The following is a 54,207-nucleotide window of genomic DNA, read 5'->3' as shown; positions in this document are numbered from 1 at the left end:
AATCTCTCTAAATCAGTTGGATATCCAGTATAATGTTATGAATAACTCAAAACAAATTATGAAATTCTAAGAAAAGCGAAGAAAACTAGAGAAAACGTTAGTATATAGAGGGAGTATAAAATTTTAGAAAGCTAAAGTTAAAACGAATAGACGACCCGAGTAAAAATGTTATGTCAAACGTATAAATGCAACGAAGCAGGATCAATGGCAGAGCCATCACGAATGGTTACGATTCTTACGGGTGTTCAAAGTCTGTATTATTTAAAAAGAAAAGAGCAATAGTACCCGGACCGGAATGTGCGCCAATAGCAGAACCAACCATTTCGATAATAATCTCCTTAACATTATATTTTTCTTTTATCATTGCTGCAAGCTGCTCTGCACGCTCTAAATCATCTCCATGGGAAATAGCAATCGTTTGTGATGATATATTTTCGCCACGTTTTTCCATAATTTCCAGCATTCGGTGGAATAATTTTTTAGAACCACGTATTTTTTCCAAAGGAATTAACTTCCCATCCTCTACATGTAGAATTGGTTTAATTTTTAGCAGGGTACCAACAAATGCAGCTGTTCGGCTGACACGTCCACCACGATAAAGATACTCTAAATTATCAACTGTGAAAATATGCTCCATATTTTTAGCGCAGGTTTTAGTAGATTCAATAATCGCATTAACCGATTTTCCTTGTTTGGCAAGCTTTGCTGCGTGCAGGACGACTAGTCCGTAACCTAAAGAAGCACATTTGGTGTCAATTACATGAATAGGTGCTTCCGGATATGTCTCCTTTACTTCCTGCTCCATCATTTTTGCTGTTTGGTATGTCCCAGATAATTGGGAGGAAAAGGAAAAGTAAAGTAAAGGCTGATTTGCTTTTGCATATGATGTAAAAATCGATTGAAAGGTCTTCGGCGTAACTTGTGAAGTTTTCGGTGTTTTCCCTTCACGCATAGCATCATAAACGGTTTTAGGATGGATCGTTTTTCCATCTTCATAATCCTTATCATCAAGATGAACGGTTAATGGTACCATTTCTATGTCAAATTCGTTATAATAATTTGTTGTTAAGTCACAAGCTGAATCTGCAAGAATTTTAATTCCCATGTTTTCACCTACATTCCTTTTAATAGTCTCTCTTATTAGTTTAAAGCGATTGATAAAGTTAGTCAAAAAAAAGCAAAGTATAATTTTGAAAATATAAAAAAAACAGTTACCGATTTTTCAATAAATCTAGAGCGCTTATCCATTCGCTTCATAGAAAAATTAGTCGTGAATGGGGTTAGGAGGTAATTATGTTCATATTTGAAACAAAACGAATTGCGGTTGTCATTTTTGGTGCTATCCTTAATGCAATATCCCTAAACTTTTTCCTAATAGGTGCAAATGTTTATGCCAGCGGTTTTACCGGTGCTGCACAGTTAGTATCAAGTGTATTTAATGATTTTATTGGTATAGGTGTAAGTACCGGAATTTTGTTAGCAATATTCAATATTCCTGTAGTAATTCTAGGCTGGTTTAAAGTAGGAAAAGGTTTTACAATATATAGTATTATTTCTGTTTTATTTACAACGATATTTTTAGAAATAATTCCAATTACTGAAATATCTCAAGATATTATCTTAAATGCTGTATTTGGCGGTGTTATCGGTGGGGTAGGCATTGGATTAACCTTAAAGGTAGGAGCTTCTACTGGAGGAATGGATATTATTGCCATGGTACTTTCTAAGATTAATGATAAGCCGATTGGAACATATTTCTTAATGCTAAATGCTGTTATTATTACGTTAGCAGGATTGCTTTACGAGCCGGAAAATGCACTATATACATTAGTAACGTTATATGTAACAACTCGTGTAATTGATACGCTTCATACACGTCATGAAAAAGTTACGGCTATGATTATTACCCATAAAGCAGATGAATTGCAAGCTGCTATTCATAAGAAAATGGTTCGTGGAATTACGATTTTACCTGCCCAAGGAGCTTATACGAAAACAGATAAACATATGATGTACTTGGTAATAACCCGGTATGAACTATATGATTTAGAAAAGATTATTAAAGAAGTTGATCCGAATGCATTTACGAATATTGTACAAACAGCTGGCGTTTTCGGATTTTTCCGTAGAGACTAACATTTCAAGCGGGGAAAGAGAAATGAGATACTTAAGTATTATTTTAGTTACGGTGTTGTTCATAAGTTGTAGTACTCAGGACGAAAATGAGCAAAAAGCAACTGAAAAACAATCAGTAGTCAAACGTAGTTCAGCGGTTAGTTTTCGCAACGTAGACATGGAAGTTAAAAATGGCAAAGTTGTTCTAATTGGTGAAGCAAAGGTTACAGATACAAGATGTGTTTTACAGGCCCTGAGCATGAAGGTGAGCCAATAACAGAAAAAATGCAAATAATTTTAGATGATCAAGTAGCAGAGGGAAGGGATTTACAATTAAAATACAATTACCAAAAGAAGTAATTACAGCCGAAGAGCCTTCTATCATTACTATGTATGGAAAAAATGATGGTAATGTACGAATTAATCAAAATCATTTTCCCGTCGATGTAAAAAATCGGTAATAATATTGAAGAAGATTGAAGTTTACTACAGCTTGAACGTTTAGATGATGCTATTGCAAAAAAGTTCATCATCATGTAGAAATGGATATAATTTTTTACAAAGCAAAAAGGGGCTGGGACATAAACAAATACTAAATAGCAAAAAACGAACAATTCATTTATAATTGTTTGGTTTGTTTGTGTTAAAAAAATTCCTATCATCGCTACGTCAAAATATTTCGCTTTCCGCGGGCACGGCCTCAGCTTCCTCGGAAAGCAAAGATCGCTTTCCTGCGGGATCTTCAGCTCGAGCTATTCCCGCAGGAGTCTACATATTTTGACTACGCTAAAAACTTGTGTATACACAAGGACGATTTATTGTTCGTTTTTTAATCAGCTGTTTTAGTTTTGTCCCAGCCTCTTTCCTTTTTACTAACAGTAATTTTAATATCCATGCTTTTCAAACACTTCTATTATTTTTGGCGTTAATGTATCCCATTCAACATCAAATCTTTTGTTAACCGTAATAAAGTTTTGATAACCAAAAACGTTATCTACACCTTCCACTTGCATCAATTCATTTAAAATATCGTATTCGCTCGTATCACCGGGCATTACGGAAATACTGTTTGTTCCCTCAAAAATTAATTGGTCTGTAGTAAATTTCATTGCATTTGGGTTTGGGGTGGCTTCGGCTCTGATACCCACTCGGACATCCCTCCTAAATCATAGTTATGTCCATCTTAGCAGAAATAAGTTGGATTAAAAAGTATTTTGCTATTATTATAAATGTAAATTAAGTCATTGGAAAATGGCTCACATTCATAATGTGAGCCATTTAGATCGTCATCAGTAAAACCAGTTACATCCATTAAGAATGATTAGGAATTTACCATACAATCAAAATGCAGAGGTTACTGTAATTGATTTTGCTGTTTTAACTGATTCTCCAGCTGCTGTAACTGTTGTTTCTCTTCAGGAGTTGCTTCATTATAAGCAGCTTGAATAGCATTTTGTGCAGCCTGTTTATCCTGTGCACTTGATGAATTATTTTGTTGATTCATCAAGTTCATAACAGCGTTTTTAGCTTGTTGAAATAAATTTTGATTGTTGTTTTCCAACCTAAAAACCTCCTACAGTGTGGTTATCTGCTTCTGTTTTTTTTCGTATCGAATCAGAAAATGTGCTTCGGTACGGAAAACGGTCATCATGTTTTTTAACAGAATCCGCGCTCTGTTGGCTAAAACGCTTTAATTTACTCGCTTTACTCATGATATTTCCTCCTTGTACATAAGAAGATGTACTTACTGTAATCATCATGATGCATCGTAACAAGCTGTAATGCCAACATATTGGAATGGTGATGATCATCACTTTTTAGCATGCTCTGGAAGTAAAAAGGGAGCGCTCTGATGCGCTCGCCCTTAGTCTGGCTTATATTACTGTTTTTATAGTAGGAAATTGCTGGTGATTATCTCACTTCGACTTCTAATTTTAAATATTCCTTTAAAAAAAACGCAATTCCATCTTCTTCATTGGAGCTGGTAACATAGTTACTAATGGATTTTAACTCATCAATTGCATTGCCCATCGCTACGCCAACGCCAGCATAATCGATCATTTCCAAGTCGTTGTCTTCATCTCCAAAAGCTATGATTCGTTCTTGTGGTATATGGAAATAATGCGCTATTTTTTGTAAGCCAACTGCTTTATTCATTCCTTTACGAACAATTTCAATAATATTCCACGGTGCTCCCCATTTACGATGTTCAATAAGGTCTGCATGGTAATCATCTAGATGTCTCCTCAGTGTTGATATATGTTCTTCATCAGGATGTATAAGAATGGATGTAGGATCTTCCTTGAGCTTATTACGAAGGCTTCCAATCGTAAACGGAGGATCACTTTCAGTCATATGAAAGATATCGATAATAGCTTGATCATATTGATCTAGATATACTTCATCCATAACTTCAGCTAATATATTACGCACATGAAGATCATAGCAAGCGCCAATTATTTTATGTGCAGTTCGAATTGGCATTGGGCTATGTAGTGCATCCCATTTTCTATCTTTTGGATGATGAATTAATGCACCGTTAAAATTAACCATAGGTGTAGTCAAGCCAAGGTTTTCATAATAACCAATGCTAGCACGATGGGGTCTACCAGTTGCAATGACAACTATATGACCTTCTTCGATTGCCTTTAATACGATTTGTTTAGTTTGTGGACTAATTTCTTTTTTATCTGTTAACAGCGTTCCATCCAAGTCTAAAGCAATTAAATGTCTGTTTGTTTGCATAATTAACTCACCTCATCTTCCATAGTGTATAATTGAAACATCTAGATGTAAAGTAAAAATTTGTTTGTAAAAGTTGATTGCCACTTTTTCCGATAGTAAAATGAAAGTTATGATGAATATGCACATAAGGGGATATTTAGATGATCGGAATATACGAAAAAGATATTAACACCATTCCTAGTTTAATCGTTGTAGATGAAGAGAATAAAGGAAAACCATTACCAGTTATCACCTACTTCCATGGTTTTACTAGTGCGAAAGAGCATAATCTTCCACTTGCTTTTTTACTTGCCAAGCGTGGTTATCGAGTTATTTTACCAGATAGTTTATACCATGGCGCTAGAGAAGGCAAAATTTCTCCAGTAAAAAGACAAACTTTTTTTTGGGAAATTGTGCTGCAAAATGTGAAGGAATTAGAAGATGTCAAAGATTATATCGATGAATCGAATCTGCTCTTAGATGAACGGTTTGGTGTTGCCGGGACGAGCATGGGTGGAATTACTACCTCAGCAGCACTTACCCAATACGACTGGATCAAGACAGCGGCAGTATTAATGGGTACTCCAAAGCTTACTGACTATGCCAAAGCATTGGTTGATCATTTCCAACAAAAAAATGGAAAGCTACCGAGAACAGAAAAAGAAATAAATCGTTTATATGAGCATTTAAAACATTACGACCTTTCTAAACAACCAGAAAAATTAAAAGAACGCCCACTTTTATTCTGGCACGGCAAAGCCGATGAAGTTGTTCCATTTGAGCATACGTATACGTTTTATAAACAGAATGAATCACTTTATTCGAATCCGTTAAATTTTAAGTTTATACCGGAAGCTAATCGCGGGCATAAAGTTGGACGCTATGCTACACTAGAGACTGTAAAATGGTTTGCTGCACAATTATAATTGTTTAAGCAGAGTTTTGGATATGAATGATAGAAGAATATTCAATGATATAAAAAGCTTTAATTTTTTACGTATAAGCGTAGTTATCAACTCCGAGGCGTATCCATTTTCTTTATCCCGCATGTAAGGTGCCGTAAGACTCCCACTTTAAGAGCCTGAGTTGATACAAAAGGGTCTAAGTGGGAGAAAACGGCACCTAAATGCCCGATTCGTTCAACTAACATTCAGTAAGAGATGGAAGAAAACTCCTACTGAATGAAGTTTCACTTTATAGGTTAAAAAGGATAAAATTTTTTAGCGGGTAGCAGTTAATTTGACGGAGAGATTTTCGTACATTTTTATGTATAAGTGCAATTACGTAATCGTTGGTGCTGGAGATTATCGAACAGCCAAATTTTCTTTGATTTTTGTTGAAAATATGTTTAAATAATAGTAATAAAACAGAGCAGAGGAGGTATAAAGGTGGATGAAGCTCTTAAAGAAAACATTTGGGGTGCTTTAGAAAATGTTATTGATCCTGAATTAGGCATAGATATTGTCAATTTAGGTTTAATATATGACGTGGAACTAAACGACGAGGGCTTATGTAAGGTTACAATGACACTTACTGCAATGGGCTGTCCTCTTGCTGGTCATATTGAGCAGGATATCAAACATGCCTTAGCTGATATACCAGAAGTGAAAGAGACAGAAGTAAATATCGTATGGGATCCTCCTTGGGGCAAAGATAAAATGTCACGTTATGCTAAAATTGCATTAGGTATTCCAGACTAAAAAAGAAGCATTCACTTTTATGGTGGATGCTTCTTTTTTGCATGTGGAATCGTTATATAAAAGCGTAATATGACATCCCGTCAAGCCTTTAGTAAAATTTTTCATCCCGGTCTTAAGTGCCATAAGATTGATAGAGAATACGAAGAAGTTTAAGTGAAAGAGATACAACAACTACATTTGGTGATAGGACTAGAGAGACTGCTTGAATAGACATCGCACGCAGAAAAAGTGATTTTCTTTTTCAACGACAAGAAATGCTTCGGTAGCAATACATAACGGCTTTTCAGGGATGTTATGATTTTAATCTTTGTTCTACTTCAAAGAAGAAAAGTGCTCCTTGAATAAAGTTTCATTTATTATATATTAGTAAAATTATCATGAAAACATTCATGTTATAAAAGAATAATCGCAAGGATACCAACAATAAAACAATAAATGCTAAAATATTTTAAATTTCCTCTAGCCATGATATTCGCAAACCATTTTAAGGCAAAATAAGAGGCAATAATTGCTGCAAGAAATGCAATCGCATATGGAATCATTAACGTATTAAATCGATCATCACTAATAATATCACTAAAACCTAATATTGAAACTCCAAGACTAACTGGAATGTATAATAAAAACGAAAAGCGAAAAGCAGTTTCCCGTTTCATTCCGACAAGCATAGCAGCAACAATAGTTGCGCCCGAGCGGCTGATTCCCGGTATTAGAGAGACAGCCTGAGCAGCACCGACAATCAATGCATCTTTTATCGTTAAGTCTCCATCATTCTTTCTTCCATGAATATTTCGAATAACCCATAATGCTGCCCCAGTAATTAATAATGTGTAACCTACAATAACTGGTTGACTCAGTTTTTCACTAATATAATCTTCAAGTAAAAAACCCAATACTCCAGTAGGAATCGTTGCGATAATTAAAAATATAATAAATTGAAAATCAGCTGTTGCTTCAGCATCTCTATCCTTTTGTAATATGTAACGTAAACCGTTTTTTGTTAAACGAACGAGATCCTTACGAAAAACAACTAATACTGCTATTAAAGAGCCTGTGTTGACAAGAATTTCAAATGATAGTCCTGCTAACTGATCTTGAAGATTAAAAATATGTTTTAGCATGACTAAGTGGCCACTTGAAGAAATAGGAATTGGTTCTGTAAACCCTTGAAATAAACCTAATATCAAATATTTCAATAAAATGCCAAGTTCTGATAAGTTTTCCATAAAAATCCTCCTGCTATTTACATCAAAAAATGTAATGGTTGTCTTTAAAATTTGTATCCTAGACTAGGTTAGAAATGATTTTAACACCTGATAAGCTCGAGACTAAAGGAAAGAAAGGGCAAGAAAACCGAGCATGAAAAAACAGTTTTTCTTACACTATAGGAAAGTATAAAATTTTTATGTTTTATAGTATAAGAAAAACTATGGCTTTCGCTAAAGACTTGGCGACAAGCCAAGTTTTTCTAACAATTGGTTTTATTGCTTACGTATTACTAACATTGATACTACTTATAAAATAATGTTTTTCCGTTTTTTATACGTTAGCAAAGTATAATTTTCAACTAAAATAGTTAATACGATATATTTTAATTGTTTATGTCCATATAGAACGATGTTACTACCCAATGCGACAAATAATTAGCATTGGTGCAGTTTTCTTATGGAGTAATCTTACTACCATGTCACCAACCTATAGGCGGATGAATACGCTAAATGGTGAGGAGGTAGATAAAATGAGTCATCAACATCATCGTCAACATATATATGATGTTTGTAGAGATCATATACATGCGTACGTGTTAGTTGAATTAGAAGATGGATCAAGTATTGACGGTATTATTACTGGTTTAGATCATGAATCTCTTTATCTTGCGGCACCAATCGATTTACATGAACAACCGTCTCATCACCAAGCAGGATCACATCATAGACAGTACGGCTACGGTTATCCCGGATATGGTGATCCTGGGTACAGGGGTGGTCCTGGCTATGGACCAGGTTATGGGTATGGTTATCCGCCACAGCGATTTAATAGGTTTGTCCTGCCCTTAGCAGGCTTAACTTCAATTAGTGTTTTACCATGGTATTAAAATTACTTTCAAAGGGAAACCCTTGCCTGCTCTAAAAGAAGAAAGGCAAGGGTTCTGCTACATGTATAGTAAAGACTTGAAATTTTGTATAAAAATAAGCTAGTTAAACTATACATAACTAATAATACTGTTCGTCATCCAAACAGAAATGCAAATAGGATAAAAGCTATGCATTTCAGGGGAAGCAGTTGTTACATTTGGTTAACTATGTGAGTTATCATTTTTTAAAATACCGTCACCTAAAACAGCGATTGCGATAAAAAACACAGCAGCTAAAGCAACAGTACCTTCAAGACTAAACGGTTCACTACCCATACTCGATAGTACATAGGATACGACACCGCCAATTAAACATGCCCATAAGATTGTAACAATGTATCGCATGAAAACACCTCATTTTTTTTACAATATCTATAACCATTATACACCAAATATCTCTTAATAGTTTACCAAAACTTATTATAAAAAAAAAGCATTACTTATATTTCATTAAAAAATAGTACTTCAGATGTAGCGGTTTATCCCGTATGTAAGGTGCCGTAAGACTCCCACTTCAAGAGCCTGAGTTGGTACAAAAGGGTCTAAGTGGGAGAAAACGGCACCTAAATGCCCGATTCGTGAGAAGAGCCTTTAGGTCATACCCTTGTGGTACTAACATTCAGTAGGAGATGGAAGAAAACTCCTACTGAATGAAGTTTCACTTTATTTTCCTGTCTAAATTGTAAAAGGGAAGAATACAGAAAAGGAGGAATTGTATGACTATTTTAGTTGTTAATTGTAATCACTGGATTGGATTTCATGTCGTTAATCATTTGCTTGAAAATGGAATGGAAGTAGAAGGTCTTTTGAATGATAAGGAAGATGAATCACTTTCTTTATTCTTTGGGCGAAATAGTAATTTTACATTTTATTCACATAAAAGGGATAATAGGTATAATTTAATTATTCAAATCGGGCAGATGGAAGTTCCATCAGCTGTTTCCTCTGGTTATTTCATTGCACTTGATTACAAACAACCTGAAAAAAAACAAGCCACTGATTTATTTATCGAGTTACCGCTTTTGTTTGGCGAATGGATGCCGATGACAGAAAAAGGTATGTATATTAATCAACATTTTATCCCGTTTTCATCTACTCATTTTCTTGAACATGCTATTTATATTAAAGATTTTGTAAAAAATTTAATGGATTGGCTAGAGACAGATGATGATCATAAGAAATTAACAGTTATTAAGAAAAATCAACTTGAAAAGATACTACAAATTCGGGACAATAGACCTAATAAAGATAAGCTTGAACAAGTAATCCGACATTATTGTTCATTCAAGGATTGATTTCTAATTAATTGAAAGATAATAACGATCTGTAACAACTAATCTTCATCCTACGTAATGTTGTTATCACCAACAAAAATGTTGATGCGTTTAAAATTTGGTTATATAGACAGGAGTGACTAACAAGCTAAACCGATGTTTACTTTAATAAGTTGGATTATGCTTGTTAACTTTTTGATCAGTTATGGCATTCATACCAATCAAGAAAAAGAGATAAAATCGGCTTGTAAATGGATAGTAAGGCAGATCAGCTGTGGAAAAAAAGGTATCAGGCACTTCAATACACTTAACAGTCCAAAAGTTTTTAAACATATTGGTGATATATTTAGCGTGGAAATGATTAATCAAGCAGGTAGGAGCAGGTTTTTGCTATTGGCTATATGGACGATCAGTCAACATTGCCAGAAGAGTTGAACCGTTCTACATGTGGACAAGCTTTATGAATATAGATGATTAAACAATTTAGGACGGGGAATTAAACTGGCAGTAAGATGACTTTTGACTTTCAAGACGGAGCAGTTTCTTTAATTCCATGTAATATAAAAGTTCCAGTGGTTTCAAGCAGAAGTACGAGCTACAATTGATTGATGTAAAGAGATTGGCTTTTTCCCTCAACAGCATTGTCTAGTCTTCTTCAGCTTGCAAAAATAATAGCTATACTTTAAAATTAGTACCAAGTAATAATATTAGATAATAATTTGAGTTTTTAAGGAGATGGAAAAATGGACGTTGGTGTTTTAGGCATAGGTCACTATGTTCCTGAGAAGGTTGTAACTAATCAAGATCTTGAGAAAATAGTAGATACAAATGATGAATGGATTCGCTCGCGAACTGGAATAGAAGAAAGAAGAATTGCAGAAGATGACATAGACACATCAGATATGGCTTTATTAGCTGCAAAAAATGCAATTGAGGATGCGGAGCTGGAACCAGAGGATATTGATTTAATTTTGGTTGCAACTGTAACATCAGATACTCCGTTTCCTTCTGTTGCATGTATGATACAGGATCGGTTAGGTGCTACTAATGCAGCTGCGATGGATATCAGTGCTGCTTGTACAGGTTTTATGTATGGAATGGTAACAGCTAAACAATTTATTGAAACAAAAACGTATAAAAAAGTGCTCGTTGTGGGTGTAGATAAACTATCAAAAATAACCAATTGGTCTGATCGCAGTACATGTGTGTTATTTGGTGATGGGGCAGGAGCTGCAGTATTGGGACAAGTTTCAGAAGGAAAAGGAATCCTTTCCTTTGAACTAGGTTCTAATGGAGCTGGTGGAAACGATTTGTATTTAGATAAAGAAACAGGTCATATTTTTATGAATGGTCGTGAAGTGTTTAAATTTGCTGTAAGACAAATGCCGGAATCTTCAGTGAATGTTATTAAGGCTGCAGGGTATAAAGAAGAAGATGTAGATTATTTAATACCTCATCAAGCAAATATAAGAATTATGGAAGCAGCTAGACAAAGACTTGGTATTTCCAATGATAAAATGGCAAAAACCATTAAAAAATACGGGAATAATTCAGCGGCATCTATTCCTATTGCTTTGTCGGAATCTGTCAGAGATGGTAAAATAAAAGACAATGATTTGATTGTGTTAGTAGGCTTTGGTGGTGGTTTAACATGGGGAGCCTTAGCGATACGATGGGGAAGATAATTGTATGGAACTAGGAGGAAAACCATATGAAACAAAGAAGAGTGGTAATAACAGGACTTGGCGCCGTTACACCAGTTGGAAATAATGTAAATGATATGTGGGAAAACCTTATTGCAGGAAAAACAGGGATTGATTTTGTTACGAAAGTAGATAAAGAGATGTTTACTGCTAAGGCAGCTGCAGAAGTAAAAGATTTTGATCCCTCTTCGTATATTGAAAGAAAAGATGTACGTAAAATGGATTTATTTACTCAATATGCAGTTGTAGCAGCAAAGATGGCTGTAGAAGATGCAGGTTTATCGATTAATGATAACAACCGTAATCGTGTAGGTGTGTGGATTGGCTGCGGAATTGGCGGTATGCAAACATGGGAGGACCAGCATAAAAAACTCTTGGAAAAAGGACCAAAACGAGTTAGCCCATTTTTTGTACCAATGATGATTCCAGACATGGCTGCAGGTCAAGTTTCGATTCAATTAGGAGCTAAAGGGATTAATTCTTGTACTGTAACAGCTTGTGCTTCTGGGGCGAGTTCCATTGGTGATGCATTCCGAGCAGTTCAACGTGGAGATGCAGATGCAATCATTACTGGAGGAACTGAAGCACCGATATCGAATATGGCTTTTGCAGGTTTTTCATCAGCAAAGGCACTTTCAGTAAATGAAGATCCTAAAAAAGCAAGTCGACCATTTGATAAAAATCGAGATGGTTTTGTTATGGGAGAAGGCTGTGGCATACTAGTCTTAGAAGAACTCGAATCTGCTTTGGCGCGTAATGCGAAGATTTATGCAGAAATTGTCGGCTATGGCGTTACAGGCGATGCATATCACATCACCGCCCCAGCCGAAAGTGGCGAGGGTGCTGCCCGTGCTATGCGCGAAGCTTTGAATGATGCATCTGTTGCACCAACTGAAGTAGATTATATTAATGCACATGGAACAAGTACCAATTTAAATGATAAATATGAAACCATCGCCATTAAATCCGTATTAGGAGAGCATGCTAAGCATGTGGCGATTTCATCAACAAAATCAATGACTGGTCACTTGTTAGGTGCAGCTGGAGGAGTGGAATCAGTTATTTCTGTGAAAACGATTGTCGAAGGAATGATTCCTCCAACTATTAATTATGAGACACCGGATCCGGACTGTGATTTAGATTATGTACCTAATAAAGCAAGAGAACAGGATGTAGACGTAGTACTAAGTAATTCACTTGGATTTGGCGGGCATAATGTTTCCTTAGTGTTTAAAAAATATCAATAGTTCGTTATATTAAAAAGTCGTACTAAGTGGTGAACCCCAGAAGTTAGATTTTTTACTCTAACTTTTCTTACTTCCAGTCAAGTGTTTTACTCAACTTATTTGGATGATTTATTTTGATTTAACCAGGAGGGGTACCCCTCCTGGTTAAATTTTGGGGTGCAGTACCAACATGGACGGCTTTTTTGTCATCTCAATTAAATTCGTTTCTACATGGTGGATTCCTTTTTTGTACTATAGGAAAGCATAAAACTTTATGGTTTATAGTATAAGAAAAACTACAGCTTTCGCTAAAGACATGGCGACAAGCCAAGTTTTTCTAAAAAAGTAGTTATGTCTAGGTTTAGTGGTCGTGTTGCTAGCAAATTTCGATTTTCTTCCTACGATCAGTCAACATCGGCTCATATGTCGCCTTCTTTCTCTCATTTGAAAAATCTGTTGATTATTTTGCGAACTTTATGAGAGAAAAAGGTTTCTACATCCCGATTCGTTCAGGTTAACAGGACAAGGAAAGCTACGACAGCGACACACCGCAATTTTTCAAGGACAAGGAAAGCTACGACAGCGACACACCGCAATTTTTCAAGGACAAGGAAAGCTACGACAGCGACACACCGCAATTTTTCAAGGACAAGGAAAGCTACGACAGCGACACACCGCGATTTTTCAAGGACAGGGAAAGCTACGACAGCGACACACCGCGATTTTTCAAGGACAGGGAAAGCTACGGCCAGCGACACATTGCATGCAAAAAAAGCGTTCTTTCATGTCGCCTTTATTTACTTCAAGGAAAAAACAACACTAAAAGAAGTTTCACTTAATAGTTCAGTTGAGATTGAAAAAGTTTTAATGCAGAAACCTAGTTAAATATATTATGATGGTCGTAAACCTTGAAAGACTTTTTTATAATTATATTTTCATTTATTTATCTGGACAAGCATAGTCTATTAAAAAGTGGACAAGGTAGGGAGAATAAAATGGGCTATGTCTTTTTGTTTCTAATTGGTTTTGGCTTCTCTGTGATGGGGGGAGTAACCATTATTGGCTATATGAATTTTCTTCCGGCAGGTCTTTCATGGGGAGAGTATTTCAGTTTTATTGTAAGTCGGGTGGAATGCTACTTTCTTATTGTTGGTTTTATCCTCATGAGTATTTCATTAAGCCAATTACCCACTAATAAAGAGAAGTAAATACCTCGTGAATTTACTAAATCATGTTAAAAACAACTTTATTTCGGCTATAAAACATGTGGCCATTCCTATTAAGTAATTGCTAAGAGGTGTTAATTCTTTACAACAAATTGGTAAATTATCGAAGGATACATAGAATATTTTTTTTAAGGATGGTCATAATGTATGTTAAGTTCAGTTTGAAAAGTGAGGGTTGTTTTATGTTGTATATGCATGATGTTTGGGTGAATTGGTTTGAAGGTGAAGAAAATGGTTATAATGTTTGTTATTTTCAAGAATGGCGTAAAGAGGACGGTATTGAATTACTCGACCAAGTGCCATTGCTATACATAACAAAGGAATTGTTTTTCTACATTGAAAATGATATGCAAGAATTACCAAAGTCCCTACTTGATACAATTTATAAACGAGCGTATATGCGAAAAGGTCAGGAAAGAACCGCATTGGATTTTGCCAGTATAGTTACAGATGGAAATGACATACTGGCATTCGATACTATTGGTTATAAGATTCCTGTTCGTAAAAGTCGCTTAATACCAAGACAGGAACAGCTCGTCTATGATATGATCAAAAATACCAAGGTACAATCGTTTAAATATGATGCTAAACATTATAAAAAGGAATATCATATGCTTTCGATGCCACCTGAGTTAATTTTTGGTCTGACAAGAAGAGAAAGGCAATTAAAACAATTGCTGATGATGGCATTAGATCAACTGAAAACTACTAACAACTTGGAAGAACTGCGATATTGGTTAACAGAATGGGATCCTAAGCGTTACCCCTATATCCGATTTATGGGGGGAGAGCAGGTTTGGGAAGCTTTGTATGAGGGTGTGAAACAAGGTTGGAGTCCAAGCCATGAAGATTTATGCCGTAAATTAATAAAAGGGCAGCCTTTTTTAGAAAAAATGTGGGAAGTAGAAAATGGTCAGGAGCAAAATGCATCAAAATAAGTGAAAAAAGCAGTAGGCGGATGGGGGATGCGTTGGTATCCTATCCGCCTTTTTATCCAAAAAAATCCATTTGTTTTTTGAAGTATGATTGTTTAGCTTAAGCAATCCTTGAATCAGAAGCTCTGCCGTTTCTACGTCGGTAACCGAGCGCTTTCGCTTTTGTTCCACTATAGGAAAGTATAAAATTTTATAGTATAAGAAAAACTATAGCTTTCGCCATAAAGACTTGGCGATAAGCAAGTTTTTCTAATTGTCATTTTTTCTTTTTAATTCTTCCTAGACCCATTGCTTTTTTAGCTTTGACTAATGTGCGATTAGCAACGGGAGCAGCTTTTGCCGCCCCCCTATCTAAAATGTCATCAAGCTCATCTGAATTAATTAATGCATCATATTTATCTTGAATTGGTTTTAAAATATCGATAACTGCTTCTGCTACTCCTTGTTTAAATTCTCCGTAGCCTTTACCTGCATATCTAGCTTCCAGTTCTTTGATGGGTTCTCCAGAGCAAATGGAATGAATTACAAGCAGGTTTGATACCCCAAGTTTATTCTCTTTATCATATTTTACAACACCGTCTGAGTCGGTGACAGCACTTTTGATTTTCTTTTCAATTTTCTTCGGATCATCTAGCATGGAAATAAAGGCTTTTTCATTTTGGTCTGACTTACTCATTTTTTTCAATGGGTTCTGTAAGGACATGATTCGAGCGCCTACTTTTGGAATGCTAGCTTCTGGAATTGTAAAGATATTATTATATTTGTTATTAAAACGTTCAGCTAAGTTCCTTGTTAATTCTAAATGCTGTTTTTGATCTTCTCCAACAGGTACAATATCGGCTTGATATAATAAGATATCTGCAGCCATTAGAACTGGGTACGTTAGCAGGCTTGAGGAGATGGCTGTTTCTTTTTCAGCTGATTTATCTTTAAACTGTGTCATTCTTTCTAGCTCACCCATATAGCTAACGGATTGTAACATCCAGCCCAATTGGGTATGTGCCGGGACCTCGGATTGGATAAATAAAGTTGATTTTTCCGGATCAATCCCCGATGCTAGGTAAAGTGCTGCCAATGAGCGAATATTGTTTCTAAGCTTTAACCGATCCTGTGGAACAGTGATTGCATGCTCATCAACAATGCAAAAAAAACAGTTATGATCATCCTGAAGTTCCGTAAAGTGCTTTAGTGCACCTAGATAATTTCCAAGCGTTAATGTACCACTAGGTTGAATTCCTGAAAAGATTGTTTTCATCTTACTCACTCCAAATTTATTATTTCATACAAAAAGGCCCAACCATCCAATAAATAGGGACGATTGAACCGCGGTGCCACCCTGATTACCTTACAAACAGCCAGTAAGGTCACTTTCAAATGTAAAATTAGCTCGAAAGTCCACTTCCAATTAACCTTGGTACTTGTTTTCACCAGCCACAAGTTCTCTATAAACCAGCGGGCAATTGTACTATATCTTTGTCATCGCCAAACATATTAATTTTGTTTTATTATATAAATCTAAACTGTAAATTGCAAGCATCAAGAAGCAAAGATGCCTTTATTTAGATATTCTGTCTCATTCGACAGCAATAATGTCTTCACTTAAAAATAAATTAAAGTCCATATGGTGGCTTATTTACTTTTTATTATACTCCATTTACTGTCAATTTGTGCTTTCAATAAGTGATAAGCCTCTTCTATATTATTAGCATTAATCGTTATCTTTCTATCTTCTGGTATTTGTTCCGTTGTATAATCATAAAGCGGGTCGTAATAGTATTCGAGTAACAGCCGGACAGCGGAATCATATCTACCTAATTGCAAATCCCTCTCAATCTGATTTGCAATAGGCGTATGAATTCGTTTTTTAATTCGTTTAAATGCTTCCAAGCAGGCTGCTTCATGTTTCCATGGCTGATAATCCTCGATGATTTGTTTTGTACGTTCTTCAATTGGTACATCGATAATAAATTGTGTTCCTCTTTCCTTTTTGTCTAACAGAAAATCCGGTAAAAGGATTCGGCCAATTCGTTTGCTTTCACCTTCAATTAGGACAAATGGGGTATGCTTTAATTTGTCAATTTGTTCGATTAATAATGCATCAAATGTTTTTTGATTATGGGGTTTTAAGCCAATTTGGCCAAATATAGAACCTCGGTGGTTTGCCATTGTTTCAAGATCGATGACTGGATAATGTAAACTAGCTAGCTTCTTTAGTATGGTAGTTTTTCCTGATCCAGTATGTCCATTTAATACACAAGCTTTTGCTTCCCAATTTAATGTCTGTATTGTTTTTACGACCCAATTCCGATAACTACGGTAACCTCCATTTAAGCGATAAACTTTTATCCCCATTAAGTCAAGAACGGTGGCAGACGTTTTACTACGCATGCCACCACGCCAACAGAATATGACTTTCTCGCCATCTATCTTGGCAAACTCTTTTATAAAATTGGGGAGTTTTTTAGAAATAATTTCTAATCCCTTTTCTTTTGCTACCTGTGGGCTAACCTGTTTATATAAAGTTCCCACTTCTGCTCTTTCTGTATCATTAAAAAACGGAATATTAATACTACCAGGGATGGTGGCATTCTGATACTCTGATGGTGATCGTACATCAATAAGGTTCCATTTTTCTGCTTGTTTTACCGACCGTAATTCTTCGATAGAAATATCTTGAATCAATGTCCTGCCACCTTTCTGAATACTTATTTGTAGTAAAGCTAACGTGAATTCCCGTTAATTCGTTAAGTATACCAAGAAATTTAAGTTGAAGGGTGACACACCTTCATGCTCCGTTCAATTACAATCCATGGAAATGAATAGCCCTCATACGGAATGAAATCTTTTCACAAAGACGGATTTATTTAAAACAGACATAATTACTTCAGGAATGTTTTTATAATAGGAAACTATTTCATTTTTAGACCTTAGACATTATCTATACTGGTAATTAGTATGAACAAAGAAAGTAAATTTTAATAATTATTAAGTCATTCATGCACGTAAATATGTCCAACTGCCGCGTCAGTTGTGTCTCCAATAACAGAAGCATGTACTCCTGATTTTTTTAATTCCGCAAGCAGATCATCGGCTTCTTCATTTGCTACAGCCATAAGCAATCCCCCAGATGTAACGGCATCACACAAGATTAATTGGTCGATTTTATCCATTGTATCAGGAAAAGTAACATCGGAGAACACATGGGAAAAGTTATTTTTCGTTCCACCCGGTATAGCTCCTGATTCCGCTAATGATCTTACTCTCGGTAGTTTAGGAACTTGTTTATGATAAATATGCAGACTAACATTACTTGCTTTTGCCATTTCGGAGGCATGTCCTAATAAGCCAAAACCGGTAACATCCGTACATGCATGCACTTGATAATTTTGCATGACTTCAGCTGCCGTTCTATTTAATGTAGCCATTACATTCGTGACTTGATCAATTTCTTCTTTTGTTAGTAAATTTCGTTTGATAGAGGTTGTCAAGATACCTACACCGATTGGTTTTGTCAGAATTAACTTATCTCCAACTCGAGCTCCACCGTTTGTTCGTACTTTATTAGGATGCACAATTCCGGTTACAGCGAGACCAAACTTTGGCTCTTTATCATCAATGGAATGACCGCCAACTAACGTAACATCAGCTTCTTTCAATTTATCTCCAGCTCCACGCAATATATCCGTTAAAATTTGTTTATTCAAAGTAGAGACTGGAAAAGCAACAATATTTAGTGCGGTAATTGGTGTTCCGCCCATTGCATAAATATCACTAATTGCATTAGCAGCAGCAATTTGCCCAAATGAATATGGGTCATCTACAATTGGTGTAAAAAAATCAACTGTTTGAACTAAAGCTGTATCATCATTAATTCGATAGACACCAGCATCATCACTAGTATTTAAACCAACAATTAAATTTGGATTTGGAGTTGCTGGTGGTAACTCTCTCATAATTTCTGCTAGATCTGCAGGACCAATTTTACAACCACATCCCCCTTTTGAAGTGAGAGAAGTGAGTTTAATTTTGTTATTTGTCATAAAGAAAACTTCCTTTCTTTCTTATGAATCTACATATATTATAGACCAAACTTTTTCTCTTTGCATAATAGTGGATGTTAAAAAACAACATCGAATTTTTTGTTCTACAGTAGAGTAATCATTCATTCTGCTTATAAATAATCTAGGAAATGTAACTATTTTCAGCAAAAAACAATAAAATCCATTTTATAATGACATATTATCCTTTATACTAGATTCATAATTAAAAAATGGGGATTGATAGGTTATGATGAGAAAGCAAATTTTGTTATTAGCAATGCTGAGCATTGTTTTGTTAAGTATTCCAGTTTTTGTAAGTGCAGATGATAAAACAGCGACGGCAGGTTTGCATCAAGAACGTCAACTTAGTTTAAAATCACTGGATGATAAACTAAAGCGTTTTGTTTATAGATCCGATTATAACTTTGAATACCCAGACGCTGTGCGTGGAATATATGTAACTGGGCAATCTGCTGGGGGAAGCAAATTTAAATCGCTTGTTAAGTTAGTAGAGAATACGGACTTAAATACAATGGTAATTGATATTAAAGAGGATAATGGGTATTTAACATTTACTCCGGAAAAGGGGTCGCCATATGAGGATATGGCAAAAAAATACATAAAAAATCCAAAGAAAATGATGCAGGAACTTGAAGAAAAAGGCATTTATCCGATTGCTAGAGTCGTAGTATTTAAAGATTCTGTTTTAGCTAAAAACCGCCCAGATCTCTCTTTTACCAAAAACGGGCAAGTTTGGGTAAATGGAAAAGGGGAGGCATTCGTTAATCCATTTAAAAAAGAAGTGTGGGAATATAATGTGAAGATCGGGAAAAAGGCAGCAAAAATGGGCTTTCAGGAAATTCAATTTGATTATGTTCGATTTCCGGAAGGCTTTGAAACAAGGGATAAAGAATTGGACTACGGTTTAGGCGACTATAAAGATATAGAAATGGATGATGTCAAGAAGCGAGTACAAGCAGTAACAGACTTTGTAAAATATGCTCGTGAAGAATTGTCCAACTACGATGTTGATGTTTCGGTTGACATATTTGGCTACGCAGCAACAATAGAAGAAACGCCTGGCATTGGACAGAACTTCTCACAAATTGCAAGTAATGTTGACATTATTTCTTCAATGATATATCCAAGTCATTGGACTTCTTACTTTGGCATTGAAAATCCTGATACGGAGCCGTATAAGTTAGTTAGCGAATATGCAAAAGTAGAAAATGAAGTATTAGGTAAATTAGAGGATCCTCCAGTTTCTAGACCATGGATTCAAGACTTTGAAGCTCCTTGGCTATATTCAGGAGCGCCAAAGCAATATGGTAAGGAAGAAGTAGAAGCACAAATTAGAGCATTGTATGAAAACGATATTCATGAGTTCCTGCTTTGGAATGCGGCAAATGTTTATACGGAAAACGTAGATTATAAAGTAGGGCTTAGTAAATAACATAAATCTGAGGAAGTTTGTCGTCTATATAGTGATGACATGCTTCTTTTTTGTTTTTGTCTGGGAAATTATAACTGCTTCTACATGGTGGATAGTTTTTTTGAAAAGTAGCTTCGTCGTCCAGTTTAAGCACTCGAGCGGCTAGCAAACTTCGATCTCCTTCCTTATAATAAGTAACATCGGCTCTAATCTAAAGGAAGGTCGACTAAAAGCGGGTTTGCCACAGCAAAGCCCTTTATATATAAGGACTTTGCTGTTTTAAAAGTAATAATATTCCAATTAACTAACTAGCTTCTTCTGATTTGTGGAGATTGCCAAACCCAGTGACCAACAACAGGATAAACAAAAGCGATCATCGCAATTACGATGAAGACATTGATACTTACATAAAACTATTTGTCCCAATAAATGAACTGCTTGAACTTTACTATCGTCATCAATAAATCTTTTAAAAGGGCTGCTTTAAAAAACTATTCGTAGTTCATGATAAAAAAATTGCAAAAAAAAACAGTAATTCAGTTATTTTTTCAAATAACACGTTTAAATAAAAATTAATATGGGTAATTTACTTATAAGCATAAAAAACTATTTCATGAACAAGCATAAAAATCGTAACTTTTCTCAAATATCCTCTACCTTTCACTTGACAATTGTAGTATAATTACATATAGGGTAAATTAAACTTATTTTAATTTAATAAGTCATTCAAAGTTTATGAAATAAACTAAATATACATTAGATTGAGGAGTGAAGTTTTAATGGTTACACTTTATACCTCACCAAGTTGTACATCGTGTAGAAAAGCAAAAGCATGGTTAGAAGAACATGATATACCGTTTAAGGAACGTAATATATTTTCTGAACCGTTAACGTTGGATGAGATAAAGGAAATTTTACGTATGACGGAAGATGGTACGGATGAGATTATTTCAACCCGATCAAAGGTTTTTCAAAAGTTGGATGTTAACATTGATCAATTACCAATGAAAGATCTTTTTAAGTTAATCCAACAAAATCCAGGATTGTTAAGAAGACCAATAATTTTAGATGAAAAGCGTCTGCAAGTTGGATATAATGAGGACGAAATTCGTCGTTTCCTTCCACGAACAGTACGTACATTTCAGTTACGAGAAGCACAGCGAATGGTTAATTAATATAAACCTCCAAAAAATTTTGGTGTTGACATATTTTAATCTATCCAGCTTTATAAAGAATGACAATTATAAAAAACACAGATCTTATACTTGATCTGTGTTTTTTAGACGAAAAAATTTGTATTTTTTGCACTATAGGAAAGTATAAAACTTTATGGTTTATCGTATAAGAAAAACTATAGCTTTCGCCATAAAGACTTGGCGACAAGCTAAGTTTTTCTAATGAACGATTTTCAGCCTTGAAAGGCAGTAATAACATATATCATTTTATTTTTAAAAAATCTTCACAAAAGGTACGTGACAAAACTTTAAATATAGGTTAAAATATGTTACTAATTAAATAGGCATATATATTTCCAAATTCATGGTTACTATCATACAATATGGATAGTAATCAGTTTATAGATAAATAAGGTTTTAAATGGGAGTTTAGCTTAATCCGATCATGCAACACCACCCGAGATTAATTATTAGAAAACAGGGTATCTATATTATAAGTTATATATGTGGTGAAGCTGTATCTTCCACCTACCTATATAAGAAGGGGGAGAAAAAACATGGAAATCGAGAGAATAAACGAAAATACAGTAAAATTTTATATCTCATATATGGATATTGAAGATCGTGGTTTTGAACGGGAAGAAATCTGGTATAATCGGGAACGCAGTGAACAATTATTTTGGCAAATGATGGATGAAGTGAATTATAAGGAAGATTTTAATGTCGATGGCCCATTATGGATTCAAGTACAAGCTTTGGAAAAAGGACTTGAAATTATTGTTACTAAAGCTCAAATTTCTAAAAATGGAGATAATTTAGAGTTACAAACGGAGGATGGAAATACAGTTGATTTTCCGATGGACAAGAAAATTGAAAATATGTTAGAAGATAAATTTGATAAGCATGAAGAAGAAATGCAAGATGATGATGACAAACTATGGATTATTGCAGATTTCAATGATTTTGAAGATGTTATCCAATTAAGTCATTATTTTACAGACTATTATATAGGTATAAGAGAAACGCTCTATCACTTTGACGATACCTACTATTTATATATTGAGTTTTCTGAAGAGGAATTAGAAGAAGAAGAACAAGAAAACATCATAAGTAAAGTATTCGAATTTGGAAATGATTCGGATATTACGATTCATGTACTTGAGGAATACGGAAAGAAAATTTTTAAGAATGATACGTTTGCCCAGGTTAGAAAATACTTCCCTGTTCACGTATAGGCACTCTAAAAGAGTGTCCTTTTTATTATCTAAGAAAAGATATCCGTTTCTCCATGGTGGATATCTTTTTTGAAGATAGCATCATCACCTCGTCTAGCTTACGCGCTCGTGCTGCTAGCAAACTTCACTCTTCTTTCTAGTCAACATCGGCTCGAATCTAAAGGAAGACCGACTAAAAGCGGGCTTGTCGTTCAGGCATCGGCATACCCCTGTTTTTAGAGCATGTTTTCTTTATCCCGGATGTAAGGAGCCATATTTTTCTCATTTCAAAGATTTGCTTATCATGTTGCAACTTTATGAGAAAAACGGCACCTAAATGCCCGATTGGTTCAGAGGCCTTAAGGTCATACCCTTGCGGTACTAACATTTTTTGGTAAAAGATCCAAGAAATGAAGTTTCACTTTATCCCGCATATAAGGTACCGTAAAACTATAACTTAGAGAAAACGGCACCTAAATGCCCGATTGGTTCAACTAACATTTCTTGGGAAAAGCATTCCAAGAAATGAAGTTTCACTTTATCTCGTCAGGAGAACTCCAGTTGGTACGTCCATTAACCAAACGCTTCTAGTTTTTGTTCTAGATTACGAATACGTATAACCTATCGTATTTTAAGTTTAAAATTTAACTAGGTTAGTGAAGGGGGATAGCCTAATTTTTTATGTCGAAAATTTAAAATCATTAATTCCCAAGTACAACCTATAATTTTGGATCGATAGCTAACCTACAATGAATCTCCTACATATTGTTATTTTAATTTCTGTAAAAATGCTAGAAAAGAAAGGATACCCCGATTCCTTGTCGAATAAGAATAGATAAGCTGGTTTGTTTACCTCGTTATATTAGTAATATATTTTGGTACTATATCCTTGATGAATAACTAGCTCCAAATAGGCTTCGTGTGGAAGAGAGGGGAAACAACCATAAGTTTGATTAATGAGGAATGTAAGTAGTTTTAATCTTAAATTACGCTGGTTTGTCTACAATCCACAATTTTTATATGCTCTCCTATATTTGCCTCAGATGGTAACATCATCACTTTTCATCTCTGTCTTTAGTAAAGGAATACTCCAAAAACGCTTATAAAATCCAATATATTTTAATATCAGATTATTATTATTAGAGGATTAGATAAAAAGATAAAGGCTGATTTACCTTGTTCAAAAATGTTCTTTTTTAGTACTATAGGAAAGTATAAAACTTTATGGTTTATAGTATAAGAAAAACTATAGCTTTCGCCATAAAGACTTGGCGACAAGCCAAGTTTTTCTAATAAAATAGGACAAGGAGTAAAAGAAAAGTTTTTTTCTCACAGTAAAATTCAATGGAGGTGTTAGTTGTGTTACAAGCCATAAACCAAAATGGGCAGAAGGTCATATTGTTTAATAAATCTGATCAAGAAATAGAGAAGTTGAAAAACAGTAAATATAGCTTTATTTGTCCAGTTTGCAAGGGGAAAGTGTACCTTCGTTCAGGGAAAAGAGTTATACCTCACTTTGTTCATTATTCTATAAAAACTTGTGACTCTATGGATAGAGGTGAAAGCGTATATCATGATCAAGGAAAGATGATGTTATACAGGTGGTTAGTACATCAGCAATTGTCCGTAAAGTTAGAGCCATATTTACAGACGATTCGCCAACGGCCTGATATATTGCTTACAATCGGAAGAAAAAGAATAGCTATTGAGTATCAATGTAGCCCCATTTCACCAGCTGTTATAAAAGCAAGAAATGATGGGTATCGCTCGCTAGGTATTTTTCCTATCTGGATTATTGGTGCGAAGCATTTTCAAAGAAAAAGCCGATATAAACTGTACATTTCTTCATTTATCCAATCTTTAATTCATCAATTTTCTCCAACATCATCTCCTCTTCTTTTCTTTTTCTGCCCATACACCTGTAGAGTAATTACAGTTCAGGATTTATATATGATAACTAATCGTATGATATTAGGAAAAATAACTGACTATAACCTCAGTCAAGTTTCGTTTATTCAGTTATTTTATGAAAAAACGTTTAGTAGTAAAGAATTATATTCCATATGGCATAAAGAAAAACACTCTTTTCGGACAAGACAGAGAGGTCGATTATCCAAGCGAGAATTAAACTGGCATCGATGGCTGTATGAAAAACGATTGCATCTTCACTCACTTCCGTCGATCATTCATTTACCAATTAGTTCTCAATATATAATGCGAGTTTCACTTTGGAATTGGCAAAGCAGATGGGTGATAGAAAGGTTTATCCCAAGACAAAATGGAGAAATCATTCAACTTCACCATCGTTCATTGCGAAGTGAAATGTATCAACAACAGGATTTTTCATTAATCTATCATTTTTCTGAATTAATTGATCCGCTTTATCAATATTTACAAATTCTCAACCAGCTTAAAATTGTAAAAGAAATATCTGCTACGACATTCATTAAACTAAGTGATATTGACTTTCCAACAACTATCGAGGAAGCAATTGCTGCAGATAAAAAGGTAATTCGACAATTACAAAAGCAAAATAAAAGCATGTTTCCTTAACAATACGATATACTAAATAGCAAAAGTTCTTTTTAGATTGGTTCAAAGGTTCGTGAAAAACGAGAAAGCGAATTTCTTTATACATCGAGAAGACTTTATCGCTAAAGCAAGACATAAGTGACAAAGGTATCAAGTACAACTAGTCGATCGTCTGTGCTATGCTTGTCGTTAGCCAAGTTTCTTTGATTAACTAGTCGCTTGGACCACATGTTTCCTAATAGCGTCGATTTTGCTTGTTGAAGCTAAGCTATGTTAAACTTCTCGGCCCTTTTTTGAACACATTTGTTTAAAGAGAACATAATAGTTTTATTCGTTTTAAAGAAAAAGGAGGATGTTACTTTGTCAACAAATAAAAAAGTATTGCCAAAACGTGAAGAAATCCCGGTTGAATTAACATGGAAATTGGAAGATATTTTTGAAACGGATGAGGCGTGGGAACAGGAAATGGCTAAGTTACAAGAGGAAATCCCGAAAATTGAGCAATATCAGGGGAAACTAGGTGAAAGTGCTGAAAATCTTTATGAAGTGTTACAGCTCCAAGATCATCTGTCAGAACGATTGGGAAAGCTTTTTACATACGCGCACATGCGCTATGACCAAGATACGACTAATTCATTTTATCAACGGCTAAATGCTCAAGCTGAAAGTATTTTTACCGTTGCCTCAAGTAAGATGAGTTATATTGTTCCTGAAATTTTAACCATAGATGAAGCTAAGCTAAATAGCTTTATGATAGAAGAACAAGGTTTGCAAGGTTATCAAAAAACATTAGATGAGATTACAAGGCAACGCCCGCATATTTTAAGTGAGCGTGAAGAAGCTATACTTGCGGAAGCCTCAGAACCAATGGGTGCCACGGCGCAAACATTTAGCATGCTTAATAATGCAGATCTGACCTTTCCAACAGTTAAAGATGAGAATGGAGAAGAAGTGGAGATCACTCACGGCCGGTATATCCGTTTTATGGAATCAAAGGATCGTTCTGTACGTCAAGCAGCTTTTAAAGCGATGTATGAAACATATGGTAAATTCCAAAACACCTTTGCTTCTACACTAAGCGGAAATATTAAAAAAGATAATTTTTTTGCTAAAATAAGAAATTATGATTCCGCAAGACAAGCAGCATTAGATAATAATAATATTCCGGAAGAAGTTTATGACCATTTGGTGGAAGCTGTGAATGAAAAGTTGCCACTACTGCATCGTTATATTAAACTTCGTAAGAAGGTACTTGGGTTAAAAGAATTGCATATGTATGACTTATACACACCATTAGTCCAAGATGTCGATATGAAAATCACGTATGATAAAGCTCAAGAATATGTGCTAAAGGGACTTGCTCCATTAGGTAATGACTATTTAAGCGTTATTAAAAAAGCATATGAAGGTCGTTGGATTGATGTTGAGGAAAATAAAGGGAAGCGAAGTGGAGCTTATTCATCAGGCTCATATGGTACAAACCCTTATATTTTGTTAAATTGGCAAAATAATGTTAATGATACATTTACATTAGCACATGAGCTTGGACATTCTGTTCATAGCTACTATACAAGAAAGAATCAACCGTTCCGTTACGGAAATTACTCTATATTTGTAGCAGAGGTAGCTTCCACCTGTAATGAAGCACTGCTGAATGATTACTTATTAAATAACCTAGAGGATGAAAAACAAAGACTATACCTACTTAATCACTTTTTAGAAGGGTTTAGAGGTACTGTCTTCCGTCAAACGATGTTCGCTGAATTTGAGCATACAATCCACTTAAAGCAACAGCAAGGAGAAGCTTTAACAGCAGAAAAACTAACAGAAATTTACTATGACTTAAATAAAAAGTATTATGGGGAAGAAGTTGTTTCCGATCAAGAAATTGGCCTAGAATGGGCAAGAATACCTCATTTTTATTACAATTACTACGTATACCAATATGCAACAGGTTATTCTGCTGCAACAGCATTAGCACAACATATATTAGCCAAAAAAGATGGTGCAGTAGAAAAGTATATCAATTTTCTAAAAGCAGGAAGCAGTGATTATCCAATTGAAGTTTTGAAAAAAGCCGGAGTAGATATGAACTCAAAACAACCAATATTGGACGCTTTACAAGTATTTGATGAGAAGCTTCAACAATTGGAAAAAATGCTAAGTGAATAAATAGAAAAAAGCAGGTCATGGAATCTGCTTTTTTCTATTTTAGTATGGAGGATATTCGCCGGATAAAAAATTAAATGTTTGCAGTACAGGTGCGACTAAGTATCTGTACATATGGGTTTGCATTGTCCAATGTTTCTTCATACGTTAAAATAGATAAAACTTTTGCCATGGAAGTTAGTTCGACGTAGTTAGAATTTGAATGTTTGAAGTACAAGTGCAACTATGGCAACGACCACGTTTAAGCTTGTCGTTATCCAAGTTGTCTTTATCGTGTTCCTCGATAAAGACGCTTGCTTGTGAATGAGAAGATGGTTAAGTAAATGGATATAAACAACAAAGGCAATGTGATGTAAAGAGGAATTACCTGTAAAAGTCCTAAAATATTTAAAATAAAAGCAAAACCGGTTAAAAGTAAAAATAATAATGGCTGAATAAAACGTTTCAAGCTATCACCTCTAGTATAAATTACAATGGACTATAAAAGCATATGCAATCGGAAAGCGCTTTATTCGTGACATTTTTGTGAAAACATGCACAAGGTTATTGATTCTTTGTGAAATGATTGGTATATTAAGAATGTAAGTTAGATACAAACAAAACCCCTTTGTTTGATCATGAAACTTTCTCCCATCCCCCTTTGTTATTACAAAGAGAAAAGAAGGATATGCGCTGCCCCGCATATCCTTCTTTCTTTGTACAAAAAATAAAAAGCCTTGATTAAGGCCTTTGTTCATCTTCATATTTCCAGAAGTCACCATACTTTACTGGGATTCGCGTCACTTTTTGCTTCAATTGTAGCTTTTTCATTTCTCGTTCTGCTTTTGCCATAGACCAATCGTAAACTACAGCAATTTCCTTTGTTCCGACTGTTTTATAATAAGAAAGAAAATCCTCTAGCATTGGTTTCTCAGAAGGAATCGGCTGTTTTTCCAAAATTTCCCTTAGTACACGGACATAAATATCATATGGATAAAGACCAGAGATTTTAATACCTTGTCCTTCTGTGAATTGGTTAAAAAAGACAAGTGTTGGAATATAATCAACTTCCATTTCTTTCGTTAGCTTTACGTCACATTGAAATGCCTTTTTAGCAGAGGAAGAATATAAGTCGGATGAGAATTCTTCTATATCTAAATTTGCAGCTTTTGCACAAGCGTAAAGTGTTTCTTCACAAGAAATATCTTGCTTATATAAAAATGCACTTTCTTGAATTTTACGAAGAAAGGTTTTGCCTGCCTTTTTTCCTTGTAATTCTGCAGCCTTGACAGCTAAGGATGCAATCCATGGATAAGACACCGGATTTTCTAACCATAAATCACCGTCACAGCACATGCCTGTTCGATTTGCTGTTTTTTCCCAAATAGCTTTTATTTTTAGCGGCCGATCAAATTGGTCTTTATTCAGTGTACTTAAATGTCCGCTTATGATCGGACGAATGGTGAAAAATCTGCCATACTCAGTTGAGAGTTTCTTTAAGAAGGGCTCAAGCGCCCAGCACTCAGGACATAAGGGATCGACAAAAACATAAATCTCGATTGGCTTTTGAACAACATTAACATAGCTATATTTTTCCGATGTGTTTGTTTGATAAATGGATTTAAATCCAGAGTGTTCCCAACTCACACCGATTCTCCTTTCTCCTATTCTGGTGTGTTCATCATGTGGTTAGCAGTTAAGGTTAGTTTTTCAAATATAGCCGTACGGTAAGGTTCGTTTATTTCAGCTTCTACTAGTGCATGCGCCATACATTCAAGCCAAGCATCTTTTCGTGTTGGTGTTATTTCAAAAGGTAAATGCCTTCTTCGCAGCATTGGGTGTCCCCGTTCTTCAGAATATAATCGAGGACCTCCAAAAAACTGAGTAAGGAATAACTTTTGTTTATAAATCGTTTCTGTTAAGTCTTCAGGAAATATTGGAATTAAATCAGGATGTCGGCTAACACGTGCGTAAAATGTTTGTACGAGACGTTGTACAGCAATACTTCCACCTATCGCTTCAAAAATAGAGTTTGCTTGTTTCTTCATGAGTATTCCCCTTGCTTCGGTTTCTATATATTGTAGCAACGGAATAGCAACTGAGCAAATAATCTGATTAAATTTGCCCTCTACTTCATCATTGCAACCGGGGTGTGAACAAATTATTACAAGAAATTAATTCTCAAAACTAGCAAAAAATCGTTCCACCTTATTTGGCGTTTTTCTTCGAGGGATTTGATAACGATGGAGCAACTCCTGAAATTGAGTGAATCCATTTTCTCTTGTGTCGGCCTCTAGTTCGAGCTCGTAGTCTGAGTTTCCATTATAAAAGCTATAATCTAAAACAAATATTATGTTGTTTTTATATAATTCCTTACGCTTGGTCGTTAAACTGCCAAAACAATGTAAAGAAGATAGATGGATTCCTAAATCCTTAAGACGAGCTATAGTCTCAGGCTTTTCTATGACCTTACCTTGAATCCAATTGTCAGCTTCCTCTTTTGAAAGAGTATCATGCGTTTCTAACAAACCTTTTTCATGAGGTTCTTTTAACGTTAGTTGATAAAAATTATTTTTCTCACGAATCCTTAAAGCGCAACCTAACTCTTGCAATGAACGATGCTTTGTTTCAAAATAGTAGTTAGTTTGTATTTGGCTTTCGGTTGGAAATGGAATATGTTTTAACAGTTTATTATATTCATCAATGGTTAATAAATTTTTAAATTCAATTTCTATTTCTTGAGCCATATTTGTCCTCCCTCGATAGAATAACACTTGCTAAAATTGATTATCGCTAATCTAGCACAAATTTGCAAAGAATAATGTGCTGGATTTACAAAAAATGTATAAAATATTGCTTTTCCTTTCCTCCATAGTTATTTGTCTTATCGTTCATTTATGAGCAGAAATACCAGTTCTGTTCATTTGTGAAAGCGGTACCTATTCTGGGTTAGCAAGTGGTTTAAAACATTAGTAAACTAGGGAGGACAAGTTTTTTTCAGTAGTTAATAACAGTTATTACAACATAGTCTGACAAAATAGAGAGTCGGTAGTAAGGGAAAATAATGCTTATTTAAGCCACTTTATCTTGTTTCATGAACAAGCAATATTTTGGAATAATGTGATACAATAAGGGAGGCTTAATACGAGAGATGAACATATCAGGTGGTGTTGAATGTGAATTGGAAATCCACACTTGCGCCATATGCGCAGGTTGTTGAAGAGTTGAAAGTAAAGCTAAAGGGGATTCATAAGCAATTTGAAAATGAGTCAAAACATTCACCGATTGAGTTTATTACTGGTCGTGTGAAGCCAGTACCTAGTATTTTGGAAAAAGCAGAAAGTAAGAAAATACCGTTAGAAGATATTGAAAAAGAAATTCAGGATATAGCAGGGGTAAGAGTTGTATGTCAGTTTGTTGATGACATTTATACTGTGGTTGAGATGATTCGAGCCAGAAATGACTTAACAATCGTTGAAGAAAAGGATTATGTATCGAAAAAAAAGGCAAGCGGCTACCGTTCTTATCATCTAATTATTGAGTATCCTGTTGAGACAATTGATGGGATGAAAAAATTGCTGGCAGAAATTCAAATTCGCACACTAGCAATGAATTTCTGGGCGACGAATGAACACTCTTTAAATTATAAATATAAAGGAAGTATACCGGCTAATATTAAGGTACGTTTACAAAATGCAGCAGAAGCAGCTTTTCAATTAGATGAAGAAATGTCAAAAATTAAACATGAAGTTCAAGAAGCACAACGTATTTTTCACCGTAAGTAGCTTGATTTTTCCTCCTAACGAAAGGAAACGAATCATAAGCTGAAAAACGGATACATGCTATCGCTCTAAAGGAGGATGTAGACATGAAATTTGCCATTGTTTCAAGAGGAGACGGTCGTTCTGAACAGATTAAAGCAACACTTAAGCAACATTTAACTGATTTTAAATTAGAATATAACGATAATGAACCGGCGCTTGTCATATCCGTTGGGGGAGATGGTACATTTTTAGAAGCATTTCATACTTATATTCATCGCTTAAATTCCACTGCTTTTATTGGGATACATACGGGACATTTAGGGTTTTATGCAGACTGGACTCCGGATGAACTTGAAAAGTTGATTATTGAAATTGCTAAAACACCATTTCAGATTGTGGAATATCCATTATTAGAAGTGATTATCCGCGGGAAAACGGGAGGAATTGAAGATCGGTTTTTAGCACTTAACGAAGCTACGATAAAAACTGCTGATGGTTCTGTTGTTTTTGATGTAGAAATTAAAGGAGAACATTTTGAAACATTTCGTGGTGATGGATTATGCATTTCTACACCATCTGGAAGTACAGCTTATAATAAAGCTTTAGGTGGAGCGATCATTCATCCATCGCTTGATGCCATTCAGTTGACCGAGATGGCTTCCATTAATAACCGCGTGTTCCGAACAATTGGTTCACCACTAATTTTACCAAAGCATCATACATGCTTGTTAAAACCGGTCGTTGATCGCAGCTTTTTAATTGCGGTTGATCATTTTACAACGAATTACGCAAATGTTAAATCGATCCAATGTCGGGTTGCTGAAGAACGAATTCGTTTTGCCAGGTTCCGTCAATTTCCTTTCTGGAAGCGGGTACGTGAATCGTTTGTTGCAGATGATAATAATTAATGTAGGAACGTGATAGAACAGATGGAATGGATTATTGAAAAAAAACATGAAGGAATGCTGCTTCGCGACTATCTTCGTGAGGTGCGGGGATTTTCCAGGAGAATTTTAAAAGCAGTTAAATTTGATGGTGGAGCGATTTTAGTAAATGGGATAGAACAATCCGTTCGTTATCCTTTATCTGCTGGAGATAAACTTATGATTCATTTTCCCAAAGAATCTAGAAGTAATTCGATGCAACCAGAACCAATGGAACTATCGATCATTTATGAAGATAACGATATTTTAGTTATTAATAAAGCATCTGGGTTACCGGCGATTCCTTCGTTTCATCACCCCAATGGAACTTTGGCAAATGGATTACTAGCACATTATGAAAAACAGAAAAGTAGTGCTACTGTCCACATTGTTACTAGATTAGATCGGGACACCTCTGGTTTATTATTAGTTGCTAAGCACAGATATAGTCATTCAATTTTAGCAGCTCAACAACAAACTAAAGCAGTGCAGCGGACATATCAGGCTATAGTAGAAGGTTGCCTTAGTAAGCAAGCTGGTACGATTCATGCGCCAATTGGTAGAAAACCTGGATCTATTATTGAACGAGAGATCCGTTCAGATGGAAAAGATGCAGTTACTCATTACAAGGTAGAAAAAAAGACGACCAAGCATTCATTTATTACTGTTCAATTGGAAACAGGTAGAACTCATCAAATTCGCGTTCACTTTTCAGGAACTGGTTATCCGTTATGCGGTGATACACTATATGGCGGTTCTACTCATCTTATTAAACGACAGGCATTGCATTGTTCTTTACTTTCATTTATCCATCCAATTACAAAAGAATTACTATATTTCACTGCCGAATTACCTCAAGATATGGTTAATGTGCTGCAAAAAATGTAAATCTGTCTCTTTTAAATGGCTGTTTTGATGAAACAGCCACAATCTTTTCTTCAGGTAGACGAAAAGCTGTTAATTCATTTCCAAACACACAACCTGTATCAATATTGATTGTTCTGTTTATGATTCGTGGCTTTAAAACAGGGGTGTGGCCGTAAACAATCCAAGCATCTCCCTTGTAATGTACTGCCCAATCTTTGCGAATCGGTCGTCCAGCTGGATCTTTTTCTCCAGCGTGTCACCATATAGAACAAAAGCTTCTACTTGTTTATCCGTCCTCCCTATGTACACTTCTTTCATCCCTGCATGTGCAACAATTGCATTTACTTCTGGAATTTGCAGGTAAAGAGGTGCTTGTTCGTATAATGTCATAAATTGTTCACGGATCAAGGCTTGTTCCTCTTTTGAGCACGCTTTATACTCAGCAATAGTTGTTTCTAATCCATGCCGTATTTGAACGTTATTGCCGATAAAGTAGCGGTATAATTTATTGCAATGATTACCGGGAACATACATCGCTTTTTGTTGCATGATTACCATTTTAAATACAAGCTTAATCACTGTTAATGAATGTGGACCCCGATCCGTTATATCTCCCACAAAGACCGGAGTTCGTTGTTCAGGATGAACAAAAATACCCTGTTCTTTTTTGTACTATAGGAAAGTATAAAACTTTATGGTTTATAGTATAAGAAAAACTACAGCTTTCGCTAAAAACTTGGCGACAAGCCAAGTTTTTCTAGTAGCCAAGTTTGAAAAATAGTTGCTCTAATTCTTTAAAACATCCATGAATATCACCAATAATATCAATCTTCATACGAATACCTCCTTGATTTGTTCGGTTTTTTTGGATATGATATGTGCGGGGTAAAAATGGATAGTAGAGAAGGTTGCTCTGCATTATATTATAACCAATTTCATCCAAGTAAAATGGTTTGAACGCCCCTCTGATAGGGAATAGAAGAGCTAGGAAAAAGGAAGTGATCGTATGGAATCCAATAAGTATAATAAAAAGTATGAAGAACAGTATGAGCAGCATTGGCAGAAATTACAGCAAGCACTGGAACAGGATAATATGGAAGGATTTCGTAACGAGTTCCTTGATATGCATCCCTATGACCAAGCAATGTTTTTTATGGAGCAGACAAAAGCAGCTCGTTTGAAAATATACACGTATTTATCGCCAGAGGAAGTCGGCAACATCATAGAAATTATGGATGATGAAAAACAACGACGCGCATTAATAAGCGAAATGGATCCCCGCTTTGCTTCCATGGTTTTAGCGAAAATGTTTGCTGATAATGCGGTTGATATTTTAAGTGGCATGGACAAGGATCAAATTGCAAGTTTCTTAACCATTATGGATCAGGAAGCAGCAAAAGAAATTAAAAAGCTGCTGCATTATGAAGAAAAAACAGCTGGAAGTATTATGACTACTGAGTATGTTGCGACGTATAAAACAAATACAGCTCAACAGACGATGCAGCAATTAAAGGAACAAGCTCCAGACGCAGAAACAATCTATTATATGTATGTATTGGATGATGAAAAACGTTTAGTTGGGGTTCTTTCTTTGCGAGATCTAATTGTTGCCGATGAAGATATTTTAATTGAAGATATTATGATTGAAAAGGTTGTAGCGGTATCCGTTGGCAAAGACCAAGAAGAAGTTGCCCAAATGATGCGTGACTATGATTTTTTAGCCCTTCCGGTAGTTGATTTTCAAGGACATTTATTAGGTATTATTACGGTAGATGATATTTTAGACGTCATGGAAGAAGAAGCGAGTGATGACTATTCCAAGCTGGCTGGGGTTTCCGATATGGATAAGCCAAGTGATACAGCGCTTGTTTCAGTGAAAAAACGGTTACCATGGCTTGTTATTTTACTATTTTTAGGAATGCTTACTGCCAGTTTAATTGGCCGTTTTGAGGAAACGTTAAGTCAAGTTTCCGTTTTAGCTATATTTATCCCGCTTATTGCTGGAATGGCTGGTAATTCAGGAACACAAGCTTTGGCGGTTGCTGTTCGCGGGATAGCTAATGGGGATTACGAGAAGCAAGGAAAAGCGCGGCTTGTCCTCCGGGAAGGAGCCACAGGCATTATTAATGGGATTATTTGCGGAATTGTTATTTTAATTGTTATTTATATTTGGAAAGGCAAGTTTTACTTAGGTTTACTTGTAGGTATTTCAATTGCTGCTACATTGTTTGTTGCCACCCTTGCCGGTGTGTTAGTTCCGATGTTGATGGATCGAATTAAAATCGATCCAGCTGTAGCATCCGGTCCATTCATTACTACAGTCAATGATATAATCTCAATCCTTATTTATTTCAGCATGGCAACCGTATTTATGAAATTTTTATTATGATCGTTTTTGAAAACAAGTACTGAAACATCCGTTTGAAATAATATAAATCTTACAGAAAAGACACTTTGAAGAGAAGTGTCTTTTCTTTTTTCCGCAAACACATTTCTCAAAATGGGTTCATATAATAGGTTAAGGAATGATTTAAAAAGGGGGAAGAATAAAATGGGGAAAAAATACGCACAAAAACCACTGCTTTTTATTCATCAGCCAAAAGTAGGCGAGTTACAGGCGTCAATGCAACATATGTATGTTACCCCAAAACTTAATAAGGAAGGTTCTTCAAACAATGAGGAGGTAGTGAAAAAAGGAATGAGACATCGAGACTTTGATAAAAGTGTAATAAAAAATAAGCAAGAAAAATTAGAGGAAACAGAGAAAAGCGATCTTTCACATGAAGGAAAAAAGCAAAGCTTCAAGGATATGTCAATTGAAGAAAAGATTGAATATTTTTTAAACGCTCCAAATTTCGCTCCCAGACTAAAATGTGAAGTCAAAACTAGTCAACGCACGTATCGTGGTGTAATAACAGGATCTGAAGGAAATGATGTATTTATTCGTACCGGAAATCGTTCAACAAGTACAAGAATCTCATTAGAGGATATTAAGCATATTAAGTTACTAGGCTTCTAACGATCTATCTCTACATGAAATAGCAGTAAAACTCCCACCTTAGGACTATCGTAAATCGTATTGGCTAGGTGGGAGTATCAACTGCCAGTGGAAGAATTGGTTTGCTAATCCGTGGGGGATAAATGCTCCCCTAACTACAAAAGCTTTGTTTTAAGTGTAAGACGTATTTTAGTGGCTTAATAAATAGTTACTAAACAAAAAGTACATCATTCAATAAGTGGTGAAAAGTTTTACACACTGGGGTGCATGCACCCCAGTGCCAATTCAGTTAAACGCAGTTAAGTGCATTAATTGCTGGTAGACATGTTACATGACAGAAACAGTTAAGATCTGCTGTGATACAGATGCCAGTTGCGCGTAAATGCTTTGTTTTTTGATCAACTGGGTCTTTCGGATTAGGATCATCATCATGTGGATCTCTTAGAAGCTCTAATATTGCACAGCAATCATCATCCACTTTTTTAACACGGAAAAAGAAGCTTGCTACAACATCACCAATATCGCTTGGATGTGCCCCGAAACCTTTAAATGGTTTACAAGTCCCTTTACAGTACAAAATTACAGGTACCGTATCAAGTCCCATATTTTGATCAGTATCTCCTAATAATTCATTAATAGATTGTTTACAGCTAGAGTCACAACAGCTTTCAAAGACATCACTTTGCGCCTCCGCAATCTCCTTTAAAATATCACATACACAGTTTCCTGTTTTAAACTCTTTTCCACAACCCATGATTTTTTTCTCCTTTCCACATTGTGATTGACTCATTTGTCTTTACTAGAATATGTTGGTTTATGCGGATTGTGTGGGCAATCAAATCAATTCCACTGATCGATTGATCGATTCAGCAGGATTTTTATGGACGGCTTAGACCCATTTAACAACTCTAATTTCCCGAAAAAACGGGCGAATGACCATACCTATCATAAATAGTTACATAGACTAATAACGACCAAACGTATAAAAGGAGTGAAAACGAATGTCGGAAAAAAAGAAGCAAGTCATCCATGTAAAGGATCTTGTTATTAAAGCAGATAATGTGGCTATTGAATCTTCTCGCCCACAAAGGGCGTCTCGTCCGGCTCAACGTAGAGACCCATTTTTTATGAGGCGTCCGGTTGAGGCAGAGAGAGCTGAGGAAAACAAAGAAGTAGAGGATAACGAAGAGCTACATCATGAGGAAGAGCACCGGCAGGAAGATCACGAGGACAGTCAAGAGAATGAGAGAAGAGGTCCGTTCTCCTGGTTTTAATCAGGATAAAAAAGCAGCAGTTATATGCTGCTTTTTTGAAAAAGTAAAGCTTTTTCAATTTAACCGGAGTAGTGAAGATCTAAAAAACAGGTTATTACCTGCATCCTAAAGCTTGGCGTTCGTCAAGCTTTAATTTTTGTAAAGGGACTATAACTGCTTCTACCTTATGGATATCTTTTTTTAAAATTAGCATCGTCGTCCCGTCCAGCTTTTAAGCGCTCGTGCTGCTAGCAAACTTCACTCTTCTTCCTACGGGTAAGTCAACATCGGCTTGGTAAATTCCCAATTTGTTTGGGTCGACAGGACAAGGAAAGCTACGGCAGCAAGACATCGCACGCAGAAAAAGCGTTCTTCTTTTTCCAGGACAAGGAAAGCTACGGCAGCGAGACATCGCACGCAGAAAAAGCGTTCTTCTTTTTCCAGGACAAGGAAAGCTACGGCAGCAAGACATCGCACGCAGAAAAAGCGTTCTTCTTTTTCCAGGACAAGGAAAGCTACGGCAGCGAGACATCGCACGCAGAAAAAGCGTTCTTCTTTTTCCAGGACAAGGAAAGCTACGGCAGCGAGACATCGCACGCAGAAAAAGCGTTCTTCTTTTTCCAGGACAAGGAAAGCTACGGCAGCGAGACATCGCACGCAGAAAAAGCGTTCTTCTTTTTCCAGGACAAGGAGAAACTTCGGAAGCGACAAATTGCGGTTTTTTAAGGATCCCTGGATCTAGCCTTTGATTCCTACTATTTCAAGGAGGAAAATACTCCTTGAATAAAGTTTCCCATTATCCCGCATGTAAGGTGCCGTAATTCTCCCCTTCAAGAGTTAAAAGCGAATAACGGAGAAGGTAAAAAGGGAGAAAACGACACCTAAATGCCCGATTGGTTCATCTAACATTCCGTGTAAAAAGCGTTCCACGAAATGAAGTTTCCCATTATCCCGGATGTAAGGATCCGTATTTTTCTCCTTTCAAAAATGTGCTAACGATGTTGCGAACACGATGAGAAAAACGGATCCTAAATCCCCGATTCGTTTAAAGGCCTTTAGGTCATACCCTTGTGGTACTAACATTCAAGGAGAAAAGCACTCCTTGAATGAAGTTTCACTTTATCCCGTGAGAAGTTCTCCAGTTTGTACGGCGGTTGTTAAACAGGGCGATTGCGCTTTTCTTGGGTGTTCTTGATCAGTAAAAAGGGAAAACGCCGGTCATGAAAAATCAGTAAGAGGGGAGGTTTAAGATGAAAATTTCTGAACCGAATTGGCTGGATTATTTTCATGTCATCGAAAAACACTTACAAAAAAATGAGAAGTGGATGCAGTTTCCAGAAAAAAAAGCTGTGGCAGTAGAAAAAGATATGAATAAATGGAATGAATCTTTTTTAGGCAATATAAGAAAAATTGAAGATCTTATTAAAGAACTGGAAAAAAGAATGGAAGAATAAAAAGGGTTAGACTTTTTGGAAAAAGGGTATATAATTATATAAACATTAATTTTCTGATAATATAGGGGGTGTATCGGTAATGGGATATATATTACCAATAAAGCAGTTTCAATATGAACAATATCATCAACGGGTTATTAGTAAAAAGCAAAATTTTTTTCATATAGAAAGTCCTTTTAAAGTGTTACTCGATAAGCAGCATCAACAATTGTCCAAAAGTTACGAGCGGCTTTATAAGAAAGGTTATGATCGCTATGCAATGAAACCGATAAAACCTTCTGAACTTGAATTTGCTAAGATAATAGGGAAGGGCAAACGATTTAGCAGCACAATTTAACCCTCTAAGAGAAAAGATGCTTAGCAAGGTGATGATACTAAGCATCATATTTACGGTGGTTTCTATTTGTATATGGTAAAATAAACAACTTTTCGCCTTTCCTATACTCTGCATAAAAAACATCACTTACTTGTTCAAAATTTTGTTCTTGTAGTTCATGATATAGCCATTCTTCAGTTAAGTTTTTTTCTTTTAAGTTGTCGTAAATAATTTCACCATCATTGATCAATGTTGTAGCTAAATTAACTTCTTTTGGAGAAACCTGCATATCTTGTTTATTTGGCGTTTGATAGGGTGGTTTTTTGATCACAGATACCGTGCCGTTTGTTTCTAAAAACGCAAACTCAACTTCCCTGAGGGAGAATACATCTTTAGCACGTAATAAACTTTGTAGTTGATTTATATCAAGTTTATTTTTTTTCATGACATCTCTAATTAATTTGCCACGATAGATGACAAAGTCAGGAGCGCCCTCTAACAAGCTGCGGGTACCTTTGAATTTTTGCGTTATCAATTCTGTTAAATATAAAAGCCCGCCCCAAAGAATAATAACAAAACCTATTTCAATGACACCTGCCTTTTTATCAAATAATGCATTTCCTACCAATTCGCCAAGGATTAAAGCAGAAATAAAATCAAAAGGAGTTAACTGGGAAATTTGTGTCTTTCCAAGCAGTTTTGTCAGTAAAAATAGGGCAAAAAATCCAAAGACGGTGTCGACTAGCATTTGCAAATAAGAATTCATTCCTATGCCCCCTTAAAAATTAATCACTCTTAGGGTTACCTGATATAAAGAATTCATTCATTTAAAAATAGCAAATGGCGGAAAAGACACTTTTAATAAAAATGTTTTTTCCGCCATTATTTTAACATCTGTTTTATAGAAATATTTTTAATTAGGATGAAATCACATAAACGATTTGCACAACTTAGTCGTGTAACGTTAGCTGTTTTACCATCATTACATGTGGAATTCCTGCGTCCATAAATTCATCCGATACCGTTTTATAACCCAAACCTTGATAAAACTTTTCTGCGTGTATTTGCCCATTAAGCTTAGCTTGTTGATAGCCATGATCCAGAATGACTTCTTCCATTGCTTGAATTAAGTGCTTACCAATGGATTTACCACGGTATTCTTTTAATACGCAAATCCTTTCTAGTTTTCCATAGTTATCGACAAATCGCAGTCGGCTTGCTGCTACTGGTGTTAAATCATCATAGACAATAAAGTGAATGGCTTCTTCATCAAGTCCATCCATTTCTTCCTCGTAAGGTACTTGTTGTTCCTCTATAAAAACGACTGTACGAATATGATAAGCATGCTCCAATTCTTTCGGTGTTGTAACTTTTATTATATTCACACGAATTCCTTCCCAAACACAAAGGTTTCATAAACGGTCCAAGATCCGTTATTTAATTGATACATAAGTTGAAACCGATCAATTTTATCTTCAATTTGAATTTTTTTCATTCGTAAGCTATTGTATACATCAGAATATTCATCATGTGAAAGACTTTGAGCAATCGTAATATGTGGAACAAACGCATATTCTTGATTTTTTTGGAATTTACCTGAATGCATTTTTTCAAACAAATCAATCAATTCTGGTCTTGTCTCAATTTTAAAGTAAATTGTATTTGTTATTGGAGCAAATGTACTAACCTTATTTATATTGATTATAAAAGGCTTTGTGTCATTAGCGATGTGCTTTAATTCAATAATAAGCTCCTCCAGTAATTGTTGATCTGCTTCAAATGGTGCTTTTAACGTAATATGTGGAGGAATTAACGCATAATGTGGATCATACCTTTTTCGATATGAATTTGCTTCATCCTGTACTTCTTTTGTTGGGAAAATAACAATGCCATATTTCATTCATAAAACCTCCTTTTAGAATAACCAGATTCTGTAACAAACTTATCTGAATAAACTTAACATCTATTATAACAAAAAAGTATCTAAAGTAAGTAGAGTTTTTTGGACTATCAGAAAAATGACTAATTAAACATGGAAGTTAACGCATGCTTCATGTTTTTTTGCCAATATTTCCATGTATGCTCTCCGCCTTCTAATTCATAGTATTCAAAGTTGGCACTGCTATTTGTTAATATATTATGAAGTTCTCGGTTTGGTGTAAGGAAGTTCATCGTTTCTCCATTTGTCATTGTAACTGCTGTTTCTTTTTCACCAATTGTGTGATAGATCGTTAGTTTATCTAAGCTTTGAGCTGATTCAGTAACTTGCAGTACAGAGCTATCTACATATGGCGATTGTATGATGACGTTACCAAATGTATTTGGATAGCGAATAGCGGTCATTAGTGCTAACGTTCCAGCTAACGAATCACCTAGTAAAGTTCTTGATTTTGCCAAATTATACGTTGGATATATGTCATCTAGCAAGGAGACTACTTCACGACTTAAAAATTGGATATATGCTTCATTTTCTTTACCGTTCGGATGATATTTTTCCCTGCGATCATATTTATTTTTATAATGTATCCCGACGAAAATGGTATTCATTATTTCATTATTGTCGTGAAGCCTGTCACTCAACGTAGCAATTCTTCCTAATTGGTAGTAGTCGTTTCCGTCTTGCATGATGCATAAATGATAATTATCCATTGGGGAATAGGACTCGGGCTGATAAATCAATAATGTCATTTTTTCATCTAAATAGTTACTATTAATATGTTTTTCGATCATGGAACCTTTTCTCCCCATGAAATCCACTCCTTCCATGATGTTGCTAGTTTTTCTATTGTTTGTACAATCTGGGTCGAGCAAAGGTGAGCTATATTTTAAGCCCATTCTTATCTACCTGTTCAAGCGCAGTCCCTTTATACAATTGATAATACTTTCCTTTTAATTCAAGTAATTCTTGATGGCTCCCATGTTCCACTATTTTCCCATGTTCGAGTAAAATAATCTTATCTGCTTCTTGAATGGTATTCAGACGGTGTGCAATAATAAAACTGGTTCTGCCATGCATGAGCCGTTTTAATGCATCTTGAATTTTTAACTCTGTGATTGTATCAATATTACTGGTAGCTTCATCCAAAATCAAGATTTTTGGCTGGGCAAGCAAAGCGCGGGCAATGGTAATTAGCTGTTTTTGCCCTTGACTAATACCACTTCCTTGTTGGTCAAGCATCGTATCATATCCATTTGGGAGTTTGGTAATAAATTCATGTGCATTAGCATCTTTAGCAGCTTGAATTACTTCTTCATCCGTAGCCTGTAAGCGTCCATAGCGAATATTTTCGCGGATGGTGGATTGAAATAAGAACGTATCCTGTAAGACAAAAGCCATATGCTGTCTAAGGCTAGAGCGAGTAATTAGTTTAAGCGGCGTACCATCTAGATAAATTTCACCTTTATCATAATTATAAAAGCGCGAAATTAAATTAATAATCGTCGTTTTTCCTGCACCGGTATGACCAACGAAAGCGACAGATTCTCCAGGCTTTGCTTCAAAACTAATATCTTTCAATATGGTACTATTTTCGTAGCCAAAGTAAACATGGTCAAATTGAATATGTCCTTTTATAGTTGTTAATTCTTTTGCTGCTTTTTCATCTGTTTCCTCCTGTTTTTCATCCATCACACGAAAAACTCGTTCCGCTCCGGCAACAGCAGATAACAGAATGTTAAACTGATTAGATAGTTCATTCAAAGGACGAGTAAATTGGCGAGCATATTCTGTGAAAATAACAATGACGCCAACCGTTACATACCCATATATAGCTAAAATCCCACCGGCTAAAGCAATTAAGCCAAAGCTTAGAAAATTGAGCATGTTCATGACTTTTGGAATAAAGCCAGATATAGTTAATGCCCAAAAGCCGGCATGATTTAAATCTTTATTGCGCTCCTCAAACTCTTGGATTACTCGATTTTCTTGAGAAAAGGTTTTGACAATATGCTGTCCGGACACAATTTCTTCTACATAGCCGTTCACTTCACCTAAGTTTTTTTGTTGGAGTTTATACAATGGTCCAGTTCTCTTTGTAATCCAGCGAATTGCTAAAAACATAATAGGAACAATGACCATCGTTACCGCTGTTAGAATTGGACTAAGATAAAGCATGACTGCTACCGTTCCTGTTAGTGTTAGTACACTAGAAAAAATCTGAATGACGGATTGATTTAATGTATTATTGACATTATCAATATCATTTGTAATTCGGCTCATCAGTTCTCCATGCTGTCGCTTATCAAAATAGGAAATGGAAAGACGGTGAAATTGGTGAAATAAGTCTTTCCGTAATGTATAAATTGTTTTTTGAGCAATCCCAACCATCCAATAATTTTGTAGGAATATGGATAGCGAATGAAAGAGATAAATAAATAAAAGCGAAATTAACAGGGTGGCAAGACCAGCACTTTGTTTCGTTACGATAAATTTATCGACTGCCGTACCAATCATAAATGGTCCTAATAAACCTAAACCCGAGCTAATCATAACCATTAAGATAACAAGTGATAATTTCCCCTTTTCTTTTGCTAAATAGGACCAAATCCGTTTTATTGTCCCAGTTGTATCCTTGGCTCGTTTACGCTTATTCACTACTTGAAGCGATTTAATGGGAATTTTATCGTATTGAAAAGGCTGTTTTAATTGATTATTTCGCATAGGAAAACTCCTCTCCAAACTGGGAGTCCACTATTTCTTGATACAGCTCACATGAATTTAATAATATTTGATGGGACCCTATAGCCAGAATTTTCCCTTCATCTAATAAAAGAATTCGATCAGCTGAGATAGCTGTTGCTATTTTTTGGGTGATCACTAATGTTGTACTGTTGTATTTTTCAATCGCTTGTAAAAGCTTTGCTTCCGTAGTTAAATCAAGAGCACTAGTGCTGTCATCTAGCATCAGGATTTTCGGTTGACGAATTAATGCACGAGCAATCGAAATTCGTTGTTTTTGACCACCAGATAAATTTACTCCTTTTTGCCCCACTTTCGTTTCATATTGCTGTTCTAAATTCATGATCGTTTCATGAATTTGGGCATCTTTTGCAGCTTGAATAATTTCTTCATCGGTTGCATCTGGTTTTCCCCATGAAATATTTTCTTTGATGGAACCGGTGAATAATAATGGAGTCTGTGGTACATAGCCAATACTATTTCGTAGCTTCTCCAAAGAATAAGTTGTAATTTCTTTCTCATCGATGGTGATCTTCCCTTTTGTAACATCATAAAGTCGTGGAATCAGCTGGAATAAGGAGGTTTTTCCCGATCCAGTGGCCCCCATTACGGCTAATCGCTCCCCTTTTTTGACATGAAAGCTGATATTTTTAATTACCGCTTTATCGTTTTCTGGATAAATAAACGAAACCTTGTTAAATGAAATAGCTCCATCCTGAATCGAAGCAGAAGCAGGTTCTACAGTACTTTCATCTTTTACATCTTCTGCATATAGAACTTCGCTGACACGCTCTGTAGATGCCTTCATTCGGGAAAATGCCATCGTAATAAAAGTGAACATAGAAATAGACATGGATACTCGTAGTGCGTAGTTAATGATAGCTACAACATCACCGACAGTTGCTGTGCCGGTAATAACTTGAGAATTACCAAACCAAATAATAAAAATTAGAGAAAGATTCATAACAAATAAGAGAACCGGCATTGAAGCCTCGACAAATTGAAAGGCTATCCTAGTTCGGTTGGCAAGCGTTCGATTTGCATCCATAAACCGGTGTTCCTCATAATTTCTTCGAGAGAATGCTTTTATTAAACGCATTCCAGCAAGGTTTTCTTGCATTACTTGGTTTACCTTATCCACACTTTTTTGCACATGATTAAATAAACGCCCAGCCACCTTTAATACCCATAAAATAAAACCAACTAATAATGGAACAGTAATTATAAAAATAACCGCGAGTTTAGCGTTTACGATAAATGCCATCATGACACCACCTACAACAATCAATGGTGCCTTGGACATAATTCTTAATATCATATAAATCGTATTTTGAATTTGCCGGATATCGTTCGTGAATCTTGTCATTAAGCTCGAGGTTGGATATTTATTTAAATTTGCAAAAGAAAATGCTTGTATTTTGGTGAACAACTTTTCTCGCATATCATAGGCAAATCTCCAACTTACATGCGAAGCATAAAAAGAATTGATAATCCCAGCAATAAATGCAATGATTGCAAGTCCTATCATAATACTTCCCCACATAATGATGTTGTTTAAATCTTTATTAACGACACCTTCATTAATCATCTTCCCAAGAAAAAACGGAAGTAACAGCTCGACAGCTAGTTCAATGAGCATAAGTAAAAAAGCTACAATTGCAGATAGCTTATACGGCTTTAAAAAAGTTAAGACTGTTCTCACGTTGATCTCCTCCGTGAAGATAAAGCAATTTCTACCTATTATAAAGGGGTTTTAAAATTTTATCCAATATCCGATTTTTCATCTTACTATGAGACTATCCTGAAATTTTTCAAGAGTAAAGAATACAGAGCTTTCTCATCTAGTCAATAATCTTTGTATGAAACTTACTTTAAAGGGATGAGTTAATACCTTCATGGGATTTTATTATTTTCCAAATGTTATTACCTCATTAATGAAAGAAAAAATCTTAACATAAGGGGATAATGGAGAATCTGCATAATAACGGAGGATACGTATGGATATATTACAGGAAATTCAGGCGACATTTACAGATATGAAAATTGTAAGTGCAATTACTTCGGTGTTATTCATCATTTTATTAGGTTATTTCTGCCACAAACAAAATATTTTTAGCGATACGGTAGGGAAAGCACTATCAAGGGTAGTATTGGTTGTTCCTCTACCAGCTCTTGCTTTTAATACCTTTATGGAGGATATTGATGCGAAATCTTTATCGAAAGGAATGGGTATGTATGTAGAACGAGTTACTCACCAATTGCTATTACCCAATTAGCATTGGCACTAGGCCTGTCTTTATTAAGACATACTGCTTACACAACTGTAAAAACAGCTAAAGGAGACTTCACCGTCGATCCATCCATGTTTAGTACAGAAGTAAGACAGGATCGGATTGACGGAAGCTAAATTGTTTAAAGGCTTAGGGGCAACTGTACTTAGTTATGATATCTTTCAAACAAATCCTCCATTTCCGTATATGTAACTAATTCCCCTTATTTTCCAGGAAAAAACGATAAGATGGTAAATGATGCTTTTCTTTCCAATATGAAGGAAGGTGCGATCCTCATTAATACAGCAAGGGGAGAGCTCTAAGATAATCAGGTTTATCCTAAAGGCATTAAAAACAAATAAATTAGAGGCTTTTGCAAAGGATGTATTTGCTCATGAAAAAGATATCTTTAGGGTCTAAGTGGGAGAAAACGGCACCTAAATACCCAATTCGTTCAAGGGCCTTTAGGTCATACCCTTGTGGTACTAACATTCAGTAGGAGATAGAAGAAAACTCCAACTGAAAGAAGTTTCACTTTATTTTCCTCTTCCCATTTTGTATTTGCTCCTTACAGTTTACACAAGAAACAGAGTAGAAAAACACACAAAACATTGCTCACCATTTCACTTACTTAAGTTACATAAGTTAGTTTAGTTACCTATTATTTTTATCTTCAATGAAATGTTCTATGATGAATTTGTAAGAGATAGCCGGCTTTTCTATACAATAGTTTGTGAAATATTTCACAAAATGAAGATCTGGAGGAGAAAACAATGAAAGTGTTTGAAATTATTCAAACTACATTTACTGACATGGATATAATTAGTGCTATTACATCAACCATGTTCATTATTTTATTAGGATTTTATTGCCGAAAAAAGAATATTTTTAGTGATCAAGTTGGAAAAATGCTATCTAAAGTTGTATTGTCAGTAGCATTACCTGCTCTTGCATTTAATGCATTTATGAATGATATTAACAAGGAATCCTTAGCTGAAGGTATGGGGATTTTAATTTGGGGAATTGCAATTTATATTATTTTAATTCTTGTATCGAAACCAATGTACTTTAAATTTAAAGGCGATAAAGAAGATACATTACGTGTACTAACTATTTTTGGATCAACGACATTCTTCGGTATTCCGATCGTTGGAGCAATTTATGGAGCAGAAGGAGTGTTATATGCTTCCATATTTAATATCGGTTATCGTATTTTCCTTTATTCTTATGGCTATATTAAAATGAGCGGATTAAAGATGGAAGCTAAAAATATTAAAGAAATGTTTTTAAATCCGATCGTTATTGCTACCTTTTTAGGTCTTTTTATCTGGGTGTTTCAAGATTATTTACCACAGGTCAGTGTAGTAGCTGCTGATGGTACCACATCAACAGTAGCATTTTTACGAATCGACCAGACTGCCCCCTGGCTATTTAAACCGATGGGATATTTGGCAGGCTTAGCTTCACCACTTGCCTGGCTTGCAATTGGATCAACACTAGGTTCCGTCGATTTCAAAACAGCGATAACAGATCGTACGTCCCTATTCTATAGTGCAAATAAAGTTATTCTTGTACCAGTTATTAATATTGTACTGTTAGCTATTCTTTCCCTAACCGGAATTTTAACCATGAGTGCCATTTCAATTGGAACAGTAGTTATTATGATGGCTACTCCAACTGCAACTGTAGCAGCAGCCTATGCCATCAGCTTTGATAAGGATGCGCTACTTGCGTCGAACGCATCATTACTATCAACGATTAGTGCTGTTGTGATGATACCAATTTGGATTATTATTATAAATTTCATCAGCGCAACAAACTTATTTAGCTAAAACAACTAGTTTCATCTATGACTTCAATTAAAATACCAAGTATTCAGATTGGAAAAGGAGAAAATAATATGACAATGAAGGTTGTTTGTTATGGAGTAAGAGAAAATGAAGTGCCTTTCTTTCATCAACTAAATAAGTATGACTTTGAACTAACGCTTATCGAGGAACTTCTAACCAATGAAAATATTGAAACAGCAAAAGGAATGGATGCTGTTTTACTTAGGGGAAATTGTGTTGCTGACAGAAAAAATATTCAGCAAATGAAAGAATATGGCGTTACGTATTTATTTACGCGAACAGTAGGTTATAATCATATTGATTTGCAAGCAGCAGCTGATTTTGATATGTACGTTGCACGCGTTCCTTCTTATTCACCAAATGCAATTGCTGAATTATCTTTAACACTTGCTATGTCTTTGTTAAGACATACCGCTTATACTACCAATAAAACATCTAAAAAAGATTTTACGGTTGACAGTGTTATGTTTAGTAAAGAAATCAGAAATTGTAAAGTAGGTATTATTGGTACTGGTAAAATTGGCTTGACAGAGGCGCAATTGTTTAAGGGTCTCGGAGCCGAAGTGCTGGGGTATGATATATATCAAAGTGAAGAAGCAAAACAAGTTGTTACATTTGTGGAGTTAGATAAATTATTAAAAGAAAGTGATATTGTAAGTTTGCATGTGCCATATTTTCCAGGTAAAAATGATAAAATGGTAAATAATGAATTCATTTCGAAAATGAAAGATGGTGCAATATTCATTAATACGGCAAGAGGTGAGCTACAGGATAATGAAGCTATTCTAAAAGCATTGCGATCTCATAAGCTGGAAGGTTTTGCAACAGATGTATTTGCCAATGAACAGGAAATATTCTTCCAAAAATTTAATAATGGTAAAAAATTAGACCCTACTATTCAAGCTTTAATTGATTTATATCCACGGGTTTTAGTTACACCTCATATCGGATCAAATACAGATGAAGCGCTAACGAATATGATTGAGACAAGCTTTGAAAATCTGCATGAAATGATTACAAAAGGAAGCACGACGAATGCAGTAGCTTTACCGAAAAAAAGCCAAGCTGTTTCTTAAAAACTACCTAAACATAAAGGCAGAAAAATCCACTTTCCTGATAAGTGGATTTTTTCTGTGCCTCGTTCTCGTCTACGTTATTTCTATTTATATAGATGGAAAGCTACAAACTCTGTGGGGGGGTATTATTTAAAATATCGGCAATAAGCTGTTCTTTTTCCGGAACTATTTGATAAATCATAATTGGACGCCCAACAGATAAATATTTCAACTCTTCACGTAAGTAGCCAATTTCATTTAAAAATTGTAAATACTTTCTTGTAGAAATTCGCGACAATTCAACTTCTTTTGCTATATCCTCGGTTGAAAAATGTTCCTTTTGCTTTTCAACGGCTGTTAAAATTTTTTTAATGGTTAGTTTAGATAGCCCTTTAGGCAAGGATGAGAGGATTCCTTTTTCATTAAAAGTTTTCGATTGTCTTTCTTTTATTAAAATTTGATCTAATGTTTTCTGATCTGCTTTTTCAAATTTAGTGGTAAGCGAATGGTATTGTAAAAAGTTTTCGATTGCTAATTGGAACCGTTCATATGAAAAAGGCTTGATTAAAAAGTCAATAACACCATAGTCTAGAGCTTTTTTGATTGTTGGTATATCGTGTGCTGCCGTAATCATAATAATTGGTATGGAAATTTGCTTTTGTCTTAATTCTTGTACAAAGTCAATACCGGTCTTTTCTGGTAAATAAACATCGAGTAATATTAAATCGGGAGTGACTTCTTGTAACACTTTCCATAGTTCTTTTATATTATCAACTGTAGCAACAATTTCAAATCCTTTTGATCTTTCAACATATTGTTGGTTTATTGTTGCAACCATTGGGTCATCTTCAACTATAATAACTTTAATCATCTATGTTCCTCCGTTTAAAGGGGATTTCTATGTGAAATAAACTTCCTTTTTTTACTTTAGATTGGACTTCAATCAATCCTTTATAATGTGTAACGATTGATCGAATGGCATCTAATCCATAGCCTCGATTTTCTCCCTTTGTTGAGTATCCTCGTTCAAAAATTTTTTCTCTTACTGCTGGTTCAATTCCGGAACCTGTATCCTTTACTTCAATGATAATTATTTCTTCTTCGTCATCATAATAAAGAAAAAGAACTACTTGTTTTCTTGTTGTATTTGTCAATGCCTCTTTAGCATTATCTAATAAAATCCCGATTGATAATAGGAGATCATGGAGCATATCACCCATTTTAATATTTGGAAAATGAGAATCAGCATCAATGGTTAATGTCACACCCTGCTCATTTAACTCACTCGTTTTTCCTAGTAGAAACCCCGCAATGGCAGAACATTTAATTTTATCCGTTATAAAGCCAATTTCTTGATGATATTTATTATTAAGCACGCGGACAAAGTTATTAACTTCCTGATATTTTTCCAATTCAATTAAACCCAAGATCGTATGAAGCTGATTCATAAATTTGTGGTTCTGTGCTCGTAATGAATCAATGTATTGTTCTGTACCGCTCAGTTCACGGATAAGATGCTGCAGTTTGGATTGATCGTATAAAGTAGCAACTGCACCATATATTTGTTTGTTTATATAAACGAGCTGTACATTAACGATAAACTCAAAATGATCTATAACTGTAACCTGATTGGAAACAGGTTTTTCCGTTTTAAAAACTTCAGCAAAAATTAAGGAAAAAACTCTTTTATCAAGATAACTTTTATTAGTAGCATTTTCTGTGAGTAACGTTTTATTAAAGAGCTTTGCAAAGTTAACATTTTGCAAAAGAATTTTTCGATTAGGAGTTACAGCAATAATTGCTTCACTAACAGAATCGATAATAATTTCTCGTTCTTTCATATGTGCAACAATCTGTTTTGGCTCCAGCCCTAGTAATACTCTTTTTAGATAGCGAGCTAAATATAAGGCTCCTAAAATTCCAACAAACAGGCCAAATCCTAATCCTACATATAAATTTCTTCGCGCATTCGACAATTCTTGATTGATGGTTTGCTGAACATAACCGACACAAACAACTCCTATCTGCTCACCATTTTCATCCCATATTGGTGTAAAAAAGCGGGTACCTTCACCTAAAATTCCAACATGTGTTGAAAAGTGTTCTGAACCATCCAAGGCCTTACTAGCATCTTTAACATTGGAGAAGGTTTGACCAATTACACTTTCATCTGGATGGGACTTCCTGATCAGATTATTGTCAAGTACGACTACAAAGCCGACCCCTGTTGCTTCCATTACTTCCTTAGAATATTCCTGTATGGTTGGATCAAATGGATCTCCTTCAACTTTATTAATGACACGAGTATCCTTTGCAACCATTCGGGCAACATTTCTTATTTTATCTTTTACTGTGTTGTGTTCCCGCTTTAATACGTAGCTATCTAATAGAACTGCTGAGGCAATTAAGGAAGCAACAACCGATAATAATACGAGCAATGTTGTCATTTTCTTTAAAGATAATTGTGACAGCCATTTATCTTTGATGTTGTCCAGATCCCTTCTGTAAGTATATTGTTAATTGGAAAAGTTTTATCCGTTATAATTTTTAAGGATTATTTTGGGTAGAGCAGGAGGAATGTCAATAGCACCTCGTACTCGCAAAGATAATTTACAAGTTGTTGTATGAGTTATAAATTATTCCAATGAGTTGATATGGTACGTTCTTATTTTAACAATATTCGACAGACGCTTCCACTTATATAGAAATAGATTCCGATTCAAGGTGCTGGACGATTTATATGTTTGTTTTTTGTGGAATATTCGGTTAATCATGTACCTGATTATTTTCTTAGTGTTAGTTTTATTTTTAGTTGCTTGTTATTTATCCCATATATAAGGCCATAAGACTCCACTTGTTATAGAGAAGACGAAAAGGTCTAGGTGTAAGATAATGGCACTTCAAAATGTCTGATTCGTTTGGGTTGACAGAACAAGTAAGATTTCTTGATTAGATAGCACTTTTTTCAAGGTGTGGTTCATCGCACGAAGAAAAAGGGTTCTCTTTTTCAAGGGTACCCAGAGATTAATCTCCCACTTATAACCATAATCGAAACGAGTTACGGGAAGTGGAAAAGTTTATATTAAAAATAGCCTTTTTAAAGGAGCATTCATCTGTTTTTCAAAGAAAACTAATGATAGATTTGTTCTCCTCTAATAAAATTTGAAATACTTGCAACAAGTTTTTTATGCTCTGTTACAATCATAATGCTTATGACAACTAGCAAAAACCAAGAACTAATTTTACCAATATGGACAAGATTCCATGAGTCCTGTTGACTAGGATATTGCCATGCTCCAAAGAAGGTTGCGATATTCTCAGCAATCCAAATAAAAAAGCCAATTAAGAAAAAAGAAAGAGGAAGCGACATTTTATATGTTGTTTTTCGTACTGTAATTTGTACATAAGTCTGAAAGAAAATAATAAATAACAAGGCTGTTAAAATCCAACGGAAATCAAAAATAAAATGATGGGTAAAGAAGTTTAAATAAATCATCAAACCAAGTGGTATTGTGTATATATTTTTGGGCCAGTTATGCATTCTTAAATGAAATCTGCGCCATGCTTGACATATATAGCTTGCAACACTTGCATACATAAAACCACTATAAAGTGGTACTCTCCATATTTTTGCTCGTGCTTCTTCTGGGTAGGACCATGAACCGACATGTACCTTATATAATTCCAGTAACAGTCCAATAATATGGAATACACAAATTACTTTTATTTCTTCTTTTGTCTCTAACTTTGTTTTTAACATGAGGTATTGTGTAATGAGACAAATAAGTAAAATAAAATCGTAACGATATAATCCAGGAATCAAGATCAACTTTGAAACAGCAAGAGTTATAAAGATGACTACCGGAAAAATACAGGATAAAGCCTGATAGTAACCGAAATAAATAAGATCAACTATATATTTCATCTTTTCACCTTCTAACTAGCAATTTACCACATTACAGTAATAGATGGTAATTGAATAAACAAAATATTAAAATAATTTAACGTATCGTATTTAGCAACTTGAACAAGCGAATCTGCTAAAGTTTTACTATTTTAAACGTTACCTCTTGTAAACATCTAAAACGTAATAGAAAAACTAAAATATTGTCATAACTTTTTAGTAAACAAGCGAGGATCCCCATTAGCAAATCTGGAAACTGTTTCATATTTATCTCAGATAATGAACAGATGAATTCAAGATACATGCCAGTAGCTATAATTTTTTCGTTTAAACATTCGTTTCAAAATATAGGGATCCATGCTCTTTTAGGTAGCACTTTTTGCTTCATGGATTATTGGTTATTATGTTTGTTTTTCTTTATGACTGAAATAATAGCCATAAATAACAGTAGCGCAATACCGCTAAAAACAAAAAGATAACTTAGTGGGATTAAGAAAAATGGCTCTTCTAATGTTCCATCTGGAGTTACCTTTGAACCAATTATAGAATAGCTAATTAGGCAAATGACACCTATTAAAATTGGAAGTAAAGCCAACAAAATTTTTTTATTCATCATCCATCTATCCTTCATCTGTATTTTTTCTGTATTCTAAAATATCACCAGGTTGGCATTCTAAAGCTTCACATATTTTGTCTAAAGTTGAGAATTTAATCGCTTTTGCTTTTCCATTTTTTAATATGGAAACGTTAGCCATTGTGATTCCTATTCTATTTGATAATTCTGTGACGCTCATTTTTCTTTTCGCCAGCATTACATCAAGGTTTACGATAATAGCCATTTTGTCACCTCAAATTGTTAGATCGTTATCTGTTTTTATTTTACTAGCTTCTCTAACTAAATGAGAAAGCATGGAAGTAAACACGGAAATAATAACTGCGAAAAAAAGAATGAGTAGAATAATGGTTAATATATTTGTACTTAAAATTTGATCTACTAAAAGGTATACTAATGCAATAACATATAAAAGTCCTTCAATCATTGCCAAAACACTGATTTTTTTTAATCTATCTGCATTTTTTATGGTAAAGGCTTGATTTGAGCTAATATCCAAACAGATTTGCCACCCTAAAATTAATGCGATATAGAATGGAATTCCAGTAATCCAAATGAATACAATAAAAGGTTTATATAATACTTTCATCTTTTCTGAATTCAGTAAAACTTCCCTTCCAATTTCCGGTCCAAAATAAATGCAAAGCAATAGTCCTAAAATTCCACAAAAAACAATTATCAATT

General features: G+C 35.1%; 55 protein-coding genes, 1 pseudogene and 1 other annotated feature (1 of these 57 cut by a window edge). Of the genes and pseudogenes, 28 read left to right on the top strand and 28 right to left on the bottom strand.

Annotation, left to right across the window (positions count from 1 at the left end; translation table 11 throughout):
- Positions 1–235: 235 nt before the first annotated feature.
- Positions 236–1,105, bottom strand: a complete 870-nt coding sequence (fakB, locus tag KQI21_RS11960; protein WP_216484427.1) for a DegV family protein — start codon at positions 1,103–1,105, stop codon at positions 236–238.
- A gap of 188 nt (positions 1,106–1,293) precedes the next feature.
- Between fakB and KQI21_RS11955 the strand changes: the two genes are divergently transcribed.
- Together KQI21_RS11955 and KQI21_RS11950 are read left to right on the top strand one after the other, a co-directional pair.
- On the top strand, positions 1,294–2,136 hold the full coding sequence (locus tag KQI21_RS11955; protein ID WP_216484426.1) for a YitT family protein: 843 nt from the start codon (positions 1,294–1,296) through the stop codon (positions 2,134–2,136).
- Positions 2,137–2,158: 22 nt separating this feature from the next.
- Positions 2,159–2,392 (top strand): hypothetical protein, encoded by a 234-nt coding sequence (locus tag KQI21_RS11950; protein ID WP_216484425.1) that lies wholly within the window; start codon positions 2,159–2,161, stop codon positions 2,390–2,392.
- A gap of 607 nt (positions 2,393–2,999) precedes the next feature.
- Here the strand turns inward: KQI21_RS11950 and KQI21_RS11945 are convergent.
- The 4 genes from KQI21_RS11945 to KQI21_RS11930 form a co-directional block, all read right to left on the bottom strand.
- On the bottom strand, positions 3,000–3,263 hold the full coding sequence (locus KQI21_RS11945; protein WP_216484424.1) for a NifU N-terminal domain-containing protein: 264 nt from the start codon (positions 3,261–3,263) through the stop codon (positions 3,000–3,002).
- Positions 3,264–3,469: 206 nt separating this feature from the next.
- Positions 3,470–3,676 carry a DUF3813 family protein gene (locus KQI21_RS11940; protein WP_077317810.1) on the bottom strand — a complete coding sequence of 69 codons (207 nt, stop codon included), beginning with the start codon at positions 3,674–3,676 and terminating at the stop codon, positions 3,470–3,472.
- Position 3,677: 1 nt separating this feature from the next.
- The gene (locus KQI21_RS11935) at positions 3,678–3,827 is read right to left on the bottom strand and encodes a hypothetical protein (protein ID WP_216484423.1); all 150 of its coding nucleotides are present in this window, start codon (positions 3,825–3,827) and stop codon (positions 3,678–3,680) included.
- A 199-nt stretch (positions 3,828–4,026) separates the two neighbouring features.
- Positions 4,027–4,860 carry a Cof-type HAD-IIB family hydrolase gene (locus KQI21_RS11930; RefSeq protein WP_216484422.1) on the bottom strand — a complete coding sequence of 278 codons (834 nt, stop codon included), beginning with the start codon at positions 4,858–4,860 and terminating at the stop codon, positions 4,027–4,029.
- A 140-nt stretch (positions 4,861–5,000) separates the two neighbouring features.
- On the opposite strand from KQI21_RS11930, the gene KQI21_RS11925 reads away from it, so the two are divergent.
- Positions 5,001–5,765 (top strand): alpha/beta fold hydrolase, encoded by a 765-nt coding sequence (locus KQI21_RS11925; protein ID WP_216484421.1) that lies wholly within the window; start codon positions 5,001–5,003, stop codon positions 5,763–5,765.
- A 462-nt stretch (positions 5,766–6,227) separates the two neighbouring features.
- Positions 6,228–6,539, top strand: a complete 312-nt coding sequence (locus KQI21_RS11920) for a metal-sulfur cluster assembly factor (protein WP_216484420.1) — start codon at positions 6,228–6,230, stop codon at positions 6,537–6,539.
- A gap of 392 nt (positions 6,540–6,931) precedes the next feature.
- Here KQI21_RS11920 and KQI21_RS11915 read toward each other — a convergent pair whose 3' ends face one another.
- Positions 6,932–7,765, bottom strand: a complete 834-nt coding sequence (locus KQI21_RS11915) for an undecaprenyl-diphosphate phosphatase (protein ID WP_216484419.1) — start codon at positions 7,763–7,765, stop codon at positions 6,932–6,934.
- A gap of 512 nt (positions 7,766–8,277) precedes the next feature.
- Here KQI21_RS11915 and KQI21_RS11910 point away from each other — a divergent pair.
- The gene (locus tag KQI21_RS11910; RefSeq protein ID WP_216484418.1) at positions 8,278–8,634 is read left to right on the top strand and encodes a hypothetical protein; all 357 of its coding nucleotides are present in this window, start codon (positions 8,278–8,280) and stop codon (positions 8,632–8,634) included.
- 201 nt (positions 8,635–8,835) lie between these two features.
- On the opposite strand, the gene KQI21_RS11905 is transcribed toward KQI21_RS11910, so the two are convergent.
- Positions 8,836–9,018: a DUF2929 family protein gene (locus KQI21_RS11905; protein ID WP_216484417.1), complete on the bottom strand. Its 183-nt coding sequence runs from the start codon at positions 9,016–9,018 to the stop codon at positions 8,836–8,838.
- 371 nt (positions 9,019–9,389) lie between these two features.
- On the opposite strand from KQI21_RS11905, the gene KQI21_RS11900 reads away from it, so the two are divergent.
- From KQI21_RS11900 to KQI21_RS11880, 5 genes are all read left to right on the top strand, one after another.
- Complete coding sequence (locus KQI21_RS11900; RefSeq protein WP_216484416.1) at positions 9,390–9,968, top strand: hypothetical protein; 579 nt, start codon at positions 9,390–9,392, stop codon at positions 9,966–9,968.
- Between the two features lie 722 nt (positions 9,969–10,690).
- Positions 10,691–11,632, top strand: a complete 942-nt coding sequence (locus KQI21_RS11895) for a beta-ketoacyl-ACP synthase III (protein ID WP_216484415.1) — start codon at positions 10,691–10,693, stop codon at positions 11,630–11,632.
- Positions 11,633–11,658: 26 nt separating this feature from the next.
- A complete protein-coding gene (fabF, locus tag KQI21_RS11890; RefSeq protein ID WP_216484414.1) occupies positions 11,659–12,897 on the top strand; it encodes a beta-ketoacyl-ACP synthase II in 1,239 nt (412 codons plus the stop codon).
- A 974-nt stretch (positions 12,898–13,871) separates the two neighbouring features.
- A complete protein-coding gene (locus KQI21_RS11885; protein ID WP_077317800.1) occupies positions 13,872–14,084 on the top strand; it encodes a YuzI family membrane protein in 213 nt (70 codons plus the stop codon).
- 200 nt (positions 14,085–14,284) lie between these two features.
- Positions 14,285–15,040, top strand: a complete 756-nt coding sequence (locus KQI21_RS11880; protein ID WP_216484413.1) for a YjbA family protein — start codon at positions 14,285–14,287, stop codon at positions 15,038–15,040.
- A 253-nt stretch (positions 15,041–15,293) separates the two neighbouring features.
- Here the strand turns inward: KQI21_RS11880 and trpS are convergent, their stop codons facing one another.
- From trpS to selD, 3 genes are all read right to left on the bottom strand, one after another.
- On the bottom strand, positions 15,294–16,292 hold the full coding sequence (gene trpS / locus KQI21_RS11875) for a tryptophan--tRNA ligase (protein WP_216484412.1): 999 nt from the start codon (positions 16,290–16,292) through the stop codon (positions 15,294–15,296).
- A 52-nt stretch (positions 16,293–16,344) separates the two neighbouring features.
- Positions 16,345–16,526: a binding site (T-box leader), on the bottom strand.
- A gap of 140 nt (positions 16,527–16,666) precedes the next feature.
- A complete protein-coding gene (gene mnmH, locus KQI21_RS11870; RefSeq protein ID WP_216484411.1) occupies positions 16,667–17,719 on the bottom strand; it encodes a tRNA 2-selenouridine(34) synthase MnmH in 1,053 nt (350 codons plus the stop codon).
- A 308-nt stretch (positions 17,720–18,027) separates the two neighbouring features.
- Positions 18,028–19,077, bottom strand: a complete 1,050-nt coding sequence (selD, locus tag KQI21_RS11865) for a selenide, water dikinase SelD (protein ID WP_216484410.1) — start codon at positions 19,075–19,077, stop codon at positions 18,028–18,030.
- Between the two features lie 250 nt (positions 19,078–19,327).
- On the opposite strand from selD, the gene KQI21_RS11860 reads away from it, so the two are divergent.
- From KQI21_RS11860 to pepF, 5 genes are all read left to right on the top strand, one after another.
- Positions 19,328–20,530, top strand: coding sequence for a putative glycoside hydrolase (locus KQI21_RS11860; RefSeq protein ID WP_216484433.1), 1,203 nt, complete (start codon positions 19,328–19,330; stop codon positions 20,528–20,530).
- Between the two features lie 758 nt (positions 20,531–21,288).
- Positions 21,289–21,684 carry a transcriptional regulator SpxA gene (gene spxA, locus KQI21_RS11855; RefSeq protein WP_077317794.1) on the top strand — a complete coding sequence of 132 codons (396 nt, stop codon included), beginning with the start codon at positions 21,289–21,291 and terminating at the stop codon, positions 21,682–21,684.
- Between the two features lie 557 nt (positions 21,685–22,241).
- Positions 22,242–22,919: an adaptor protein MecA gene (gene mecA / locus KQI21_RS11850; RefSeq protein WP_216484409.1), complete on the top strand. Its 678-nt coding sequence runs from the start codon at positions 22,242–22,244 to the stop codon at positions 22,917–22,919.
- A 1,338-nt stretch (positions 22,920–24,257) separates the two neighbouring features.
- Entirely contained in the window at positions 24,258–25,451 is a 1,194-nt protein-coding gene (locus tag KQI21_RS11845; protein WP_216484408.1) for a competence protein CoiA, read from the top strand.
- 339 nt (positions 25,452–25,790) lie between these two features.
- Complete coding sequence (pepF, locus tag KQI21_RS11840; RefSeq protein WP_216484407.1) at positions 25,791–27,602, top strand: oligoendopeptidase F; 1,812 nt, start codon at positions 25,791–25,793, stop codon at positions 27,600–27,602.
- 265 nt (positions 27,603–27,867) lie between these two features.
- Here pepF and KQI21_RS17125 read toward each other — a convergent pair whose 3' ends face one another.
- The 4 genes from KQI21_RS17125 to KQI21_RS11825 form a co-directional block, all read right to left on the bottom strand.
- On the bottom strand, positions 27,868–28,047 hold the full coding sequence (locus KQI21_RS17125; RefSeq protein ID WP_253291444.1) for a hypothetical protein: 180 nt from the start codon (positions 28,045–28,047) through the stop codon (positions 27,868–27,870).
- Between the two features lie 272 nt (positions 28,048–28,319).
- Positions 28,320–29,225 carry a ClpXP adapter SpxH family protein gene (locus KQI21_RS11835; RefSeq protein ID WP_216484406.1) on the bottom strand — a complete coding sequence of 302 codons (906 nt, stop codon included), beginning with the start codon at positions 29,223–29,225 and terminating at the stop codon, positions 28,320–28,322.
- A 17-nt stretch (positions 29,226–29,242) separates the two neighbouring features.
- Positions 29,243–29,626 (bottom strand): globin domain-containing protein, encoded by a 384-nt coding sequence (locus KQI21_RS11830; protein ID WP_216484405.1) that lies wholly within the window; start codon positions 29,624–29,626, stop codon positions 29,243–29,245.
- Between the two features lie 126 nt (positions 29,627–29,752).
- The gene (locus tag KQI21_RS11825) at positions 29,753–30,325 is read right to left on the bottom strand and encodes a CYTH domain-containing protein (protein ID WP_216484404.1); all 573 of its coding nucleotides are present in this window, start codon (positions 30,323–30,325) and stop codon (positions 29,753–29,755) included.
- A gap of 429 nt (positions 30,326–30,754) precedes the next feature.
- Here KQI21_RS11825 and yjbM point away from each other — a divergent pair, with 429 nt between their 5' ends.
- From yjbM to KQI21_RS11810, 3 genes are all read left to right on the top strand, one after another.
- The gene (gene yjbM, locus KQI21_RS11820) at positions 30,755–31,363 is read left to right on the top strand and encodes a GTP diphosphokinase (RefSeq protein ID WP_309245548.1); all 609 of its coding nucleotides are present in this window, start codon (positions 30,755–30,757) and stop codon (positions 31,361–31,363) included.
- Positions 31,364–31,446: 83 nt separating this feature from the next.
- The gene (locus KQI21_RS11815; RefSeq protein ID WP_216484403.1) at positions 31,447–32,250 is read left to right on the top strand and encodes an NAD kinase; all 804 of its coding nucleotides are present in this window, start codon (positions 31,447–31,449) and stop codon (positions 32,248–32,250) included.
- A gap of 21 nt (positions 32,251–32,271) precedes the next feature.
- The gene (locus KQI21_RS11810) at positions 32,272–33,153 is read left to right on the top strand and encodes an RluA family pseudouridine synthase (protein WP_216484402.1); all 882 of its coding nucleotides are present in this window, start codon (positions 32,272–32,274) and stop codon (positions 33,151–33,153) included.
- On the opposite strand, the pseudogene prpE reads toward KQI21_RS11810, so the two are convergent.
- Positions 33,131–33,967: pseudogene (gene prpE, locus KQI21_RS11805) on the bottom strand (bis(5'-nucleosyl)-tetraphosphatase PrpE). The gene KQI21_RS11810 and the pseudogene prpE sit on opposite strands and share 23 nt — an antisense overlap.
- Before the next feature lie 171 nt (positions 33,968–34,138).
- On the opposite strand from prpE, the gene mgtE reads away from it, so the two are divergent.
- Entirely contained in the window at positions 34,139–35,521 is a 1,383-nt protein-coding gene (gene mgtE / locus KQI21_RS11800; protein WP_216484401.1) for a magnesium transporter, read from the top strand.
- 162 nt (positions 35,522–35,683) lie between these two features.
- Positions 35,684–36,151, top strand: coding sequence for a CotO family spore coat protein (locus KQI21_RS11795; RefSeq protein WP_216484400.1), 468 nt, complete (start codon positions 35,684–35,686; stop codon positions 36,149–36,151).
- Between the two features lie 268 nt (positions 36,152–36,419).
- Here KQI21_RS11795 and KQI21_RS11790 read toward each other — a convergent pair whose 3' ends face one another.
- Positions 36,420–36,884 carry a CotY/CotZ family spore coat protein gene (locus tag KQI21_RS11790; protein WP_216484399.1) on the bottom strand — a complete coding sequence of 155 codons (465 nt, stop codon included), beginning with the start codon at positions 36,882–36,884 and terminating at the stop codon, positions 36,420–36,422.
- Between the two features lie 247 nt (positions 36,885–37,131).
- On the opposite strand from KQI21_RS11790, the gene KQI21_RS11785 reads away from it, so the two are divergent.
- The 4 genes from KQI21_RS11785 (at position 37,132) to KQI21_RS11770 (ending at position 39,174) form a co-directional block, all read left to right on the top strand.
- On the top strand, positions 37,132–37,404 hold the full coding sequence (locus KQI21_RS11785) for a hypothetical protein (protein WP_216484398.1): 273 nt from the start codon (positions 37,132–37,134) through the stop codon (positions 37,402–37,404).
- A gap of 291 nt (positions 37,405–37,695) precedes the next feature.
- The gene (locus KQI21_RS11780) at positions 37,696–38,109 is read left to right on the top strand and encodes a hypothetical protein (protein WP_216484397.1); all 414 of its coding nucleotides are present in this window, start codon (positions 37,696–37,698) and stop codon (positions 38,107–38,109) included.
- A 524-nt stretch (positions 38,110–38,633) separates the two neighbouring features.
- Complete coding sequence (locus KQI21_RS11775; protein WP_216484396.1) at positions 38,634–38,837, top strand: hypothetical protein; 204 nt, start codon at positions 38,634–38,636, stop codon at positions 38,835–38,837.
- A gap of 79 nt (positions 38,838–38,916) precedes the next feature.
- On the top strand, positions 38,917–39,174 hold the full coding sequence (locus tag KQI21_RS11770) for a hypothetical protein (RefSeq protein ID WP_216484395.1): 258 nt from the start codon (positions 38,917–38,919) through the stop codon (positions 39,172–39,174).
- Between the two features lie 37 nt (positions 39,175–39,211).
- On the opposite strand, the gene KQI21_RS11765 is transcribed toward KQI21_RS11770, so the two are convergent.
- From KQI21_RS11765 to KQI21_RS11740, 6 genes are all read right to left on the bottom strand, one after another.
- Positions 39,212–39,919, bottom strand: coding sequence for a DUF421 domain-containing protein (locus tag KQI21_RS11765; RefSeq protein ID WP_216484394.1), 708 nt, complete (start codon positions 39,917–39,919; stop codon positions 39,212–39,214).
- Positions 39,920–40,103: 184 nt separating this feature from the next.
- A complete protein-coding gene (locus tag KQI21_RS11760; protein ID WP_216484393.1) occupies positions 40,104–40,538 on the bottom strand; it encodes a GNAT family N-acetyltransferase in 435 nt (144 codons plus the stop codon).
- A complete protein-coding gene (locus tag KQI21_RS11755; RefSeq protein WP_216484392.1) occupies positions 40,535–41,053 on the bottom strand; it encodes a YjcG family protein in 519 nt (172 codons plus the stop codon). Before KQI21_RS11755 ends, KQI21_RS11760 begins: the two co-directional genes overlap by 4 nt.
- 122 nt (positions 41,054–41,175) lie before the next feature.
- A complete protein-coding gene (locus KQI21_RS11750) occupies positions 41,176–41,901 on the bottom strand; it encodes an alpha/beta hydrolase (protein ID WP_216484391.1) in 726 nt (241 codons plus the stop codon).
- Positions 41,902–41,971: 70 nt separating this feature from the next.
- Positions 41,972–43,813, bottom strand: coding sequence for an ABC transporter ATP-binding protein (locus KQI21_RS11745; RefSeq protein WP_216484390.1), 1,842 nt, complete (start codon positions 43,811–43,813; stop codon positions 41,972–41,974).
- Positions 43,803–45,533: an ABC transporter ATP-binding protein gene (locus tag KQI21_RS11740; RefSeq protein ID WP_216484389.1), complete on the bottom strand. Its 1,731-nt coding sequence runs from the start codon at positions 45,531–45,533 to the stop codon at positions 43,803–43,805. Before KQI21_RS11740 ends, KQI21_RS11745 begins: the two co-directional genes overlap by 11 nt.
- 295 nt (positions 45,534–45,828) lie before the next feature.
- Here KQI21_RS11740 and KQI21_RS11735 point away from each other — a divergent pair, with 295 nt between their 5' ends.
- The 4 genes from KQI21_RS11735 (at position 45,829) to KQI21_RS11720 (ending at position 49,027) form a co-directional block, all read left to right on the top strand.
- Complete coding sequence (locus KQI21_RS11735) at positions 45,829–46,107, top strand: AEC family transporter (RefSeq protein ID WP_216484388.1); 279 nt, start codon at positions 45,829–45,831, stop codon at positions 46,105–46,107.
- 242 nt (positions 46,108–46,349) lie between these two features.
- Complete coding sequence (locus KQI21_RS16210; protein WP_253291448.1) at positions 46,350–46,424, top strand: NAD(P)-dependent oxidoreductase; 75 nt, start codon at positions 46,350–46,352, stop codon at positions 46,422–46,424.
- A gap of 450 nt (positions 46,425–46,874) precedes the next feature.
- The gene (locus KQI21_RS11725; protein WP_216484387.1) at positions 46,875–47,933 is read left to right on the top strand and encodes an AEC family transporter; all 1,059 of its coding nucleotides are present in this window, start codon (positions 46,875–46,877) and stop codon (positions 47,931–47,933) included.
- 68 nt (positions 47,934–48,001) lie between these two features.
- Complete coding sequence (locus tag KQI21_RS11720) at positions 48,002–49,027, top strand: 2-hydroxyacid dehydrogenase (RefSeq protein ID WP_216484386.1); 1,026 nt, start codon at positions 48,002–48,004, stop codon at positions 49,025–49,027.
- A gap of 103 nt (positions 49,028–49,130) precedes the next feature.
- Here the strand turns inward: KQI21_RS11720 and KQI21_RS11715 are convergent, their stop codons facing one another.
- The 6 genes from KQI21_RS11715 to KQI21_RS11690 form a co-directional block, all read right to left on the bottom strand.
- On the bottom strand, positions 49,131–49,877 hold the full coding sequence (locus KQI21_RS11715; protein ID WP_216484385.1) for a response regulator: 747 nt from the start codon (positions 49,875–49,877) through the stop codon (positions 49,131–49,133).
- Positions 49,870–51,453, bottom strand: a complete 1,584-nt coding sequence (locus tag KQI21_RS11710; RefSeq protein WP_216484384.1) for an ATP-binding protein — start codon at positions 51,451–51,453, stop codon at positions 49,870–49,872. The genes KQI21_RS11715 and KQI21_RS11710 overlap by 8 nt, the downstream gene beginning before the upstream one ends.
- Before the next feature lie 683 nt (positions 51,454–52,136).
- On the bottom strand, positions 52,137–52,931 hold the full coding sequence (locus KQI21_RS11705) for a DUF817 domain-containing protein (RefSeq protein ID WP_216484383.1): 795 nt from the start codon (positions 52,929–52,931) through the stop codon (positions 52,137–52,139).
- Positions 52,932–53,301: 370 nt separating this feature from the next.
- On the bottom strand, positions 53,302–53,523 hold the full coding sequence (locus KQI21_RS11700; protein WP_216484382.1) for a DUF3955 domain-containing protein: 222 nt from the start codon (positions 53,521–53,523) through the stop codon (positions 53,302–53,304).
- Between the two features lie 7 nt (positions 53,524–53,530).
- The gene (locus KQI21_RS11695; RefSeq protein ID WP_216484381.1) at positions 53,531–53,749 is read right to left on the bottom strand and encodes a helix-turn-helix domain-containing protein; all 219 of its coding nucleotides are present in this window, start codon (positions 53,747–53,749) and stop codon (positions 53,531–53,533) included.
- Between the two features lie 9 nt (positions 53,750–53,758).
- Positions 53,759–54,207 carry the 3' portion of a DUF2975 domain-containing protein gene (locus tag KQI21_RS11690; protein WP_216484380.1) on the bottom strand. 31 nt of this gene lie beyond the right edge of the window, so 449 of the gene's 480 nt are visible here — the last part of the coding sequence; its start codon lies beyond the right edge, outside the window; the stop codon is at positions 53,759–53,761.

Source organism: Virgibacillus proomii, from assembly GCF_018916875.1.
GTDB lineage: Bacteria > Bacillota > Bacilli > Bacillales > Amphibacillaceae > Virgibacillus > Virgibacillus proomii_B.
This window is presented reverse-complemented; position numbering and strand designations above follow the sequence as displayed.

Excerpts from the sequence above, each read along its gene's own strand:
- KQI21_RS11895 (WP_216484415.1), top strand. The coding sequence starts at position 10,691 with ATGGACGTTGGTGTTTTAGGCATAGGTCACTATGTTCCTGAGAAGGTT.
- KQI21_RS11905 (WP_216484417.1), bottom strand. The coding sequence starts at position 9,018 with ATGCGATACATTGTTACAATCTTATGGGCATGTTTAATTGGCGGTGTC.
- KQI21_RS11710 (WP_216484384.1), bottom strand. The coding sequence starts at position 51,453 with ATGACAACATTGCTCGTATTATTATCGGTTGTTGCTTCCTTAATTGCC.
- KQI21_RS11725 (WP_216484387.1), top strand. The coding sequence starts at position 46,875 with ATGAAAGTGTTTGAAATTATTCAAACTACATTTACTGACATGGATATA.
- KQI21_RS11720 (WP_216484386.1), top strand. The coding sequence starts at position 48,002 with ATGACAATGAAGGTTGTTTGTTATGGAGTAAGAGAAAATGAAGTGCCT.
- KQI21_RS11765 (WP_216484394.1), bottom strand. The coding sequence starts at position 39,919 with ATGAATTCTTATTTGCAAATGCTAGTCGACACCGTCTTTGGATTTTTT.
- KQI21_RS11770 (WP_216484395.1), top strand. The coding sequence starts at position 38,917 with ATGGGATATATATTACCAATAAAGCAGTTTCAATATGAACAATATCAT.
- KQI21_RS11830 (WP_216484405.1), bottom strand. The coding sequence starts at position 29,626 with ATGAAGAAACAAGCAAACTCTATTTTTGAAGCGATAGGTGGAAGTATT.
- trpS (WP_216484412.1), bottom strand. The coding sequence starts at position 16,292 with ATGAAAACAATCTTTTCAGGAATTCAACCTAGTGGTACATTAACGCTT.
- KQI21_RS11880 (WP_216484413.1), top strand. The coding sequence starts at position 14,285 with ATGTTGTATATGCATGATGTTTGGGTGAATTGGTTTGAAGGTGAAGAA.
- KQI21_RS11930 (WP_216484422.1), bottom strand. The coding sequence starts at position 4,860 with ATGCAAACAAACAGACATTTAATTGCTTTAGACTTGGATGGAACGCTG.
- fakB (WP_216484427.1), bottom strand. The coding sequence starts at position 1,105 with ATGGGAATTAAAATTCTTGCAGATTCAGCTTGTGACTTAACAACAAAT.
- KQI21_RS11755 (WP_216484392.1), bottom strand. The coding sequence starts at position 41,053 with ATGAAATATGGCATTGTTATTTTCCCAACAAAAGAAGTACAGGATGAA.
- KQI21_RS11860 (WP_216484433.1), top strand. The coding sequence starts at position 19,328 with ATGAGAAAGCAAATTTTGTTATTAGCAATGCTGAGCATTGTTTTGTTA.
- KQI21_RS11810 (WP_216484402.1), top strand. The coding sequence starts at position 32,272 with ATGGAATGGATTATTGAAAAAAAACATGAAGGAATGCTGCTTCGCGAC.
- mecA (WP_216484409.1), top strand. The coding sequence starts at position 22,242 with ATGGAAATCGAGAGAATAAACGAAAATACAGTAAAATTTTATATCTCA.
- KQI21_RS11775 (WP_216484396.1), top strand. The coding sequence starts at position 38,634 with ATGAAAATTTCTGAACCGAATTGGCTGGATTATTTTCATGTCATCGAA.
- mgtE (WP_216484401.1), top strand. The coding sequence starts at position 34,139 with ATGGAATCCAATAAGTATAATAAAAAGTATGAAGAACAGTATGAGCAG.
- KQI21_RS11715 (WP_216484385.1), bottom strand. The coding sequence starts at position 49,877 with ATGATTAAAGTTATTATAGTTGAAGATGACCCAATGGTTGCAACAATA.
- KQI21_RS11935 (WP_216484423.1), bottom strand. The coding sequence starts at position 3,827 with ATGAGTAAAGCGAGTAAATTAAAGCGTTTTAGCCAACAGAGCGCGGAT.
- KQI21_RS11795 (WP_216484400.1), top strand. The coding sequence starts at position 35,684 with ATGGGGAAAAAATACGCACAAAAACCACTGCTTTTTATTCATCAGCCA.
- fabF (WP_216484414.1), top strand. The coding sequence starts at position 11,659 with ATGAAACAAAGAAGAGTGGTAATAACAGGACTTGGCGCCGTTACACCA.
- KQI21_RS11790 (WP_216484399.1), bottom strand. The coding sequence starts at position 36,884 with ATGGGTTGTGGAAAAGAGTTTAAAACAGGAAACTGTGTATGTGATATT.
- KQI21_RS11695 (WP_216484381.1), bottom strand. The coding sequence starts at position 53,749 with ATGGCTATTATCGTAAACCTTGATGTAATGCTGGCGAAAAGAAAAATG.
- KQI21_RS11915 (WP_216484419.1), bottom strand. The coding sequence starts at position 7,765 with ATGGAAAACTTATCAGAACTTGGCATTTTATTGAAATATTTGATATTA.
- selD (WP_216484410.1), bottom strand. The coding sequence starts at position 19,077 with ATGACAAATAACAAAATTAAACTCACTTCTCTCACTTCAAAAGGGGGA.
- KQI21_RS11910 (WP_216484418.1), top strand. The coding sequence starts at position 8,278 with ATGAGTCATCAACATCATCGTCAACATATATATGATGTTTGTAGAGAT.
- KQI21_RS11705 (WP_216484383.1), bottom strand. The coding sequence starts at position 52,931 with ATGAAATATATAGTTGATCTTATTTATTTCGGTTACTATCAGGCTTTA.
- KQI21_RS11950 (WP_216484425.1), top strand. The coding sequence starts at position 2,159 with ATGAGATACTTAAGTATTATTTTAGTTACGGTGTTGTTCATAAGTTGT.
- KQI21_RS11900 (WP_216484416.1), top strand. The coding sequence starts at position 9,390 with ATGACTATTTTAGTTGTTAATTGTAATCACTGGATTGGATTTCATGTC.
- KQI21_RS11735 (WP_216484388.1), top strand. The coding sequence starts at position 45,829 with ATGGATATATTACAGGAAATTCAGGCGACATTTACAGATATGAAAATT.
- KQI21_RS11825 (WP_216484404.1), bottom strand. The coding sequence starts at position 30,325 with ATGGCTCAAGAAATAGAAATTGAATTTAAAAATTTATTAACCATTGAT.
- KQI21_RS11925 (WP_216484421.1), top strand. The coding sequence starts at position 5,001 with ATGATCGGAATATACGAAAAAGATATTAACACCATTCCTAGTTTAATC.
- KQI21_RS11885 (WP_077317800.1), top strand. The coding sequence starts at position 13,872 with ATGGGCTATGTCTTTTTGTTTCTAATTGGTTTTGGCTTCTCTGTGATG.
- KQI21_RS11750 (WP_216484391.1), bottom strand. The coding sequence starts at position 41,901 with ATGGGGAGAAAAGGTTCCATGATCGAAAAACATATTAATAGTAACTAT.
- KQI21_RS11955 (WP_216484426.1), top strand. The coding sequence starts at position 1,294 with ATGTTCATATTTGAAACAAAACGAATTGCGGTTGTCATTTTTGGTGCT.
- KQI21_RS11815 (WP_216484403.1), top strand. The coding sequence starts at position 31,447 with ATGAAATTTGCCATTGTTTCAAGAGGAGACGGTCGTTCTGAACAGATT.
- spxA (WP_077317794.1), top strand. The coding sequence starts at position 21,289 with ATGGTTACACTTTATACCTCACCAAGTTGTACATCGTGTAGAAAAGCA.
- KQI21_RS11785 (WP_216484398.1), top strand. The coding sequence starts at position 37,132 with ATGTCGGAAAAAAAGAAGCAAGTCATCCATGTAAAGGATCTTGTTATT.
- KQI21_RS11745 (WP_216484390.1), bottom strand. The coding sequence starts at position 43,813 with ATGCGAAATAATCAATTAAAACAGCCTTTTCAATACGATAAAATTCCC.
- KQI21_RS11700 (WP_216484382.1), bottom strand. The coding sequence starts at position 53,523 with ATGAATAAAAAAATTTTGTTGGCTTTACTTCCAATTTTAATAGGTGTC.